Source organism: Methylobacterium sp. BE186 (assembly GCF_031457035.1).
Lineage (GTDB): Bacteria > Pseudomonadota > Alphaproteobacteria > Rhizobiales > Beijerinckiaceae > Methylobacterium > Methylobacterium segetis.
The window spans coordinates 1-55,266 of the sequence record NZ_JAVDVV010000022.1 but is presented as its reverse complement, the minus strand read 5'-3'; the positions used below and the strand labels follow the sequence as shown (position 1 = coordinate 55,266).

The following is a 55,266-nucleotide window of genomic DNA, read 5'->3' as shown; positions in this document are numbered from 1 at the left end:
ATCGGCCGACATGCCGGAGAGGTAGCCGGCGACGCGGTCGCGGGGCAGCATCTCGATGATGTCGGCGGCGCATTCGAGCTCGGGCTGATCCAGAACCTCGACGGCCCGCTCCTGGGGCAACCCGAGCAGGATCGCGGCGGCGACCTCGGGTGCCTCCTCGTTCAGAGCCTCGACGATGTCGGGGGCGCGCTCGTCCGACAGTCGCGCGGCGAGCACGGCGGGATCGACCCGCGCGTCGAGGAGGAGGGCTTCGGTCATGGGTCTCGCCTCCGGGTCCTGCGGCGTGCGTCCGGCCAGGACCGCCACGGGCGCCCCGGCGGGCGCCCCAGGGCGTCAGGCGGGACGGCTGCGCGGCGCAGGGCCGGGCTTGCACGATCGGTCGGAACTGTCGTTGGGCATATCGGGATCGACGGTGTCCTGAGCCGCGGCGGCTCAGCGAGTCGCCGCGGGCGCCGGGGTGGTGCGCCGGGACGGCGGTTCCGTCAAGCGGTCCACGCTCGGGCGAAACCTGCACTTCCCTGCATGTCCCGCCTGTTGGCGCCACGCGCTGGCACGAGCCGGGCAACGTGCGGGGGCGGAGAGGTTGAAAGCCGGGACCACCATCACCATCTCTTTGATGCGACAGGGAAATCATATCCCGCACGGCGTTGCGCCGAGCCGGATCCGGTCGCCTCCCCCTTCCTATGAGAAATATAAGTGTAGGGCCCACTTGTATTGCGCCCAACACATCGCCTATGTTCCCTTCATCGAAAGCGAAGGAGACACGTCATGAAGTGGTCCGCCCCCGTCGTTCAGGAAGTCTGCGTCGGCATGGAGGTCACCAGCTACGAGTCCGCCGAGATCGACACCTTCCACTAAGGTGTTGATGGCTCGGATGAACCGAGCACTCCTTCGAAACTGAAGCTTAACCTTGGAGAAACGCCATGAAGTGGTCCGCCCCCATCGTCCAGGAAGTCTGCGTCGGCATGGAAGTCACCAGCTACGAGTCGGCTGAGATCGACACCTTCCACTAAGGCTTCGTGCGGCTCTGACGAGCCGAGCGTGTTTCAAGTCCTTCCCGTCAATCCAACAGGAGATCCATCATGAAGTGGTCCGCCCCCATCGTCCAGGAAGTCTGCGTCGGCATGGAAGTCACCAGCTACGAGTCGGCTGAGATCGACACCTTCCACTAAGCTGACGGTCGCTTCAGCGAACCGGCTTCGGGCGCCGTTTCCCTCGGGAAGCGGCGCCCTTTCCTTTTGTTGGACCCGAGCGCGGGAAGTGGTCTCCGATCCGCCCGGCTCGCGCGCACCGGACATGCACGATGCGCGACAGCCGGGCGCCCCGCGAAGGGCATCCCGGCTGTTGTCGTGTGTGACCTGATTCGGATGTCGACCCTGCGCCCGTGGTGGGCCGGCAACATGATCTCCGCAGATCGCGCAGCCGCCTCACCGTGCAGGAGCGGAGCAGCGGCCTTCCCGCCAGGGGATGTGCCCTCCGGCCGCAGCCGGCCCGCCGTCAGAGGCGGTAGCGGATCTGGTCCGTCCAGAAGCGCTCCAGCCGGCCGAGCGCAAGGTTGAGCCGTCCGAAATCGTCGTCCGAGATGCCGCCGATCGGCTGGATCGTGCGGGCATGCTTGTCGTAGAGGCCCTGGATGATCTCGTGCACCTGCCGTCCCTTGTCGGTGAGGCTGATGCGCACCGAGCGCCGGTCAGTCTTCGAGCGGGCGTGGTGCAGGTAGCCCGCTTCGACGAGCTTCTTAACGTTGTAGGACACGTTCGAGCCGAGATAGTAGCCCTTGGTCCGCAGCTCGCTCGCGGTCAGCTCCTTGTCGCCGATATTGTAGAGGAGCAGGGCCTGGACGCTGTTGACGTCCTCGCGCCCGCGACGCTCGAACTCGTCCTTGATGACGTCGAGCAGGCGCCGGTGCAGGCGCTCCACGAGGTGCAGCGCCTCGAGGTACGAGCCGCTCGCCACGGAGGCGTCGGGGGCGGAGGTGGTTTCGACAACCTTGATGGCCTGGTTCTTCATCGTGTGCCTCACCCGGTTCGTTGTGCCGGCCGCCGCGAGGTTCGGCGCCGCTTATGGGCTCAACGTATGGGTCGGGAATGAAAGGCGATTTAAGCGACAGGATGAATTCGCGATTTACTTCTCTGGGTAAATGCAAACTGAAACAGTCCCGTCAACCTTCCATTTACCGGCCCTCGCGGGCCGCGAACCAGGATAATGCAAAGTAAACTGCAACAATACTTGCCTGCGCGATCAGAAGCGGCAGAGGCGCGGGCAGAAGCTGCGGTGTGAGCACCGCGAGCGTCAGCGCGGACGTCGCCGCGAGCAGCCAGATCACGCCGCCCCAGGCGCTGGTCAGCCAGAGCCCGACCGCGGCCGTCAGGTCGATCACCGCGAGATAGACGATCACCGCCTGCCGGCCGACCGGCTCGGTCTCGAAGGCTCTGGCGCCGGGCACCACGTCGAGGATGGTCGCCCAGGCATGGACGCCCTTGGCGAGCCAGAGCAGCGCGGTGATGCGCATGAACCAGATGAGGATCGTGTCCCAGGTCGTGCGCGGCGCGCTCGCCCCCCGCTCGATCCGGTCGCCCGACAGGTCCCCGACCGCGGCGCGACCGAGGCGTCCCGGCCCGCGCATCTCAGGCGAACCGCGGCTCGGGCCGGCCCGACGGCCCGAAGGCCGCCCGAACGGCATCGAGATCAACGTCCTCGAGGCGGGCAGGCCGCCAAGCGGGCTTGCTGTCCTTGTCGACGATCACGGACCGCACCCCCTCGAAGAAGTCCGTGCCCTCCATCAGGCGGGTGACGAGGCGGTACTCGGCGAGGATGGCCTCGGCGAGGCTGAGATTCGGTCCCCGCCGCATCTGCTCGCGGGCGATGCAGAGGCTGGTCGGCGAGCGCGTGCGCAGGAGCGCCGCCGTCTCCGCCGCGAAGGCGGAGCCGGCCTCGGCCCGCGCGTCGAGCCGGGCCAGGATCTCGGGGACCGATTCGGCCTCGAAGCAGGCGTCGATATCCGCCCGTTGCGCAACGAGCGGGCCGGCCTGAGGCGCTGGCGCGGCGTACGCCTCGATCGCGTCGGCCACGGCCACGCCGTCGGACAGCCGGTCGAGAAGCGCGTCGAACGCGGAGGCGGGCACATGATGCGTGGCGAGCCCGACCGCGAGGGCGTCACCGGCGCCGATGCGGGCGCCCGTCAGCGCGAGGTAGGAGCCCGTGCGCCCGGGCAGGCGCGGCAGCGAATGCGTCATCCCGACATCGGGGAAGAAGCCGATCCCGACCTCCGGCATGGCGAAGGCGTAGTTCGCGCCCGCGACCCGGTAGTCGCCGTGAAGCGAGATCCCGACGCCGCCGCCCATCACGATCCCGTCGATGAGCGAGAGGTACGGCTTCGGGTAGCGGCCCACATAGGCGACGAGCCCGTACTCGCCCGCCCAGATGGCGTAGAGTTCCGCCTCGTCCCCGGCCCGCGCAACCTCGTAGATCCGGCGGATGTCGCCGCCCGCGCAGAAGGCGCGCCCGCCCGCACCGCGGACCGCGACACGGCTGACGGAATCATCCTCCTCCCAGGCGCGGAGCTGCGCGTGCATCGCGCGGATCATCGGCAGGGACAGGGCGTTGAGCGCCTTCGGCCGGTTGAGGGTGACGAGACCGAGGGGGCCGCGCCGCTCGAACAGGATCTCGCCTCCGGCCTCGCTCGTCATGCTCTGCGGGTCTCCCATGCGCGACGCTTAGACTCCGACGAGACGGCCCGCGTCAACCGAGCCCACGGAGAGCCGGGTTCCCCGCCAAATCGCGAAGTGATAGGCCCGGGCTCGCGGTGGCCCCGGGCCTGCCGCGGCGCCACGGAAGAACAAGCCCAGCCATGTCGCAGAACCGATCGAACGATACGCCCCAGCCGCGACCGCTCGCGGTGGAGACCGCCCGGGAAGGCGGGCGCGGCGAGAGCCTGACGATCACCCAGCGCCCGCGCCGCAACCGCAAGGCCGAATGGTCCCGCCGCCTCGTGCGCGAGCATACGCTCACCGTGGACGACCTGATCTGGCCGCTCTTCCTGATCGAGGGCAGCGGCCGCCGGGAGCCCATCGCCTCGATGCCCGGCGTCGAGCGCCTGAGCGTGGACGAGGTCGTGCGCGATGCCGAGCGCGCGGCCCGGCTCGGTATCCCGGCGATCTCCTTCTTTCCGTACACGGAGAAGGAGTTGCGCGATCCCACGGGCTCGGAGGCGCTCAACCGCAACAACCTCGTCTGCCGGGCTGTGCGGGCGGTGAAAGCGGCGGTTCCCGAGATCGGCGTCATGACCGACGTCGCCCTCGACCCCTACACGAGCCACGGCCATGACGGGCTCTTGGAGGAGGGCGCCATCCTCAACGACGAGACGGTGGCGCTCCTCGTGGAGCAGAGCCTGATCCAGGCCGAGGCCGGCACCGACATCATCGCCCCCTCCGACATGATGGACGGCCGCGTCGGCGCGATCCGGACCGGGCTCGACAGGGCCGGCTTCCGCGACGTCCAGATCATGGCCTACGCGGCGAAATACGCGAGCGCCTTCTACGGGCCCTTCCGCGACGCGATCGGCACGCAGGCGGCGCTGGTGGGCGACAAGCGCACCTACCAGATGGATCCGGGCAACGGCGCCGAAGCCCTGCGCGAGGTCGCCCTCGACCTCGCCGAGGGGGCGGATTCCGTGATGGTGAAGCCGGGCCTGCCCTATCTCGACATCATCCGCCGGGTGAAGGACGAGTTCGCGGTGCCGACCTTCGCCTACCAAGTGTCGGGCGAGTACGCGATGATCGAGGCCGCGGCCCGCAACGGCTGGCTCGACGGCGAGCGCGCGATGGCGGAGAGCCTGCTCGCCTTCAAGCGCGCGGGCGCCGACGGGGTGCTGACCTACTACGCCCCGCGCATCGCCGAGCGCCTGCGCGCCGGGGCGTGACGCGGCTCGGCGCCCGCGGGCTTCTGCTCGCCGGCGCGCTCGGCGGATTTCTCCTCAGCCTCGCCGCCTGCGAGAGCGCGGTGCAGCACCAGCGCATCACCCTCTGCCGGCGCGCCGTGCCGGCGCTGGTGCCGGGCGAGACGGACATGAGGATCCTGCGGGTGGGCGCCGGCCCCGCCCCCGACAGCGTGCGCGTCGACTACGCGACCGGACCGCGGCCCCACACCGCCCTCTGCCGCTTCAACGCGGGCGCGGAGCTGATCGCCGTCACGCATGACGGCACGGCCCTGAACGGCGCCGCTCTGTATCTCCTCAAGCGCTACTACCTCGACACGCCGGACGCCGAGGCCGCGGACCCGGGAGAAGCCCTGCGCCGGAATTGAGCGCCGAAGCCTGATCGAGCGACAACCTGCCGTCGTAAGTGTCATGAGATTCTATCGCAGTGCGAAAAATTGGTGCACGGATGCTGCACTGCATTAAGAATCTGTTCGTACGAAAGCGATCAAATATCGCTCATCGTCCGCTGGATTAAGCAGAAAATGAGCAATGCCGAGCTGTCAGCCGGACCGGAAAACCTGACGACGCTCGTCGATCGCTCGACCAGCGCCCTGAAAATCTCGACCTCGACCAGCATCGGATCGATCCGAAACATCACGCGGCGCATGCATCTGCTCGCGATGAACGCGCTGATCGAGGCGGCGCATGCGGGCTCCCACGGGGCCGGCTTCTCGGTCGTGGCGCAAGAGGTCCGCGGCGTCGCGGGCGAGATCGACGGGCTGACGGCGCGGCTCGGCACCTCCCTCGGCGAGGGCGTGGCCACGCTCACGGAGGCGGTGGGCCGGCTCGCCGCCGAGGCGCGGTCGGCGCGCTGCGTCGATCTCGCCCTCAACGCGATCGAGATCATCGACCGCAATCTCTACGAGCGCACCTGCGACGTGCGCTGGTGGGCGACCGACGCCGCCGTCGTCGATTGCGCCGCGGACCCGACCGAGGAGGCGAGAGCCTTCGCGAGCCGGCGGCTCGGCGTCATCCTCTCCTCCTACACGGTCTATCTCGATCTCTGGCTGTGCGGCCTGGATGGCCGGGTGATCGCCAACGGGCGGCCCGACCGTTTCGACGTGCGCGGGCGCGACGTGCGGGCCGAGCCCTGGTTCGAGCGGGCCCGCCGCCTCACCTGCGGGGACGAGTTCGCGGTGGCCGATGTCGGCCGCTCGGCGGGGCTCGGCGGCGCCCAGACCGCGACCTACGCGGCCTCGGTGCGCGAGGGGGGCGAGGCGATGGGGCGCCCCCTCGGCTACCTCGCGATCCATTTCGACTGGGAGCCTCAGGCGCGGGCCGTGGTGGAGGGCGTGCGGCTCGCCGCCGACGAGCGGGCGCGCAGCCGGGTGCTGCTCCTCGACGCGGAGAACCGCGTTCTCGCCTGCTCGAAGGGCAAGGGCCTCCTGTCGGAGCGCTACCCGCTGCGCACGGAGGGGGCCACGCACGGCGCCTATGTCGATGCGGGCGGGCGCCTCGTCGCCTTCCACGCCACGCCCGGCTACGAGACCTATCAGGGGCTCGGCTGGCGGGGCGTGATCGAACAGGAGCCCGGCTGAGGGCGGTCCGACCTTGAGCGGGAGGATTCCGCTTCCTACCTCATCGGGGGCGATCGTCTCGCCCCGTGAGGACGCGGCCATGCTCAATCCCCCGCCCGGTTACGCCGAGCGCCTCGACGCGCCCGGCTACAATGCCCCGATGACCCTGCCCGCCCTGCGCGGCAGCCTCGGGGCGCGCTTCGTCGCCTACCTGCTCGACATCCTGTTCATCCTCGGCTTCTCGACCCTGCTCTGGATCGCGATCGCGGTGATCGGAGTGATCACGTTTGGGCTGGGGTGGACGTTGTTCGCGATCATGCCCGCGAGCGGGGTGCTCTACAGCATGATCACGGTCGGCGGCGCGAAGCAGAGCACGATCGGGATGCGCATGATGGGCCTGCGCGTCGCCACCGAGAGCGGGCGCCCGGTCGACATGATCACGGCCGCGGTGCACGCGCTGCTGTTCTACGTGGCGCTCTCGACCTTCCTGCTCTGGTGCGTGGACGTGCTGTTCGGGGTGGTGCGCAGCGACCGTCGCCTCGGGCACGACCTCATCCTCGGCCTCGCCGTGGTGCGGGCGGCCTGAACGGTCCGATTCCCGACGTTGAAATCCTCGCCGCGCGGCAAACGAGGCTGTTGAGCGGCGCCCCATCGACGCTAAACTCAAACGCGGCGGCGCGGCGCGCGCCGCCGGCCTCGAGGGCGACCTGAAGCGTGACGAGCCACCCGCGCGATACTCCCCAATTCTATCTCACGGCCCCCTCCCCCTGCCCCTACCTGCCGGGGCAGGAAGAGCGGAAGGTTTTCACCCACCTCGTCGGGCGGCGCGCCCGCGACCTCAACGAGATCCTGACGCAGGGGGGCTTCCGCCGCTCGCAGACCATCGCCTACCGGCCGGCCTGCGAGACCTGCCGGGCCTGCATCTCGGTGCGGGTGGTGGTGGACGATTTCCGGCCGACGGCGAGCCAGCGCCGCATCCTCGCCCGCAACGCCGACCTCGTCGGCAGCCCGGAGGCGAACCGGCCGGCCTCGGAGCAGTACGCCCTGTTCCGCCGCTATCTCGACGCCCGCCACGGCGACGGCGGCATGGTCGACATGACCGTGCTCGACTACGCCATGATGATCGAGGACAGCCACGTCGACACGCATCTCGTGACCTACCGCCGCCGCGGGCCGGACACGGCGATCAACGGCCGCGGGGCGGGCTCGCCCCTCGCCCTCTGCCTGACCGACGTCCTCGCCGACGGCCTGTCGATGGTCTACTCGTTCTACGATCCCGAGGCGGCCGCGCGCTCGCTCGGGACCTACATGATCCTCGACCACATCCTGCGGGCGCGGGCTCTCGGCCTGCCCTACCTCTATCTCGGCTACTGGGTCGAAGGCTCCCGCAAGATGGACTACAAGGCCCGCTTCCTGCCCCAGGAGCGCCTGCTGGCGCAGGGCTGGGCCCGGGTGGAGTAGGCCGCGCGCCCCGGGACGACGCGGCCCGTCCCTCAGAACTGCGCGATCAACTGCACGCGGATCAGCCGCGGCGCGCCCGGCGTGATGTTGTTGTTGCCGTCGGCGGTGGCGATGTAGCGGCGGTCGAACAGGTTCTCGATGTTGAGCTGCGCCCGCACCGTGTCGCTCACCCGGTAGAACAGGCCGAGGTCGACCCGGGAGAAGCTCGGCAGACGCACCGTGTTGTCCGAGGACGCGAAGGTGTGGGTCTGGTTGATGAAGCCGACGCCGAAGGAGAAGCGCTCCGTCACGTCGAACTTGTTCCACAGGGTGAAGGTGTTGAAGGGCACGAGGCCGACCGTGTTGCCGGCCACGATCGTGGTCGACACGTCGCTCGCGATGCGCGCATCCGTGAAGGCGTAGCCGCCCGCCACCTGCCACCAATCGGTGACGTAGCCGTTCGCGCCGATCTCCGCCCCTTGCGTGTTGGTGCGGCCGGACAGGAGGAAGAAGCCCGGCCGGTTCGGATCGGCCAGCCGCTGGTTCGTGCGGTCGAGGTTGTACAGCGCGCCCGTGAGCTGGAAGGACGGGTTGACGTCGTACTTCACGCCGATCTCGGCATTCTCGAACTTCTCCGGCTGCGCGATCGCCGTGCCGGCGCTGAGCGCGCTGAACTGGTCGCCCGCCGACGGCAGGTAGGACACGCTGTAGCTGCCGTAGAAGGCGAGGTTCTCGAAGGGCTTCACGACGACGCCCGCGCGCGGGGACAGGAGGTCGTCGACGCGGCCGATCGTGGCGTTGCTGCGCCGGTCGCGGGAGGCGAAGTCGAAATGGTCGTAGCGCAGGCCGCCGATGAATTGCAGGTGCTCGTTCACCTCGATCTGGTCCTGCGCGTAGAGGGCGGCGAGGCCGAGATCGTAGAGGCTGTTGGCGCCCGACGGGATGTTGCGGAAGGTGACGCCGACGCGGCTCACGGGGCTCAGCGGGTTCACCACCAGGGTCTGCGTCCCCGTCGTGTTGAAGAACCCGTCCTGCCGGTAGGAGAGGCCCTGCTGGTAGCCGAGCTCGACGCCGCCGAGCAGGGTGTGGCGCAGCGGGCCGGTCTCGAACTTGTAGGTGAAGTCGTTCTGGCTGAAATAATTCGTCCGGTCGGTCTCGTTGTTGTAGGCGGACAAGTTGACCTGCGTGCCGGCGGCGTTCACCGCCCCGCCGGGGAAGACGTTCTGATAGAACTTCTGGTAATCGGCGAAGCGGAGCTGGCTGTGCATCTGCACGCCGGATTCGAACTGGTGGTCGAGCACGGCGGTGGCGATGTTGGCGTCGACCCTGGCCCGGTTCAGGTCCGGATTGCCGAAGAAGGTCGCGGTGTTCTCGCGGTAGCGGTAGGGCCGGCCGAATTGCGAGGGGATGCCGCGGTCCGTGGTCCGGTCGTCGTGGAAGTACTCGTAGGAGAGCTTCAGGGTCGTCGCCGGCCCGAGCAGGAAGGTCATCGTCGGGTTGACGCCGTAGCGGCGGATGTCGACGAAGTCGCGATAGGTCGCCGTGTCCTCGAAGACGCCGTTGAGGCGGAAGAAGACGCTGTCGCTGACCCGGTCGCCCGCGTCGATCGCGACGCGCTTGTTCCCGTACTGGCCGCCCTGGACGAGCACCTCGCGAATCGGCACGCCATCCGCCTCCTTGAGGACGCGGTTGATGATGCCGCCGCCGCCGCCGCGGCCGAAGATCATCGCGTTCGGCCCCTTCAGCACCTCGATCCGCTGGGTGTTGTAGAGGTCGCGGAAATACTGGACGTCGTCGCGGATGCCGTTGACGAAGAAATCCGCGTTCGAGCGCTGGCCGCGGATGACGACGTCGTCGCGGTTGCCCTCGCCCTGGTGCGGGATCACGCCCGGCACGTAGCGGATCGCCTCGTTGATGCTCTGGAAGCCCTGATCGCGGATCTGCTGCTGCGTCACCACGGTGACGGATTGCGGCGTGTCGAGGAGCGGCGTGTCGGTCTTCGTCGCCGTCGAACTCCGCTTCGTCAGGTAGCCGACCGTATTGCCGCGCTGGCCCTCGACGCTGAGCTGATCGAGGGTGACGCCCTCGCCGCCGGGAACGGGCTGAGCCAGAGCCGCGGGGCTCAGGGCGGTCCCGGCGAGAAGGATGCCGACGACGCAGGCTTCAGTGGTATGTCTCATCCGATCCCGCCCTCGTTGCGCCCTGTTTTTCTCAAGACGTCCGCACGTCTCGGCGTGCGGTGATGCGAGGCGCTGTAATCGAGACGATTGCGCGAGCAAGCCGTCGTGCGCGGCAAATCACTCCTTGCTTGTTTGAAGGAATTCTAAGAAGGAATTTAATCAGAATGCTAAGGTGATCCGCAGCAATACGAATCCTGGCCCGACATTCATCCTGGAATTCTTCCAGTGTGTTTCCGGATATGTCTGGATGTGGCTGACGAGCAACATTCCGCGCGCTCGATGACGCGGCGGGACGGCCGTCGGGGCGCGTCGGACCACCTGTGACCGGCAGGCCACAGGCGAGCACGAATCAACAGCACAGCTTGCATCCGCCACATTTCGCCCGCTTGAGCGTGAGCGCATGGGCGGACCGGGACCACGAGAGAGGACCACCATGCCGACCTCATTCCCCCGTCCGGACCTGCGCCCCCTCGAAGCGGCCGCCCTGCGCGGCGTCGTGAAGGGCCTCGCCCCCCTGCTCTGCGACGCGTTGCCACCCGTGCACCACGCCCCCCTCAGCCACGAGATGGCCGCGCTGATCGACCGGCTGCATGCCGGGCCCCTCGGCGCCACGGCCCGCCGCCGGGCGGCTTGAGGGCGCTTTTCGAGCCCTTGCCGGGCCGCGCGCTGGGGACGCCATCAACAGCCGGCTTCTTTTCGCGAGCAACCCATCATCACCCACGTGCGTTGGTCGTCCCCAAGATGAAATAAGGACAGCGGCAAAAGCGTGCTGTTCTAGGGAGCGCACGCTTTGCTGTATTTCACACGCGACACGTGTAACCTGATGCTTGCGCCGGCGCGGATCGCGGCCGATGCTGTAAAGCTCGCGTGCGAAAATCCGTTCAACCCGTTCGCCGCCGCGCCGGGCAGCCGCATGATGGCGGCGTCCTGCGAGATCTTCGAGCGCGCCACCCGCACCTACGCCAAACCCATCTTCGATCTCGGCGTGCCCGAGCGCGTCGTCTGGGAGCGTCCGTTCTGCCGGGTGGTCGCCTTCGGCGAGATTGCTCCGGAGGCGCGCTCAACCAAGCCGAAGCTGCTCCTCGTCGCGCCGATGTCGGGCCACTACGCCACGCTGCTGCGCGGCACCGTCGAGGCCTTCCTCGAGACGCACCAGGTCTTCATCACCGACTGGCTCGACGCCAAGGAGGTGCCGCTGTCGGCGGGGCGGTTCGACCTCGACGATTACGTCGATTACTGCATCGCCATGTTCTCGGCGCTCGGCCCCGACCTCAACGTCGCGGCCGTCTGCCAGCCCTCGGTGCCGGTGCTCGCCGCCATCGCCCGGATGGAGGCCGAGGACCATCCGCGCATCCCGCAGACCGCCACCCTCATCGGCGGCCCCATCGACACCCGCGTCTCGCCGACCGCGGTGAACCGCCTCGCCTCGGAGCGCGGCCTGCCCTGGTTCGAGCGGCACTGCATCCACACCGTGCCGTGGGGGCATGCGGGCCAGGGCCGCTCGGTCTATCCCGGCTTCCTGCAGCTGACCGGCTTCGTGAGCATGAACCTCGACCGCCACCTCTCGGCGCATTGGGACATGTTCAACCACCTCGTCGAGGGCGACGGCGACTCGGCCGCCAAGCACCGCAGCTTCTACGACGAGTATCTCGCGGTGATGGACCTCACCGCCGAGTTCTACCTGCAAACGATCGAGCGCGTCTTCATCACGCACGACCTGCCGCGCGGCCGCATGATGCATCGCGGCCGGCCGGTCGACCTCGCCGCGATCCGCCGCTGCGCGATCATGGCCGTCGAGGGCGAGAAGGACGACATCACCGGCGTCGGCCAGACCCGGGCGGTGCTCGACCTGGCGGGGAACCTGCCGGAGGCGAAGAAAGCCTATCACCTGCAGCCCGGCGCCGGGCATTACGGCATCTTCAACGGCTCGCGCTTCCGCGCGGAGATCGCCCCGAAGCTCTCGGCCTTCATGGCGGCCCATGCCCGGCCGATCGAGCAGCCCCGCGCGGCGCGCCGGCCGATCCTCGTCGCGGCGACGCCCCGCCCGGCGGCCCGCCCCCTGCCGCACGCCGCGCCCCTCCTCGGCCCGGACCGGGCCGGGCGGGCGGAGATCGAGGCCGAGCCGCGGAGGCAGCGGGTCCGCGTGATCGCGCAGGCGTGATCCCGGAACGGGCGCGCTCTAACCTAACTGAAGGCAGCCCGGGCCGGGCCATGCGAGACCTCCCGTCGGAGCGCCGCACCGACGGGGTCGTGACATGCCGCAGGAGACGGGGCAGGAGGAGTCGGGGGAGCCGGAGACGGGGGAGCCGGAGACGGGGCACCTGAAAGGCCGCGTCGTGCTGCTCGTCGAGGACGATTACTTCCTCGCCTCCGACCTGCAGCGCCACTTCGCGGCGAGCGGCGCGGAGATCGTCGGGCCGGTCCCCAGCGTCACCGAGGCGCTCACGCTGATCGCGGCGACGCCGGCCCTCGACGCGGCGGTGCTCGACATCAACCTGCGCGGCGAGATGGCGTTTCCGGTCGCCGACGCCCTGATCGCGCGCGGCGTGCCGTTCCTGTTCGCGACGGGCTACAGCGCGGGGACGCTGCCTCCGCGCTACGGCGGGCTGCGCCATTGCGAGAAGCCGATCGAGCCGCAGCAGATCGCCGAACTCCTCTGCGCGAGCGGGCTGGCCGATCCCGCCCCGCACCCGACATCCCCGGCGGCCTGACCGGCCTCAGCAGGCCCCGGCGGGCTGATCGCCCTCAGCAGGCCCCGGCGGCTTGGCCGCCCTCAGCAGGCATTGGCCGGAAACAGCGCCCGGCAGGCGCGGTCGAGGCTGTCGAGCCGCCGGATCAGCGGCTCCCGGCGGCGCTGCCGCTCCGCCTCCAGGCGCTGCAGGTCCGGCCGCCCCCGTGGCGCGGCCCCGGGCTGCGCGACCGCCGCCGCCTCGCTCGCCTCCTCGCAGGCCACCGCGAAATCCGTCTCGACATCGGCGAGGGCCGCGAGGACGTGCTGGATCTCGCCGAGCAGGACCTCGTGATCGACCGGGGCTTGGAGAGCCGAAAGGGGAGTCATCGCCGCCTCCTCACACGCATCGTCTCCGGGAGGGCGAGGCTTACCACGAACGGGCGGGCGCGGCATGACCTGTGGAAGCATTGCCACGCCCCCGAGAGTCCCGGCCCGCTCATGCCGCGATCGCGCCTTCCGCGCACCGTCTTAGGGTTGACGAAACCATTGTGCTGCATCATGTCCGTCGCAGTCGCGAGATCCTGCCCGAGGCAGAACCGCGACCCCACTGGAACCTGCAAACCCCATGCCCAGCGACAGTAGTCGATGGTTCGTGCCGCCTTCGGCCGCCCGCGAGACCCGCGCCTGATCGCTTGATCGGGCTCGCCCGCGAACGGCCCCCGGCGGCCGTTCGAACGAGGTGAGCCATGACGACCCTCAAGACCCGCACCCGGCGCGCGCCCAAGGCCGCCTCCCGCACCTCGCGCGACCGGAGCATCGCCCTCATCATCGTCTTCATGATGGGGCTCGTCTTCGTCCCCGTCCTCGGCCTGCACGTCGCCGCCGCCCTCGGCGGCCTCGACAACGCGCCCGCTCTCGCGAGCGCCCCGCCGGCGACCGCAATCAGCGCCGCCCGCGAGGCGCGGGACCGGCGCGGCTGAGCCCTTCGGCCCTCGGGTGAGGCTGCCTCGGGCTAGGCTGCCTCGCGACTGACAAACTCTCTCCCTAACCGACCGGCCGGGGGATGGAGAGACGACATGCGGATCGCGACCCTTCTCGCCGGCCTGCTGCTCACCGGCGCGGCCCAGGCGCAGGACAAGCCGCAGGACAGGGCGCCGGACAAGGCCCGCCAGGAGTACAACCGGGCCGACCTCGTCCGCGGCCTCTGCCAGCCGGACGGCTGCGACGAGTTCGCGATCCTGGCCGTCGAGACCGTGCGGACGGACCCGGAGGGCACCCTCAAGCGGACCCGCTTCAAGACCTTCCACGCGAGCCCGAGCGGGCGCGAGCCCCGCACCGAGGAGACGGGCTACGTCTATTGCTCGCCGACCCGGCCCGCGCTCGTCGCCGAGAAGCAGGGGCGCACGGTGGGCATCCTGCTCGCGCCCTTCGCGACCCAGGATTCCCGCGAGACCGTGCGCCGCTACGCCAACGTCGCCGCGACCTACTTCGCGGTCTGCCACGGGCTCGAGAGCGGGCGCGCGGCCGCCCGGGACCTCGCGGGCACCGCGGGCGCCCTCGGCTACCGGGTCGCCGCGCCCCAGACCGAGACGATCGACCTGCGCCGGCCCGAGGACATTGCCGGGCCGGCGCGCCCGCCCTCCGCCGCCCCCGCCGACGCCCAGGCCGCGAAGGCGCCCCCCGGCCGGATCCCGGCGCCCCGGGCCGCCCCCGGCGAGGAGCCGGAGCCGACGGGCAAGGAGCCCCTCCCCGAGGATTGAGCCCGGCGGGCGGGGATTGAACCAGACGGGTGCGCCGTGGTTACCTACGGTGCCCGGGGCCGCCCCGCCGCATCATCGCGCGCCTCGACCGTCGGCGTCCGGGCAGCTGCCCGGGCCGCGGCAACAAGGGAGAGGTGAATGGGACAGGCGACGCCCCCTGCACGGACCGCTCTCGTCGTCGAGGACGATCGAACGCTGCGCACCCTCGCCGCCGCGGTCCTGGAGGAGACGGAGCTCCGGGTGATCGAGGCGGATAGCGGCGAGGAGGCCCTGCACCACCTGCGCGCCCATGCCGACGAGGTGGCCCTGATCTTCGCGGACGTGCGGCTGCCCTGCATCCTCGACGGGGTCGACCTCGCCCGGGCGGTGAGCACCCGCTGGCCCTGGATCAAGCTGCTCCTGACCTCCGGCGACCCGGGCGACCGGATCGAGCACCTGCCCGCCGGCGCGACCTACCTGCAGAAGCCGTGGCGCTCCATCGACGTGCTGCGGGCCGCCGAGCAGGCGGCCGCCCTCCGCTGAGCCCTCAGCGCTGCCACTCCCAGCCCCGCGCCTTCGGCGGCAGCGGGCTCAGCGAGTGCAAGCCCCCCGTCACGTAGGGAAGCGGCACCGCGAGCGCCGGCTCCGGCTCCTGCGCGGGTGCCGGCGCGGGGGCGACCGAGCCGGTCGTCACCGGCAGGATGTCCGGGTCGGCGCTGGCGAGCGCGACGGGGGCGGGCTTCTCCCGCCGGACGACGCGCTCGATATAGACCGGGACCTCCCGCTCCACGACCACGACCCGCACGCCGCGCCTGTGCCGCGCGAGGCGGCGCCCGCCGCGCGCCGCGTGGAAGCCCGCCCGCTGCACGTCCCGGCGGAAGGCCCGCTCCGAGACGCAGATCCCGCGGGAGGGACGATAATATTGGCCCGATCGGCAATGGGCCGCCTCCGCCGTCGAGATGCCGAGGAGGCAGACGAACCCCGCCGCCCATACGGCCGGTGCGCTGGATGCCATCACGGATACTCCACCTGTCATTGCACGCACTCGACCAGCCAACTCCAACGCAACCGCGCTGATCATCCTCGATTGGGGTGCGTATTTATGTCGAAAATACGTTTCGCTTCGCAGTTCAATTCCGTACCATCCATTGACGATAACATTTGCTGATCTTCGGCTTTGCTTGCTCACGTGACTGGAACGGGCTGCAAGGTCCGGCGAGCGGGTCCTGCAAGAGGACCCTGCCGGCCCACGGACGCCTTGCCTTCCCCCGGCGCATTGAATAGCCAACGCCCGTCAGCCCGCACGAAGCCCCGGGGCCGGTGAACGGCCGGCGCGCGGCGGGCGGCCCCGCAGGAAGCGTCACGCATGATCCCCCGCTACAGCCGCCCCGCGATGACCGCGATCTGGTCGCCGGAAACCCGCTTCCGGATCTGGTTCGAGATCGAGGCGCACGCCACCACCGCGCTCGCCGAGATCGGCGTCGTGCCGCGGGAGGCCGCCGAGAGGGTCTGGGAGAAGGGCCGCGACGCGGTCTTCGACGTCGCCCGCATCGACGCCATCGAGGCGGTGACGAAGCACGACGTGATCGCCTTCCTGACGCATCTGGCCGAGATCGTCGGACCCGAGGCGCGCTTCGTCCACCAGGGCATGACCTCGTCGGACGTGCTCGACACCTGCCTCAACGTGCAGCTCGTGCGCGCGGCCGACATTCTGATCGCCGACGTCGACGCGCTGCTCGCCGCCCTCAAGCGCCGCGCCTTCGAGCACCGGCTCACGCCGACGATCGGCCGCTCGCACGGCATCCACGCCGAGCCCGTCACCTTCGGCCTCAAGCTCGCCCAGGCCTATGCCGAGTTCGAGCGGGCCCGCGCCCGCCTCGTCGCGGCCCGCGAGGAGGTCGCCACCTGCGCGATCTCGGGCGCGGTCGGCACCTTCGCCAACATCGATCCGCGGGTGGAGGCATACGTCGCCAAGCAGATGGGCCTGACGCCGGAGCCCGTCTCGACGCAGGTGATCCCGCGCGACCGGCACGCCATGTTCTTCGCCACCCTCGGCGTCGTCGCCTCCTCCGTGGAGCGCCTCTCGATCGAGATCCGGCACCTGCAGCGCACCGAGGTGCTGGAGGCCGAGGAATTCTTTTCCGAGGGGCAGAAGGGCTCCTCGGCGATGCCGCACAAGCGCAACCCGGTTCTGACCGAGAACATGACCGGCCTCGCCCGCATGGTGCGGGCCTACGCGCTGCCCGCGATGGAGAACGTCGCGCTCTGGCACGAGCGGGACATCTCGCACTCCTCCGTCGAGCGGATGATCGGGCCGGACGCCACGATCACCCTCGATTTCGCCCTGGCGCGGCTGACCGGCGTCGTCGACAAGCTGCTGATCTACCCCGCCAACATGCAGAAGAACCTCGACCGTCTCGGCGGGCTCGTCCACTCGCAGCGGGTGTTGCTGGCGCTGACCCAGGCCGGGCTGTCGCGGGAGGATTCCTACCGCCTCGTCCAGCGCAACGCGATGCCGGTCTGGCGCGGCGAGGGCGACTTCCTGACCCTGCTCAAGGCGGACCCGGAGGTCACCGCGGCGCTGCGCCCGGAGCAGATCGAGGAATGCTTCGACCTCGCCTACCACTTCAAGCACGTGGACACGATCTTCGAGCGGGTGTTCGGCGGGCAGGCCTGACGCGCGCTCCGTCCGAACCCGACGAAGCGGGCGCAAACCGGACCGAGCCGAGCGTGACCGCTTGACGGCCACGCCGTGACGGACGACCTCTACGGGCGGACACAAGTCCTGCATCTAGAGGTTGCGGCGTGCTGCTCGACCGGATTCTAGAGTGGGCCTTCGGGATGAGCGGCCTCAGCGGCCGGCTCACCGTGACGACGGCGAGCGGCTACCGCTTCGACGCGGGCGACGGGCGCGGTCCCGAAGTCGCGATCCGCTTCCGCGACGCGGCGGCCGAGCGCGCCGCCCTGCTCGACCCGGAATTGCGGCTCGGCGAGCTCTTCACGGACGGGCGGCTCACCATCGAGGACGGGACGCTGCCCGACCTGATGGCGGTCCTGCTCGCGGCCAACCACGGCTCGCCGCCCTTCCCGCCCCTGCGCGGGCACGGGCTAGCGCGGGCCCTCCTGCGCCGCCTCCTCGACCGCAACGGCCCGGAGCGGGCCCGGCACAACGTCGCCCGGCACTACGACCTCGACGGGCGGCTCTACGGCCTCTTCCTCGACGCGGATTGGCAATATTCCTGCGCCTATTACGCGGCGCCCGGGATCGACCTCGACGCCGCGCAGGCCGCCAAGAAGCGCCACATCGCCGCGAAGGTCATGGCGGGCCCGGGCCACCGGGTGCTCGACATCGGCTGCGGCTGGGGCGGGCTCGGGCTCTACCTCGCCGAGGTGGCGGGCTGCGCCACGGTGCGCGGCATCACCCTCTCGGCCGAGCAGCACGCGGCGGCGCGCGGGCGCGCCCTGGCGCGGGGGCTCGAGGAGCAGGTGCAGTTCGCGCTCGAGGATTACCGGACGGTGCGCGGCAGCTTCGACCGCATCGTGTCGGTCGGCATGTTCGAGCATGTGGGGCCGGCCCATTACGGCCCCTTCTTCCAGATCTGCCGGGAGCGCCTCGCCGAGGACGGGGTGATGCTCCTGCACACGATCGGCCGCACGGGGCGGCCCGCGGCCACGAACCCCTGGATCACCCGCTACATCTTCCCCGGCGGCCACCTGCCGACGCTCTCGGAGATGGTGCCGGCGATCGAGGCTTCGGGCCTCGTCGTCAACGACGTCGAGGTGCTGCGCCTGCACTACGCCGCGACCCTGCGGGACTGGCGCACCCGCTTCCTCGCCCGGCGGGCGGAGGCCGAGCGCCTCTACGACGCCCGCTTCTGCCGGATGTGGGACTGGTATCTCGCGGCGGCCGAGGCCGCCTTCCGGCACGAGGACGCGGTCGTGTTCCAGATCCTCCTCGCCCGCCGCAACGACGTGGTGCCGGCGACGCGCGACTACATCGCGCGCGCCGAGCGGCGTCTGCGTCGGCGCGAAGCCGCTCTCTCGCCCCCCCATGAGCGGGCGGGCGGAACGGGGCTCACGCACTACCGTTGAGCTTGCAACCGAGACCGTCTTCCTCGCCGAGGAGCCAACCCGTGCCGCATGCCCAGCCGATCCCCTTCGCCCCGTCCGTCGAGACGCCCGCGCCCGACGAGGCGGAGACGCACGAGGGGATGATCGCCACCTTCGCCAAGATCCAGGGCACCACGCTCAAGGATTACGGACACGCCGTGCGCGGCGTGCACGCGAAGGGCCACGGCCTCCTCACCGGCCGGCTGGAGGTGCTGCCCGGCCTCGATCCGGCGCTCGCGCAGGGGCTCTTCGCGAAGCCCGGCACGCACGACGTCGTGCTGCGCCTCTCGACCAACCCCGGCGACATCCTCGACGACAGCGTCTCGACGCCCCGTGGCCTCGCGGTCAAGATCCTCGGCGTCGAGGGCGAGCGCCTGCCGGGTGCCGACGGCGCGACCCAGGATTTCGTGATGGCGAACGCGCCCGCCTTCGTGGCGCCGGACGGCAAGGCCTTCCTCAAGAGCCTGAAGCTGCTCGCGGCGACGACCGACACGCCGCAGATCTTCAAGAAGGCCTTCTCCGCGACGCTGCGCGGCGTCGAGACGGTGCTGGAGGCGCTGGGCACCAAGAGCCCGACGGTGATCGCGCTCGGCGGCCACCCGGAGACGCACATCCTCGGCGAGACCTTCTACAGCCAGGTCCCGGTGCGCTGGGGCGACTACGTGGCGAAGGTCGCGGTGGCGCCCGTCTCTCCCGAACTGACCGCGCTGACCAACGCCGCGCTCAACGTCAACGGGAAGCCCAACGGCCTGCGCGAGGCCGTCTCCGCCTTCTTCGCGGAGCACGAGGGCGTCTGGGAGCTGCGGGCGCAGCTCTGGACGAACCGGGAGACGATGCCGATCGAGGACGCCTCGGTGCCCTGGCCGGAGGAGGAGAGCCCCTACCGGGCGGTGGCCCGCATCACCGTCCCCCGGCAGGACGCCTGGAGCGAGGGCAAGGTGAAGGCGATCGACGACGGCTTCGCCTTCAGCCCGTGGCACGGGCTCGCCGCGCACCAGCCGCTCGGCTCGATCATGCGGGCGCGCCGCGCCGTCTACCCGAAATCCTCCGGCTTCCGCGCCGAGCACAATGGCTGCCCGATCCACGAGCCGGGCGGCCTCGCTCAGGCGGGGCTGTGAGCCGGCATCGACCGCGGCCGACCGATCAGCCTGATCGCCCCGCGCCCCCTCTCCCGTTCGGGAGAGGGTTGGGGTGAGGGATGCGCCCTCTCCGGAAGGCCCTGATCCCTCACCCGGCCCGCGTCCCGCGGACTCGACCTCTCCCGAACGCGAGAGGTGGGGCGCCCTGCACGAATCCTGCACCCTGCCCTGTCGTTGAGCCACTTGCGGGCGGCGGCGTGCCGATGCTTGGAAGGGGCGCCCGCAGCCGAGGAGAGCCCATGTCCCGCACCGTGTATCTCGATGGACGCTTCGTCCCCTTCGAGGAGGCGCGCGTCCCGATCATGGACCGGGGCTTCCTGTTCGCGGACGGGATCTACGAGGTCTCGGCGGTGCTGGAGGGGCGGCTCGTCGACAACGCCGCCCATCTCGCCCGGCTCGACCGCTCCCTCTCCGAGATCGGCATCGCCAACCCCTACACGGCGGAGGAATGGACGCGGCTCGAGACGGAGCTCGTCGCCCGCAACGCGGTCGGCGAGGGCCTCGTCTACATGCAGGTGACGCGGGGCGTCGCCGAGCGCGACTTCGCCTTCCCGGCGCCCGGCACGCCGCCGACCGTCGTCATGTTCACGCAAGGGAAGGCGGTCCGGGACAACCCGCTGGCCGAGGCGGGCGCGAAGGTGGTGACCGTGGAGGATCTGCGCTGGAAGCGGCGCGACATCAAGTCGGTGGCGCTGCTGGCGCAGGTTCTCGCCAAGCAGGCGGCGGCGGCCGCCGGCGTCGCCGAGGCCTGGATGGTCGAGGACGGGGCCGTCACCGAGGGCTCCTCCTCGACCGCCTTCATCCTCACCGCGGACGAGCGCATCGTGACCCGGCCGCTCTCGACGGCGATCCTGCCCGGCATCACCCGCAAGGCGGTGCTGCGGCTCGCCGCGGAGGAGGGCCTGCGAATCGAGGAGCGGCCCTTCTCCGTCGAGGAGGCCTACGCGGCGGCGGAAGCCTTCTACACCAGCGCCTCGGCCTTCGTGATGCCGGTCGTCGCGATCGACGGGCGCCCGGTCGGCGAGGGCCGGCCAGGCCCGCGGACGCGGCGGCTGCGCGAACTCTATCTCGCGATGGCCCTCGAATCGTGAAGAGCCCGGCCCCGCGGCGGCAGGAACGGATCGGAGGGGCAACGGTTCCTCTCGGAACTCGAGACTCTCCGAGAGAGGAAACGATGCCGAAGCTGATCCCCGGGCTGGCCCTGCTCGCCCTCGGCCTCACGGCCGGCGCGGCCCTCGCGCAGCAACCCGATGCGCCCCTGAAGGGCCGCGACACCGACCCGAACCTGCCCGCCCAGAGCCAGACCCCGCCCGAGAAGGTGCGGCCGGACGACGGCTCGAGCACGAACGGGACCCTGAGCGACAAGCTCGAGAAGAATGACGGCGTCATCAAGCCGCCGGGCAACGCCGCCCCCGGCATGGTGGTGAAGCCGCCGGAGCCGAACGCGGGCACGATGCCGGTGATCAAGCCGGGCGAGCTGCCCGGCCAGCAGCCGAACACCGAGGCGAAATAGGACGCCTCGCGGCCCGGCGCGGGGGGGACGTCGTCCCCGTCCGTCTGGCCGGGTTGCAGGCGCTTTGCTTGATTTCCCGGGCCGGATCGCGGAAAGACCCTACCGACAACGGGTTACCGGAGGCCCTCGGCCCGGAGCCCGTCCTTGCGAAACGGTACGGGTTTTGAGCGCATGGCGAACGTCGTCGTCGTAGGCGCCCAGTGGGGCGACGAAGGCAAAGGCAAGATCGTCGACTGGCTGTCGGAGCAGGCCGACATCGTCGTCCGCTTCCAGGGCGGCCACAATGCCGGCCACACGCTGGTGATCGGCGAGGCGGTCTACAAGCTCTCCCTGCTGCCCTCCGGCGTGGTGCGCCCCGACACGCTCGGCGTGATCGGCAACGGCGTCGTGCTCGACCCCTACGCCCTCGTCGCCGAGATCGACCGGATCACCGCGCAGGGCGTGCGGGTGAGCCGCGAGAACCTGCGCATCGCCGACAACGCCACGCTCATCCTCTCCCTGCACCGGGAACTCGACGCCCTGCGCGAGGACGGGGCGCCGGGCACCAAGATCGGCACGACGAAGCGCGGCATCGGCCCGGCCTACGAGGACAAGGTGGGGCGCCGCGCGATCCGCCTGATGGACCTGTCGGAACTCGACACGCTGGGCCCCAAGATCGAGCGGCTGCTTGCCCACCACAACGCCCTGCGCCGCGGCTTCGGCCTGCCCGAATTCTCGCCCGACGCGATCTACGCGGAACTCGCGGGCATCGCCGACCGGGTGCTCCCCTACCAGGACACGGTCTGGCACCTCCTCGACGAGGCGCGGCGCGGCGGCAAGCGCATCCTGTTCGAGGGCGCGCAGGGCGCGCTCCTCGACGTCGACCACGGCACCTACCCGTTCGTCACCTCCTCCAACACCGTGGCGGGGCAGGCCGCGACGGGTTCCGGCCTCGGGCCGGGGGCGATCGGCTACGTGCTCGGCATCGCCAAGGCCTACACGACCCGCGTCGGCGAGGGCCCGTTCCCGACCGAGCTGCACGACGCGGTCGGCGAGCGCATCGGCGAGCGCGGCCACGAATTCGGCACGGTGACGGGGCGCAAGCGCCGCTGCGGCTGGTTCGACGCGGCCCTCGTGCGCCAGACGGTGCAGACCTCCGGCATCGACGGCATCGCGCTGACGAAGCTCGACGTGCTCGACGGGTTCGAGGAGATCCGCGTCTGCACGGGCTACGAGATCGACGGCGCCCGCCTCGACCACCTGCCGGCGAGCCAGGGGTCGCAGGCGCGCGTCACCCCGGTCTACGAGACGATTCCGGGCTGGAGCGGCACCACCGCCGGCGCCCGCTCCTGGGCGGACCTGCCGGCCCAGGCGATCAAGTACGTGCGGCGGATCGAGGAATTGATCGGGGCGCCCGTCGCCCTGCTCTCGACCTCGCCCGAGCGCGACGACACCATCCTGATGCACAACCCGTTCGAGGACTGAGCCCGGGCACGGCCGGTCGGCTCGAGCCGGCACGGGCGGCGCGGGAGCGCGACGGCAAGAGGACGGCGAGAGGGCGGATCCGGGCACGATGGCCGACTACTATCCGTTGCTGGCGCGGGCGCTCGACGCCCTGCCCGACCGCTCGCCCGCCATGCGCAAGGCGGTCTACGACCGCGCGCGCGGCGCCCTGATCGGCCAGCTCCGCTCCCTGGAGCCGCCGCTCTCGCCCGACGACATCGACCTCGAGAGCAAGGCCCTCGACGCCGCGATCGAGCGGCTGGAGGTGGATTACGGCGGCGCGCCCCTACCCGCGCCCGCGCCCGCGAACGACCCGAGCCCGGCCTCCGCCCTGCCGGAACCCGCCCCGCCCCCGCGCCCTGCGCCGGAGCCGCGGCCGGAGCCGGTCAGATCCGACCCCCCGAAGCCCGACATCGCGAAGCCCGAAACCGCGAAGCCCGAAGTCGCGAAGGCGGCGCCCTTCGTCGAGCCCGCCCGGCCCGACCCGAACCCGGAGGACGGGCTGTTCGAGGCCGAGCCCCCGCGACAGCCGGCGCCGCCCGTCTTCGTGGAGGCGGAACCCGCCGGGGCCGGCCCCTCGGCCGGCCCATCCCTGCCCCCGGCCTCGCCGCCCGATCTCGGCGGCCTCCCTCCCCGGCCGGAGCCCGAGCCGGTGCGCGAGGCGCCGGCTGTGGCCATCGCGGCGCGCCGGGCCAAGCCCGCCGCCGTCGAGGAGCCCGTTCCGGAGGCGCCCGAGGCCGCGGCCGAGCGCGGGCCGGAGGGGGAAACCGAGATCGTCCCGGCCCGCGCCGACGCCGCGGGCGGGCGCCAGCGGCCGCGGATCGACGTGGTGTCGCCCCGCGCCGGCCGCTCGACCCTGCTGCGCAACGCCTTCGTGGGCGCGGTGCTCGCCCTGGTGATCGGCCTCATCGCCGTGGCCGCCTACCTGCTGCGCGACCGGCCCGCCGACCTCCAGCAGACGGAGGCCGAGACCAGCGCCCCGGCCGACGGCAGCGACCAGAAATTCGCGGACCGGGTCGGTGGCGAGCCCGCCCAGCCCGCGCAGCAGGGCGCGGCGCAGCAGGCCGAGGCGCCGCCCGCCCCCGCCCCGAGCCAGGCGGATCTCGCGGTGGCCCAGCGCGCCACGCTGATCGAGGAGAACACGGCGGGCCAGAACGCGCAGCCCAGCTCGACGACGGGCCGGGTGGTCTGGCGCCTCGAATCGGTGAGCGGCGAGCAGGGCCAGCCGCTGGAGACGGCGGTGGTCGCGACCCTGGACTTCCCCGAGGCCGGCCTGACCGTGGTCGCCACCCTGCAGCGCAACCTCGACGCGACGCTGCCCGCCTCGCACACGATCAAGCTCGCCTTCACCCCGAGCGGGCCCGGCGGCGAGCGGCGCTCGGTTCAGGATATCGGCCTCCTCCAGGCCAAGGACGAGGAGGCGGCCCGCGGCTCGCCGCTCTCCGGCCTGCCGGTGCGGGTGCGCGAGAACCTGTTCCTGATCGGCCTGTCGTCGCTGCGCAACGACGTCGACCGCAACACCGACCTGCTGCTCCACCGGAACTGGTTCGACCTCGCCGTCAAATACGCGAGCGGCCAGCGCGCCGTGATCACCTTCGAGAAGGGCAATTCCGGCGCCTACGCGCTGCAGCGCGCCTTCGAGCAGTGGCGATGAGGCGCTGACGGGGCGGCCGAGGCCGGCGGCCCCCTCTCCCGAGAACGAGGCCCGCCCGGGGCCTCAGGCCCCGGCGCCGGTCCGCGGCAGCTCGCGCACGGCGAGGTTCTTCTTGACCGCCTCCTGCACCTTCTCGAAGGCGCGGACCTCGATCTGGCGGACGCGCTCGCGCGAGACGCCGAACTCGCCGGAGAGATCCTCCAGCGTGATCGGATCGTCGGCGAGGCGGCGCGCCTCGAAGATGCGCCGCTCGCGCGGGTTGAGGACGGAGAGCGCGTCGCGCAGCGCCGAGAGGCGGTTCTGCCCCTCCTCCTCGCGGGCGAGCACGGTCTCCTGGCTCGGGCTGTTGTCGACGAGCCAGTCCTGCCACTCGCCCTCGCCCTCCTCGCGCAGGGGCGCGTTGAGCGAGGTGTCGCCGGACAGGCGCCGGTTCATGTCGATCACGTCCTGCTCCGGCACGCCGAGGCGGGTCGCGATCTGCTGGACCTGATCGGGGCGCAGATCCCCCTCGTCGAGGGCCGAGATGCGGCCCTTGGCCTTGCGCAGGTTGAAGAACAGCTTCTTCTGGTTGGCCGTGGTGCCCATCTTCACGAGCGACCACGAGCGCAGGATGTATTCCTGGATCGCGGCCTTGATCCACCACATGGCGTAGGTGGCCAGCCGGAAGCCCTTGTCGGGGTCGAAGCGCTTGACCGCCTGCATCAGGCCGACATTGCCCTCGGACACGACCTCGCCGATCGGCAGGCCGTAGCCCCGGTAGCCCATGGCGATCTTGGCGACGAGGCGCAGGTGCGAGGTGACCAGCCGGTGGGCCGCCTCGCGGTCCCCGTGGTCACGCCAACTCTTGGCGAGGGTGAACTCCTCCGTCGGCTCCAGCATCGGGAACTTGCGGATTTCATCGAGGTAGCGCGAAAGGCCACCCTCGTTGGCGAGCACCGGCAATGCGCCTGCCATGGCATACCTCCTTGGACTGTCCCCCAATGGTGGGCGGACGATGGCGCGGTCGACCGCTCCTTGAGCCGGTCGTCCGAATTCCCATCTGTACTGTGGAAATCCCCGATCCGGTAGCGGGTCCGCGGCGCGAACGTCGTGGTCAACGCACGAACGGGCCTATGGGTCGATCCTCGCACGATTGGTCGCGGGTCGAGGTGTGATGGCGCACCCGATCCCGCCAAAGCCTTGACTGTGCCGGACCCGCCACACCCTCGATCTCCGACCGCTCTTCGCGCGCCCGACCTACGGGTTACGGCCTGCCGCCAAGGGCGCGCACGAGGGCGGCCATGTCCGCGGGCAGCGGGCTCTCGAAACGCAGGGCCTCGCCCGTGCGCGGATGGGCGAAGCCGAGGAGCCCCGCGTGCAGCGCCTGCCGGTCCAGCGCCGCGAGCGCGGCCTGGGCGGGCTCGGGGAGCCGGGCCGCCTTCGTCTTGAAGGCGCTGCCGTAGACCGCGTCGCCGAGAAGCGGGTGGCCGCGATGGCTGAGATGGACCCGGATCTGGTGCGTGCGCCCGGTCTCCAGCCGGCAGGCGAGCAGCGCGACCTCGGGGCCGAGCAGGCCCTCGGTGCGGTAATGCGTGATCGCGTGCCGCCCCTCGCCCGCCCGCACAACGGCGATCTTCTCGCGGTTGCGCTGGCTGCGGGCGAGATTCGCCTCGATCGTGCCGTTGCGGGGCTCGGGCGCACCCCAGACGAGCGCCTTGTAGGCCCGCTCCAGCGGCCCGCTGCGCCCGTGATCGGCGAATTGCGCGGTGAGGCCGCGATGGGCGAGATCGTTCTTCGCCACGACGAGGAGGCCGCTCGTGTCCTTGTCGAGGCGGTGCACGATGCCGGGCCGGCGCACGCCGCCGATGCCCGAGAGGCTCTCCCCGCAATGGGCGATGAGGCCGTTGACCAGGGTGCCGCCCTCGTGGCCCGGCGCGGGGTGCACGACGAGCCCGGCCGGCTTGTCGATCACGATGAGGTCGTCGTCCTCGTGGACGATCGCCAGGGCGAAGGGCTCGGCCGCCGGCTCGGGCGCCGACGCCTCGGGCACCGTGACGGAGAGGCGGGCGCCCGGCGCGACCTTGTGGGCGGGGTCCCGCACCGTCTCGCCGTCCCGCCGCACGTGGCCCGCGCGCACGAGATCCTGCAGGCGCGAGCGCGACAGGTCCGGAAAGGCCGCCGCGAGGGCCTTGTCGAGGCGCCCCCCCTCCTCCTGCGCGACGACGGCCACGCGTTCCCCGGTCTCGTCCATCCTGTCCTGCAACGCTCGTCCCCACCCGATACCCGCGCAGCGAAAAAGGCTCCCGACGGCCCTTGTGCCCGCGCCGGCACGTCGCTATACGAACGCCTCCCGACCGGAAAGCTCCCATCGTCTAGCGGTCTAGGACGTCGCCCTCTCACGGCGAAAACAGGGGTTCGATTCCCCTTGGGAGCGCCAGTTGGCTTTAAGCCGCTGGGTCGGCTCAAGCTTCAGAAATCATTGTGCTTCTGGCAGAGCCTCCGCACCTCTGACTACTCCGCAGCCAAGAATGCGCTCGCTAGGCTCCTCCCACGATTCTCTGCAGACTTTGAGGCCGCCGAGCGGGCCAAGCGCGGCGAGCCCATGAAGGTGGCCCCGGGCTCGGCCGTCATGCCCTCCCCTGCCGAGATCGCGCAGGACTGGCTCACGGCTCTGCTCTCGGAGGACGAGGCGGAACGCCGCGAGGGAGACCCTCGGCAGCAGTTCCAGACGGCGGAGGAGCGGGAGCGTCGGTGGCCCAACCTCGTGAAGGTCCCGAGGCGCGGCATCGGGCGGGACCTCGGGTCCGTCCAAGGGCTGGAACTTCAGGAGCAGCACGCCGCGTACGCCGAGGCTCTTGGGCGGTCTGATCCCGAGATCGCTGACGGCGAAGTGCGCGCATATCGGCCTCCAGCGCTGGAGGTGTTCAGGCCGGCTTTCACCGTTTGGCCCGACGCGCCGGCTAGGCCCCCCGTGGCCGAGCGGCCAACCGTGCCCCAAACCTTGAACTCGGACCACACCGTGGTGGCCGATCACTGCGTTCGAGCTACCGCATCAGCGGCGATCTCGAACGAGGCGCGGCTGTGATGAAAGCGGCCATCTTGGCCCTGCAGCCATTGGCCCAATGATGCACCCGCGAGCACCGCTTTTTCATTGATAGCCACACAGATATCACGTCGAAACCTTGACTGCCGAAATAGATATTATTTGCTGCCGAGATGTGTCGAACACTCACGGGTCACGTCGTATGGCATGAGTTCGCGCAACACATCTGTCGATCTTGTAGAAAGCAGGCTGCTGGTTCGGTCGGATCACTCGGCAATGGGCTGGCACGGTTGACGACAGTCACTGGCGAGGCGTTGGCCAAGGCGCCAGGATCGGTTCAGGATCGCAGCAAGGTGACGCCAGCGACTCATCCCTTGGAAAGAGAGTAGTCAACGTCCTCCAGTCGTCGACAGGGAGGTGGATCATGAAGATCGTCGTCATCGGCGGCACCGGCCTGATCGGCTCGAAGGCTGTCGCGATCCTGCGGCAGCACAGTCATGAGGTCGTCGCCGCCTCGCCGAAGGCCGGCGTCAACATCATCACCGGCGAGGGGCTCGACGAGGCCATGGCCGGCGCGCAGGTGGTGATCGACCTCGCCAACTCGCCCTCGTTCGAGGGCCGGGCAGTGCTGGAGTTCTTCGAAACCGCCAGCCGCAACCTTCTCGCAGCCGAGGCCGCAGCCGGCGTTCGGCACCATGTCGCGCTATCGATCGTCGGAATCGAGCGGACGCCTGAGAACGACTACTTCCGCGCGAAGGTCGCGCAGGAGACGCTGATCGAGAGCGCCGGCATCCCCTACACCATCGTCCGCGCGACCCAGTTCCTGGAGTTCCTCGGCGCCATCGCCGCTTCGAGCGCGGATGGCGACGTGGTCAGGCTTTCGCCCGGCCTGTTCCAGCCGATCGCGGCGGACGACGTTGCCGCCTTCGTCGCCGATGCGGCGCTCGCCGAGCCGAGGAGCGGCATCATCGAGATCGCCGGCCCGGAACGGGCACCGTTCGACGAGATCGTCGCCCGCTACCTGAAGGCGGTCTGCGATCCGCGCGAGGTCGTGCGCGATCCTGAGGCCCGCTACTTCGGCGGACGCGTCGAGGAGCACTCTCTCGTGCCGCTGGGCGAGGCTCGCCTCGGCCGCATCGGACTGGACGAGTGGCTCCGATGGTCGCGGGCCGCGTGACGATTGAGGAAGCGCTGAAGCTGACTGGCAAGGAGGCTGTCTCCTACCACGCGCGCCTAACGGGAGCTTCCAACCGCCGGGCCAAAGCGCAGTTCGGGTTCGCGCCGCGAGCTCTCCTGTGGCACCCGCGGGAAATCAAGCCTTTCATCGGCAGGCTGGCGAAAACCGAGGCATCGGGCTTTCTCAGTAAATTTGAATATTGGGAACGGCTAGCAAACTGTCTTTTGCAAGAGAATGAAATAGGTGTCTGTAAGTAGAGTCGAAGAGCAATCGCTGTTGCGGGGAGGATTTGATGAATCTGGCCTACATCCGCTTGTCCGCCATCGCTGCGGCAGCGTGCTTCTTACCCTTCATGTCAAACTTGGTCGGAGGCAGTGATGCCGAGACCTCCCCGATTTTTGGTGTCGAGGTGCCTGCTGGCTACCGCGACTGGCGGCTGATCAGCGTTGCTCATGAAGCGGGCGACCTGGATGACCTTCGTGCCGTTCTCGGCAATGACATTGCGATCAGAGCATTTCGAGAAGGGATTCGGCCCTTCCCCGATGGGACGGTCATCGCGAGACTGGCCTGGAAGCATGTGCCGTCACAGGAAAACAACGCAGCATTCGGGCGAGAACAATCCTTCGTTCCAGGCGCCTCCACCAACCTCCAGATCAGTGTCAAGGATACGAAGAAGTACATCGAAACAGGCGGCTGGGGGTACGGCCAGTTTGAAGGAGGCAAGGCCAACCGCAGTGAGGCTTTGATGAAGACGTGCTTCCCCTGCCACACTCAAACAAAGGCAGCAGAAGATCTCGTTTTTACCCGCTACGCGCAATGATCGCCGTATGTCGGTTTCGGTATTCGGGGCCATATCTTGATTGAAGGACGTGATGCAGGGCGCCGAGCTTCCGATACGGACCCCGATCCGTTTTCCGTTGAGCAGGCCCTCGCCCAGATGTTGGCTTGTGAAAGCCGGGGATTCCACGAGCTCTGATGCCCCGCCGCAGTGACCGCTTCGAGAAGCGGTCCGGATCGGCTGGACGACGGCAATGAGCGCGAAGAGACGGTCCATAGGTGGCCGATGGCGGCCCCTCCGCTTCGGGGCAGACGGTATGGGGAAGCGGACGTTCGGCGCAGCACAGGTGGATGCCGTGAAGTGACCCTTTCCGGACCTTCCGCGTTTCAGCTCCGAACGTCTGCTCCAAGGCGGGAAACGCACCACGTCGAGATCCAACCAGCACGCTCTGCGTTTGCGCGCGGGAAAGGGGGCGTCGCGCCGGACCGTGCGGTGGCCTTGATGGCGCGGGTGCGTGCGATTGGCCTGGGGACCGATCCTTACGGGTCGCCCTTACCTCTGGCCGGCAGCCTCTAGGATGAGGTCCGCAATGGCTTGCGGCTGCGAGATCAGGGACAGATGGCTTGCCTTCAACTCGACCGTCTTCGCGTTCATGCGCTTGGCCATGAAGCGTTCGAGATCCGGGTTGATCGTCCGGTCTTCAGTCGAGACGGCGTAGAAGCTCGGCTTGGACCGCCAGGCTGCCTGGGTTGTCTTGCCCGTCAGCAGGGTCTTGCGGAAGGGCTGCTGGACGGCAAACAGCACCTTGGCCCTTTCCGGGGGTAGGTCGCCAGCGAAGTCCCTCAGGAAGGCCGCCTCGCTGAGACGCCCCTCGTCGCCGTCGAACACGATCCCGGCCGAGGCCGGCGGCGTCGGATAGGTCTTGGCAAGCGCCGTGTAATCCTCACCGGCCTCCGGCGCCCGTGCCGCGACGTAGACGAGTGCACTGACCTTGGGGTCGACACCGGCTTCCGTCACGATCATGCCGGAGAAGGAATGGCCCACGAGCACGGTCGGCCCTTCCTGCCGGGCCAGCACGCGTTGCGCGGAGGCGACCGCCTCCTCGAAGGTGGTGAGCGGGTTCTGCACGGAGGTGACGTTCAGGCCTGCCGCCTGCAGCTTCGGAATGACCTCCGACCAGCACGACCCGTCGGCGAAGAGCCCGTGCACGAGCACGATATTGCGTGCCCTGGGTAGCTCCTGGCTCGACGCCGTGCCGGCGAGCAGAAGCGCCGCTGCGGTCGCGAAAAGGGCATGGTTCAAGCTTCGACGTGTCATCATGGGTGCGCCTCTCCGTCCAGGGGCTCCGCTACTGAAGGCTCGCTCCCGGTTCGATCGTCATCGCGAGAAGGATACGCCCGTCAGTTGCGCGCACGCGTCCAGGAGTGCGTTCTGGCACGCTCCGTCACGGGGGAGCGGGTCGGGCTGAGGAACGGGCAGGCCGGTCCTTTGCCTCTACCTTTTGCTGAGGTCACTTCCACGTCCAGCCTTGATGGGACGGTATGGCCGGCTCGGCGATCCTGACGACTCGGACGCGAGCACGTCGCAGGTGCAATCGAGGCTGGCGCGTTTCTGCCTCGGGTCACGCGGGACTTCGGGGATAGCCTCGCTAGCCCCGATCGTCGGTGAGGACAGGTAGCTCGCGATGGCGATGCCGCACCGTACCCTCACCCAATCTGGTGCGCAGGCCGAGCACCAGCGGAACCGTCGCGAGCGCCGTCAGAGCGGCGGCGGCCACGCCCGTGTTCTCGCCCAGCCGGTCGCCGAGCACGCCGTAGGCGATCGGCGCGAGGCCCCCTGAGCCGATCACCGCCGTGTAGAACAGGGCGAAGGCTCGGCCGGCCCCGCCCGCGGGCGCCAGCTCCGGCACCGTCCCGTACAGGACCGAGGAGGTGCCGTTCAGCACGAGGCCGAGGACAGGCAGCAGCAGGAAGCAGGGGCCGAGGGGCAGCGCGAGCGTCGCCACCATCAGGAGCGCCGTCGCTGTCTCGGTCGCGACCACGCTCGGTACCACGCCGAACCGCTCCCCGAGCCAGCCGCAGCAGGCCTTGCCGAGCGCGCCGCCGGAGAAGATCAGGGCGAGGCTCACCCCCACGGCCGTCTGCGCGCCGCCCTTCGCGTGGATCAGAAAGGGCAGGAACAGCAGATAGCCCATGCGGGTCGCGGTATCGAGCGCGCCGATGGCGAGGAGCAGGCGGAAGCCGGAGCGGTCGCCGCGCGAAGCACCCCCCGCCGTCGCCGCTGCGGCCCGCGGCGGGCGCCCGCGGGGCACGATCGGGAGCAGGGCGGCGGCTGCGACGAGGCCCACGAGGGCCATCAGGCCGGCGATCGGGCGCCAGGCGATCACCCCGAGGAGCAGCGCCACCGCCACCGGGAACACGGCCTTACCCAGATCACCCGCGAAATTGTAGATTCCGAGTGGCCCGCGCGCGTCCGCGCCGTAGGCCTCCGAGACGAGGAGCGAGGCGCGGGGATGCTGGAGGCTCGACCCGACGCCTGAGAGGACGAGCCCGGCGCACAGCCCGAACAGGCTGTCCGTCAGGCCCATGATCAGGAAGCCCGCCGCGGCGATGAGCGTCGACAGCGCCAGGGCGGCCCGGTTCGTCAGCCCGGCGGCGAGGCGGTCGGCCGGCACCTGAAGGCCGCCCATCGTCCCATAGTAGAAGCAGCGCATCAGGGCCAAGCCCGCATAGGAGAGGCCGAACTGCGCCTGCCAGACCGGCAGCAGGACGTAGAGCAGGTCGGTGTAGCCGTCGTGCAGGACGTGGGCGAGGCATGCGCCGAGCAGCGCGCGGCGCGGTCGCCGCGCGCCGTCGGTCACGGCGCTCGGGACGGTCTGCGGAAGGGCCAGCGGCACGGCATTCCTCGTGAGGATGATCGGACGACGATGCAGCCGCGGCCCTAGACCCGTGCGTTCTGCGCGAAAAGCACCTATCTCGTCGCGAGTGCCGTGCGTTTTCCTCACGGATCGAGGCATCGTATGCGCCGTCTGCCGCCGCTCAACGCCCTGCGGGTCTTCGAGGTCGCCGCGCGCACCGGGAGCTTCACGCAGGCGGGCGCCGAGCTCGGCCTGACCCACGGCGCCGTGAGCCGGCAGATCGGCGCCCTGGAGGATTGGTTCGGGCAGCGGCTCTTCGTGCGGGTCGGGCGCCGGATGGCCGCCACGCCCGCCGCCCGCGCCTTCGCGGCCGAGGTCAGCCTGTCGTTCGACCGGGTCATGGCCGCGGCCGAGGCCTGCGGTCGCCCGGAGGCGCGCCGTGTGCTGCGCGTTAGTGCGCCCTCGACCTTCGCGATGCGCTGGCTGATCCCGCGCCTCGACGCGTTCCGGATGGCGCGCCCCGAGGCGGATGTGAGCGTCACCACCACCACGACGCTGCACCAGGAGCTGCGCGGCGGCTTCGACCTCGCGATCCGGCGCGGGGCGGGTCCCTGGCCGTATCAGCGCGCCGTGCCGTTCCTCGACGAGGCCGACACCCTGATCGCGAGCCCAGCCCTGCTGGCGCGCCGCGCGCTCGCAGTGCCAGCCGACCTCGGACGGCACGCCTTGCTGGCCACCGAGACGCGGCCGAACGACTGGGCCGATTGGCTGTCGGCGGCGGGCCTCTCAGACGGCCCGGCGACGCGGCGGCGCGTGTTCGACCATTTCTTCGTGACGCTCCAGGCAGTCGAGGACGGCCTCGGTCTCGGCATAGGGCCGTTCCCGATTCTCGACCGCAGCATCACGGCGGGCCGTCTCGTCGCGCCCTTCCCGGAAATCCGCGTAGCGCGCCCTGGCTACGTCGCACTCATACCTTCCGACACGGACAAGACGCCTTCGCTCCTGGCGCTGGTCGACTGGCTTGTGGCGGAGGGATCGAAACAAGCCGGCTGAAGGCGCACATGCTGCCCCGGCGCGAGCAGCGGTCCTTCGGAAATTCATGGAGGGTCAGGCTTGCTCGCAGGATTAGAGGTCGCAGACTTCCACGCTCCTACCTCGGCCATCCGGTCTGTGTCAGGGCGCCGACGACCAAGGCAGGCTCACAGGGAGCGTCGACGCCGACGTCAGCCGAATTCATCGCGGCAACACAGGAGCCGACGACGTCGACAACCCCGTAGTAGATCCGCAGCAATGACCGCGTCACAGAGGCAGCTCCGCTCGCTTGTGTGACGAGAATGGGCGCAAATCGGAACGGCTCGCATTGGCCGCAAATAGAAGGTCGGCTTTCGGGCAAGCCACAGGGCGAAGGCGACGTCCCACTTCGGCCAATGCCATTCCTAAGGCAAGCCTTCACAAGCGAAGTTCCGACAGGGCTTGAAACTTCAGCGCTTCCGCCGTTCCAGAATGTCAGGCAACCTGTGCGGAAAGAGACAGGCCGTCTCGTGGAGCGTGCCTTTATAACAAGGTCTATTGGCTCAGGTCGGACTTGTGCTCACGCTCGTCGACACCTGTGTTCTGCTGCACACGTCCCTGGGCTAGCGCCCGCTCGTCCACGACAGGGCCCGGTCCCTGCCCGGATTGCCATCGACGCGCACCCCTGTTGCCGTCGGTCAGCCTCGAACGGGCAGCCCCGCGCTAAACAGGATGTCGTAGGTCATCGGGTCGTAGAAGCGCATGAGCGTCTGCACGAAGTGCCGGACATCGACGCCCAGCGCCTGGGCCCAGGCCCGGTAGCGGTCGGGCGGGATGCGGCCGCGGCCCGTCTCGAGCTGCGAGATGAACGTGTAGTAATCGGCGCCGACCAACTGCGCGAGCTGCCGCTGGGAGAGGCCGCGCGCCTCGCGCAGCTCCTTCAGGTACCGTCCGCCTTCCCGGCGCAATCCCCGGACTTCCTCCGAATCCAGGTGCTGATGATGAGCGTACACGATGAGGCGCCTTCTGCTCGAGACGCGAAGCTTCAATCGATAGAGTGACGTCCATACAGGATTGCCTAGATTCCTGTCTACATCACCCGTCGATGCGGCCGATGCTTAGGGTGGTCTTGGTCGGAGAGCGCACGGTGCCCGACGATATGTTCACCTCCTTCTTCGATGCGATAAAATGCACGCTCCATGAGCGCCAGCCTCGGCTCGGCACGAAGGTCCCGGGCGCCGGCCGGGCACCGCCGCACGATTGATTGGCCACGAGGCTGACCAGGCTTTCGGAGTAGCGTGGCGATGGGCGAGGTGATCTCCTTCTTCCGGCCTGCTTCAACGACCCAGGGCGCGTGGTCCCCGCAGGAACTTGCCGAGTTCTATCGGGTCGAGGACGCGCTGATCCGGGCTGGGATGCGGATCACCAGCGAGCAGGGCTTGAGCGACGAGGCCGATCCCTGGTTCGTCTTCTGCCGCCCCGACGGCGACGCCATCATGCACTTCGCCCGGATCGACGGCAGCTACGTGGTGGCATCCGAGGTCTTGGACCACACGATGCGGGGGGGCGACTTCCGCACCCTCCTCGACGAGATCGCGGCCCAGAACCCGGAGCTGCTGCCGATTCGGCGGCGGGGCGCCGGCACCACGTTCGCGGTCCACCCGGCGGCTCTGCTGGCGGCCCTCGTCGCGGCGGCGGCCCTGACCCTCTACTCCGAAGACGCTTTCGCCGGTGATCTCGACACCACCGGGCGCATCACCCTCGTGCCGGTATCGCCTATTGTTGGAGGCGGTCACGCCACCCAGATCGAGGTGCCCCTGCAACAGGCATCCCGAAGTGGAAGCGACGCCTCGAGCAGCGACGGCCAACGCCGGCAGATTGAGGCCGTCCTATTCGCAGCGATGATGTTTGTCGCTCAGGCCGCCGCGGCGGAGGAATTGGATCAGCCGCAGGATCCGGCTCTTTTCGCGACTGAGCCAGGCCATTCGCTCGCGTCGCAGGCGACCCAGGGTGATATGCCATCTCCCCTCGCCTGCGCGGCCGGCAGCGCGCGCGTAGAGGCGGGGGCGATACAGGCAAGCGTCTTCGGCATGGACGCCGAGCCTCGGAGGTCCGGGGGCGGAATACCCTCGAACTCCGAGCGCGCTGGCGTCACTCCCGCAAAACAGGCTGAGCCTGAGCTGGAAGGACCGGACCCGCTGAAGCTCGCGGGCGCGCACCGGCAAAGCCAGACAGACCCCGATGGCGCGAGCGCTCCGCATCGCCGCGAGGCCCACTCCAAGCCAGCCACAGCCTCGCACTCACCTGCTGACCCACCTCCTGCCGAGGCCGGAGGCGGCGATGGTGCGGCAGAGGCCAGGATCGAGGCGAAACGGGGCGGCGACACACCCAGCTCGTCGGAGAGCTTGTCGTCGCAGGACAAGTCGGGCTCAGGCAAGAAGGCCGATACCAACACGGCAGCCGAGGCGAGCCATGTGCCGTCTGGGCAGGCCACGAAGGCGTCGGACCTGGCCGACACCTCCGGCACGACAGCCGAGTCGAGCCACGCTCCGACTGGGCAGGCCAAGAAGTGGGCGGACGTGGCCGACACCTCCAGCACCCCAGTGGCGGTGAGCCTCGTACCACCCGGTCAGGCCACGAAGGCACAGGACGTGGCCGACACCTCCAGTCCGGCAGTTGCGGTGAGCCATGCGCCGCCAGGTCAGGCCACGAAGGCACCGGACGTGGGGGACACCTCCAGCACGGCAGCCGAGGCGAGCCATGTGCCGCCAGGTCAGGTCATGCAGCCGGCGGACGCGGCGGACACCTCCAGTACGTCAGTCGCAGTGAGTCATGTGCCGCCGGGTCAGGTCATGCAGCCGGCGGACGCGGCGGACACCTCCAGTACGGCAGTCGCGGCGAGCCTCGTACCACCCGGTCAGGCCACGAAGGCATCGGACGCGGCGGAGACCTCCAGCATCACCGCCGAGGCGAGCCATGTGCCGCCAAGTCAGGTCATGCAGCCGGCGAACGGGGCGGACACCTCCGGCACTACGAAGCTGACCGGTGTGGAGGAGCATGCAACGCAGACGGAGCCTAGATCGCCAACGTCAGGCGAGGCTGTCCCGCAATCTGAATCAACTGAAGCGAGCGACCTGTCGCAGACGAAAGCCGAGGGTGCCACCGAGAACGGCCGGGCGGCAGACATGCTTCACCAAGTTCCCGAAACTGCGCCTGGCAAGTCGGCAGACATAGCGGTGTCGCATTCAGCAGCGCATTCGACGAATGCCTTGCCGCAGATCGCGGTGCAACCTCCGCAAACCAATACCACGGCTCCCGCGCTGGCGACGATCGACGCGGACGGCAACCTCGTGTTCGGAGCAGGCGCTGGACATTCCAGCCCGCTGCCACCCGGTAACCCTGTGCCAAGTCCATACCCACAAGAAGCCGACCAGAATTCCGGCGTCGGTCTCGTAGGAATAGCGTCACTTCACAACCCGCTGCACCATCCAGAAATTCACTAAAGGGTGTGAGCTGGGCTGCAGAAATGACTGCTTTCGGGATGTTGCCCCGGATCGACCGAATGGCCGGGATGCGCGCATAGCTGCTGGCCGGGTTTGGCTGAAAGCGGTCCTTTCGGTTCAGGAGCCCGGCCACAAGTAAGCGCAGGTTCTGCGGGGCTCAGGTTCATGCCTCAGCGCAACCTCTGCCGGATCTTGTACTTGCTTTTTGCTGACGTCCGCTTCGCTGTAGAATGTTCTCAGTGGGTGCGCCAGCGTCAACCGCAAGGAGCATCGGCTATGTCGTTCAAGAGCGGTCCTGCCGTACTCGCGCTGGTGACCTCGCTTGCAGCACCTACCACAGCCTGGGCGTTTGGCTTTGCCGGATGCCCCAATCTTCCTGAATACAACCGCGCCCTGGGCACTCTTCAAGGGATGACGGTGTGCGGCATGACCATCGAGCAGGCTCGCCGCGTCGTCGCGGCTCATGACGGCTCCGCTATCACAGACCGTCAGGTGGTGCCGGTGCCTCAAGCTCGTAACCGCCGGTACCGGAGGCTGCCACACCACGGAGCAACACATAACCGGCGACCCGCTGTACGCTAGCTAGGTTTGCCGTGACGTCCGCCTCCCTTGTGCCGGCGGCGTCAGGTGGGTTGCGTGAAGAAGCCCGCCGCGGCGAACCGGGCGAGCTGAGGCGAATAGCTCGCGGACGGGCTTGAGCGACCGATAGTGGCCGGAAGCGGAAGGACGCTTGTGGGAGAGATGGTCGGGAAAGTGGACAGTGCCTGATCGCATCAGCGCGGTCCTGTCTCGGCTCTCGAATCCAGACCCTCAGTGCAAACGGGTAGTCCGCTGGAAGTGGGGCTCTGCGCCTGGTTGGCTCATCCTGACAAAGAGTTCCGCGCACTCTGCGGTCCGCGCCTGCGCATCAGCCAGGGTGTCGAAGGTCTCTGCCCCCCGGACCGTCCCATCCGGGTCGATGCAGACCGAGAGCCACGGTAGGCCAGCTGCAGGCGGATCATAGACCAGAAACGTGTAGCGCACCTGTTGGTCGTGGCTGAACATCGCCCGTCCCTCCGTCGCTGAACCCTTTAGTGCTTAGCCGGCAGCTTAAGCCAGGTAGGTGTGGATTAATCTGTGTTATTTTTTGGTTCCTCGGCTCGGCACGTTCGCTGGTCGAGCAAGGCCCGCTGTGCGAGCCTTTGCATCTACGCGCCAGCTGCCACGGGGAGACCAAACCGGGCGTTTCGCTCCCCGCCAGATCCCCCATCCTCTGTGGCGGTCAGTCTGTATCAGATCACTTGTCGCGAACGGACACCCTCGCCGCCTGCAGATCCGACCGGCATGTCATCAGTGCCGCGCGAAGGCGGCGAGTGCGGATGGGCGAGGCGGATTGAACCGGGCTCGCGGCCTGAACGTGTTCGGCTACCGCGTCGGCGGGGAGATAGGCCTGCCCCACGAGCGAGGCAGCCAGGAGGGCGACGAACGCCACCACAGTGAGGCTGAAGGCGCTGACAAGCTGCTGGACTCTCATGGGCGTGCTCCGTGTGGTTGAGCACGCACGCCATGCGCTGTTCGCCGGGAAGCTTCCGTGATGCCGGTCACAGTCTCTCGGGCGAAATCATGCCGCCGGGTTGTCTGCAGGAGCGACGCAGACGTGAGAGCTTCTGTCGCGGGGACCAAGTCGCGCCTGTGACGTTGCCCGCAACCTCACACAGGAGATCTCATGGCAACGACCTACAAGCTCGCACAGGCTCTGGCCGCGAAGGTGGGCGATCACGTCGAGATCGCCGTCGAAGCCGAGGACGGCACCAAGTTCAAGATCGTCGGCACCGCGGAGCAATTGGAAGCGCTCACAGGGGACTTGGAGACGATCCTCGATGCTGACGACAGTGCGGCAGCCTAGCCGAACCTCACGTCCTCGGTAGCGCGACAAGCAGGAGGAAGGCCGCCCGGCTGGTGCTGGGCGGTCCGACCTCGTGGTTCGGTCGATCCGTCGGCCGAAGCTCGGATTCGGATCGGCCGGCAGGCCCGACGGAAGGCTTGGCGCGCGTAGCTGGGGAGGACCGTGAACCCTCGACACTTCCCCACCCGGTTAGGATCCGGGGAACCGCGCACGCGGATGGCTTCACCCGCTCGCAACCCTCCTCCGGTAGAAGGCGCCGGCTCAGATCATTTGCCGCAAACCGCGCCCACCGCTCCGTCTCAGCCTTCCGATGCCCGACACGAACGAGAGCCCGAGCACGCCCGCGACTGCGGAGAAGAGGCTCACCGGCAAGCGTCACATCACGATGCGACTGGCCACCATCGTGCTGGAGGATGGCGAGCAGATCCCATGCGTGATCCGGGACATCTCGGTCAGCGGGGCCAAGCTCAGCGTGGCGCGTCGCTTTCGCCTGCCCGAATATTTCGACCTCATGGTCGCCGGTCGCGACCTGACGTGTCGGGTTCGACGCGCGTGGCAGCGGGGCGACTTCGCTGGCGTCTCGCTCCTGGCTGCGGATGGCGTCCTGAAGGAGGCGGGCGAGTAGGTTCTGCGGCTGCGCGGTGAGCGCGATGTCGAGCGCGAGGAGATGCGCCGCGACATGCGACGCGATCGGCGAGACGGGACGGGTGATCCTGATGACGAGGACTGATCCGTAACATCACCGCAGCGCCTCTTGGCTTCCCTGCAGGCGAGGCACGGCGCTTCGTCGTTCGGCCCGACTGAAGCCGCACCAGACGACAAAAGGCGACCCACGCGCGGCTGCGCCTGGATCGCCTTGGGATTGAGACTGCCCCGGTGTTGAGACGGAACCGGCAGCCCGTGGAGCCTCGCTACGGGCTTATGGTTAACGAGTCCTTGCCGAGCGGCTTCCCGATCAAGCCTGCGCTCGTCACGATGCCTGCACGCCGGATGGTGCCTTGCTGTCCCAGGCTTGCAACCTCCGCCTCCAAGCGGATGCCGAGAGCACTTGGACGGTAGCGTCTCGCGCCGGAAGCTCGTCCTGGCTAGGGAGGCGCGGCATCAATTCTGTCAAATATCAACCAAGATCGACTGCTTTTTGGTCACCGCGCCATGCTCATCGAAGCGGTACACGAGCTTCTGGCTCGTCGCGAGGTGCACATCCACCACCTCCTGAGCACTCAGGCCATCCAAGTGCATGACAAGAGCCCGCAGCGAATTGCCGTGAGCCACCACGAGCGTCCGCTTGCCCGCTCGCACCTGCGGCTCAATCTCCCGCACATAGTACGGCACAAGTCGTTCCGCGGTCATAACTAGGCTCTCGCCGCCCGGGGGAACAGCGTCATAGGATTTCCGCCATAGCTGGACCTGCTGCGAACTCCACCGATCGCGCGCTTCCTGCTTGTTCAAGCCAGCCAACTCGCCGTAATCGCGCTCGTTCAGTGCTTCGGTTTTCTCAACGTTCAGAGAGGTTTGCCCGAGTTCTGCCAGCATGAAGGTCAGGGTGCGCTGTGCGCGGATCAGCTCGCTGGTGAAAGCGAGATCGAAGACGAAGCCAAGGCCTTTCAACTGGCGGCCAGCCTGCACGGCTTCGGCTACGCCTCGGTCGGTCAGATCCGGATTTCGCAACCCGGAGAACAGGTTGCGCTCGTTATCAGTGCTTTGCCCGTGGCGCACGAGCACAAGGGTTCGTTCGGTCAACGTGAGGGCCCCGTCGTCAGACGGGCTTGGCATACAACACCCCGCCCGCAGAAGCGCGCCTCGCTACCCCTTGAGAAGCCTTTGGAGTGCGCCGTTCGTCGGCTTCTGGGTCTCGTCGACGAGGATGAACAGCGCTGTTGCGGCGATCGGCGCCTGGGGTGGGGGGTTGCTGTGGAGTTGGCCCTGCCCGTCCGCGTAGCCGACTGGCGTGCCGTAATTCGCCTCGAGCACGGCCGTGACCACGCTCGACCACGTCAGACCATCAACCGCGACATCAAACCGGAGGCACTCGTCACCCTCGCTGGAGAACAGGCGCTCGATGATCCACTCCGTTCCCGGCGCGACGATCGCGCGGACGATCATCTCGGGGTAGCCCCGCAGCGGCCTGACGATCGCCGACGCGCCAGCGCGCTTGAGACGCTCGCGGTTCAAGTCGTCCACGCACTCCGCGATGATGCGCGCCGTGATGCCCCGCTCGCGCAAACGATGGATGATGTCGAACGTGCGGCTGTCTGACAGGCGGTCTCCTTCGTTCTCGGCGAGAATGACGAGCACCTGAGCCTGGTCGACCCCTGCCGCTTCCAGAGCGGCCGGATCGTCGAACCGACCCTTGAGCTGGACGATGAGCGGATCGTCCTCGAGGTCCGGTGGAAGACCGTCGGGGAAGGCTTCGGTCAGGATCAGGGAGGGTACGGCGGCGAAATGGGCGTGCGAGCGGTGAAGCTGGTCGAGGAGGCGGCGCAGGTAGTCGCCCGGCTCGTCTGCCGGCGCATTCACAAAGACGATGTGGTCACGCATGTCCCATCTCCACTCGCCACGGCGCTTGCGCTCGCGGCGCAGGATCCTGAACTCGAAGAAGGCGCTGGCCGCCTGCGTCAGCAGGAAGATGCCGCTCAGGTAGATCAGCACGATGGTGGAGGCGCGACCCGCCGTCGTCTTGGCGGAGTAGTCGCCGTAGCCCGTCGTCGTGATGGTGGTGAAGGTCAGCCAAATCGCCTCACCGAGCCCCAGATGCTCGAAGGCGACCATCGAGACGACGTGCAATCCGACCAGGATCAGCAGCCCGACGAGGGCGAACCGGATCCGGTTGCGCAGATCCCGCACGACGCTGCGCCGGAACCGAAGGGGACGGGTTCGAGATCGCGTCGGGCGCCCCATGCTAACGCTCAGTTCGCATCCGAGGGTGTGCTCAACCCGCCCCGGTTGGCCGGCTCAACGACGACATTCAGCGGCGTGTCCGATCCTTCCTCAAGGACGCTCTTCAGTTCCCCGTCGGCCACCTTCTGCGAGGTTGCTGCGGCCGTTGGTCCAACGATCTGCTGGGTCTTGGCCACCATCTCGGCAGTGCTGGCAGCCGCCCGCTCGGCTGAGACCGCTTGACCACCTTCGGGCGCGATCAGGCCGAGACCGGCGGCATGCTTGGCCATAGCGGCGCTGTCGGCGGCTAAAACAAGGCTGCTACCGGCCGCAGCAACCGTAGCGGCGAGGCGCTCGATTTCGGCAACGCGACGCGCGTCTCGTGAAACGTTGCGGATATAGACGGCGAGCACGCGGCCTGGATGGTCCGCCACGACCTGAGCGTACACCTCCGGGTCGTGTTGGCCGCTGTCGCCGATCAGCACGAAAGGCAGGTCCCGGTAGAGCGCCAGCATGTGGCTGATGAGCTCGCGCTTGTGATCCTCCGCTCTTCGCGGCAGCGGGTGCCGCCAGGACAGGCCCCACTCCCGTAAGAACAGCACTGGTCCGACCGGGATCGCGTGCTGCCGGAAGAACTCCTCGAGCATGTCGTAGATGCCCCATGGGGCGCGAGACACGTAGAGCATGGGATTGGCTTCATCGCCGGTCACGCCGGCATGGAGCGCTCGACACAGTGCGGCCGCACCGGGGAACGCAACACGGCTCTCTGCGTCGGCCACAAACAGGCGCCAGAGCATCTTGAGCTTGTTGGCAACCCCCGTGTGCATGATCGTGTCGTCGATGTCGCTGATGACGACAAAGCGGCAGCGGGTCGGCGGGATGTAGACCTGTGCCTGTGCGCGTACCGGCGGGTCGGCATCGAGCGTCAGGTCGACTGAGTGCCAAGCGGAGTTGCTGGATGGCACATCGTGCGGGCGCAGGTGAAGACGGAAATAGCCGTCGCGGTCAGTCGTTACGCGAGTCTGCGTGCCGCCAATGCGAGCAGTCACGAGAGCTCCGGTGACTTTGCGACGGCGGATGCGGTGCGCGATGTTGCGCAGGCTGGCACGCACATCGTCTTCGCGTTCCGTCCGGTCGGAGTGCGACTGCCGGAACACCCGTCCAATGAGGAAAATCTCCTCGCTCGTGCCATATCCTCGATAGGCTTCTATGGCAGTTCCGCTCCGTCCTTGCGCCCTGCGTACGGGTCGTGCCGCGAGCGCCAGGAGTTGAACGACTGCCTTTCGCCAGTGCGACCCCGACTGGCTATCATCAGTCATGTGGTCAGCATCCAAAATGAAGCCATTGGTCCCGTTTGGATCAGGCACCGCATACGCCGGTCGGCGGACATACCGCAGTCTGAGCCACACCCTGAGAAACGTGGCAGCCGATGCCGGCGGTGTGAGTATGGAGGCGACGCCATTGCCGACCGCGGCTGTCCTAACGAGTCCGTGCACTCGGGAACGACCGCACACGCAACCTGGTTCATGGGCTTGCGCCTACCCTGGTCCGTCGTGCGCCGGCGGGAGCGGAGAAAACCGCGCATGACATCAACGGCTGTGGCGCGACCAGAACCGACACCCTTCTGGTCGGCGCTGTTCACGGATCGGCGGATCGCACCGGCCCTCGGCCTCGGTTTCACGTCCGGCATCCCCTTCCTCCTCGTCTACGCCACTCAGTCGGCCTGGCTGTCCGACATCGGGATCTCGATCGCGACGATAGGGCTCCTGAGCGAACTGACCCTCGCCTACAAGTTCAAGTTCCTGTGGGCACCGTTCTTGGACCGGTACGATCCGCCCGTACTCGGGCGCCTCCTCGGCCGCCGGCGGGCCTGGATCATCGTCGCGCAGCTCGGCGTCATGGCAGCTCTCGCCGGAATCGCGTTCGGCGATCCCGCGCATCAGCTCGCGTGGACGATCGTGTTCTCGCTGGCCCTGGGGTTTGCCGGAGCCACGCTGGACTTGGTCATCGACGGATGGCGCATCACCAGCGTCCGGCCTCCCGAGAAGCAGGCGGTCCTGTCGTCTTGGACCGAGATCGGCTGGCGCGTCGGCAACCTCGCGGCTGGAGCCGGCGCCCTGTTCCTGGCTGACCGGATCGGCTGGCGCGGCGCCTATCTCTGCATGGGCGGCCTGATGCTGCCGGGCATGCTTGCGGCCGTACTCGCCCCCGAGCCACCTTCAGACCTGCTCCCCTCTCACCTTGCCCGAGCCGGACTCGTCGAGACCGTGTGGGCACCGATCCGTGAGCTTCTGACCCGGCTCGGCCCCGCGGCACCGGTCATCCTGCTGCTCATTGCCGGCTTCCGGATGCCGGGCTACGTCGCGAGCGCGATGGCGGTGCCGCTGTTCAAGCACCAGGGCTTCTCGAACACCGATATCGCGACCGTCACCAAGCTCTTCGGCTTCTGGATCGCGCTCGGCGGCACTTTTCTCGCGGGTGCCCTCATCCCGCGGATCGGCATGCTGCCGAGCCTCCTGATCGGCACGGTTGCCGGCTCGGCCTCTCATCTCAGCCTCGCCTACCTTGCAGCCCACGGAGGCGACGGTGGGACGGCCTTCTGGACCTTCGCAGTCACCGTCGGCATCGACGGCTTCGCCTACGCCTTCGCGTCAGTGGTGCTGATCACGTACATGTCGACGCTCTCCTCGCCCGAGCATGCGGCGAGCCAGTTCGGACTGATGACGTCGCTCTGCGCCTTCCCGGGGAGCGTCTTGGCAGGCTTTTCGGGTTTCGTGATCGAGCGGACGGGCTTCACCTGGTTCTTCGTCGGGACGTCCCTGCTCGGGCTGCCGGTGGCGCTGCTCGCGTTCTATGTCTGGGCCAAAGTCGGCATCTCCGATGAGACTGCGGCGCGGCCTGTCGCTGCGCATTGATCGGCGACTTGGGATCGCCACAGGACTGGGTGAAGGCCAAGGACCGCCTCAACAGCCAACCATTTTGGCCGAAATCTGAACGGCGGCTTTCGGGCGGGCCGCCGGGCTAAACAGACGTCCCGCATCGGCCTGTGCCGTCCTTGGACTGGTCGTCGCAAGCGGGGGCTTCGGGAGGGTCTAAAGCAAAGCGTATCCGGCGTCCTGGTATGTCGGCCGACCTGTGCGGAACGGGGCGCGCAGGCTCATCGGACGGTCCATCCGAGCGAGCCCAATCGAAACCGTGCGCTTCCGGGCCGAAACCGGCCCGCGGTCCCATTCGGTCAAGCTGCCTTGCGCAGACTTGATACGCTGCTGCGCGCTGCAAGCCTCCAGCGGGCATCCTCATTGGCCCGCGTAAGGAGCGCATCCTGCCTGGCCCGCGTAAGGAGCGCGCGATGCCGAGCGCTCCTGTCCTCAGCTGGCGCGCCATGTTGTCCGATCCGTCTCCGGGCATGGTCTTCGTGCCCGGCGGGACCTTCCGAATGGGTTCGGATCGGCACTACCCGGAGGAGGCGCCGGTCCATCGCGTGTGCGTCGACGGCTTCTGGATCGACCGAACGCCCGTCACAAACGCGCAGTTCCGGGCCTTCGTGCGTGATACCGGCTACGTCACTCTGGCCGAGCGGCAGCCCAACCCGAAGGACTATCCGGGCGCGCTGCCGCACATGCTGCAGCCTGGCTCTCTGGTGTTCAGGCCGCCAAAAGGCATGGTTGACCTGCGCGACTGGAGCTCGTGGTGGCGCTTCAAGTTCGGCGCCCACTGGCGGCGTCCCTCCGGCCCAGGCTCCTCCATCGCCGGGCTCGACGAGCATCCGGTGGTGCACATCGCCTACGCCGATGCGGAGGCCTATGCGGCTTGGGCCGGCAAGGAACTGCCAACGGAGGCAGAGTGGGAGTATGCCGCGCGCGGCGGCCTCGACGGGGCCGAGTTCGCCTGGGGCGAGACGTTCATGCCAGGCGGGCGGCACATGGCCAACACCTGGCAGGGCGCCTTCCCGCACGAGAACCGCGCCGAGGACGGCTACGAGCGGACCTCGCCGGTCACGGCCTTCCCGCCGAACGGCTACGGCCTGCACGACATGATCGGCAACGTTTGGGAATGGACAGCCGACTTTTTCGCCCCGCAGCACTCGGCGAATTCGTCCAAGGCCTGCTGCGTTCCGGAGAATCCTCGGGGCGGGGGCGAGTCAGGCAGCTACGACCCCTGCCTGCCCGCGATTCGCATTCCCCGCCGCGTCCTGAAGGGCGGCTCACATCTCTGCGCTCCGAATTACTGCCGCCGCTACCGCCCGGCCGCGCGCCACCCGCAGCCGGTCGACAGCTCCACCAGTCACATCGGCTTCCGGTGCATCGCGCGTGAGAGGAGGCGATCATGAATCATGACCGTGCCTGCGAAGAGAATTCAGCGAACCTGCAAGCAGATGGCGGGCTGAGCCGCCGTAACATGCTTCTCACCGGGACGTCGGCCCTCGCAGCTGCCGCGCTGGTCTCGAACGCCCCGACCACGCCCGCACAGGCCCAGTCACAATCCCAACAGCAACCGGCGGCCGGGCAGAAACCGAACATCCTCGTCATCATGGGCGACGACATCGGCATCTGGAACATCGGCGCCTATCACCGCGGCATGATGGCAGGACGGACGCCCAATCTGGACCGGATCGCCAGCGAGGGCATGCTGTTCACCGACTACTACGCGGAGGCGAGCTGCACGGCGGGGCGCGCGGCCTTCATCACCGGCGAGCTGCCGATCCGCACCGGCATGACCACGGTCGGTCAGGCTGGCGCCGCCATCGGCATTCCGGCAGAGGCCGTGACCATTGCCACTGCGCTGAAGGGCATGGGCTACGCCACCGGCCAATTCGGCAAGAACCACCTCGGCGACAAGAACGAGTTCCTGCCGACGGTGCACGGCTTCGACGAGTTCTTCGGCTATCTCTATCACCTCGACGCGATGGAGGACCCGGCTCATCCCGCCTATCCGCAGGAGCTGGTGAACAGGGTCGGCCCACGCAACATGGTTCATTCGTGGGCGACCAGCGTCGACGATCCCGCCGAAGACCCGCGCTGGGGCAGAATCGGCAAGCAGCGCATTGAGGATGCCGGGACGCTTTACCCGAAGCGGATGGAGACTGTGGACGAGGAGATCCGCGACCTGGCGCTCGCCTTCATCGACAAGGCCAAGGCCGACGGCAAGCCGTTCTTCGTCTGGCTCAACCCGACCCGCATGCACGTCACCACGCACCTGTCACCGAAGTACCAGGGCATGCGCAACTCCCAGAATGGCTGGAGCATCCAGGAAGCCGGCATGGCCCAGCTCGACGACGTCGTCGGCGCGGTGATGAAGAAGCTGACGGACTTAGGAATCGACAACAACACCATCGTGGTCTTCACGACGGACAACGGCACGGAGGTGTTCACCTGGCCGGACGGCGGGCAGACACCCTTCGCACAGTCCAAGGGCACGGTCATGGAAGGTGGCTTCCGCGCGCCGGCCATGATCCGCTGGCCTGGCAAGGTTCCAGCCGGTACGGTCGAGAACGGCGTCATCTCCGGTCTCGACTGGTTTGCGACGCTCGTCGCAGCAGCGGGCAACCCGGATATCACCGAGGAGCTGAAGAAGGGCAAGCAGATCGGCGACCGGACCTACAAGGTGCACCTGGACGGCTACAATCAGCTGGACATGATCACGGGCAAGGGCCCGTCGAAGCGCAACGAAATCTGGTATTTCGGTGAGAGCGAGTTGGGAGCCGTCCGGATCGGCGATTACAAGTACCGCTTCATCGACCAGCCCCGCGGATGGGTGGGAGACAAGTCCAAGCCCGACATACCCTACATAACCAACCTGCGGCTCGATCCCTTCGAGCGCACGGGCTGGCCGGACGAGGGGACCAAGGCCGGGGCGCAGAACTACATGAGCTGGTTCCTGTACGAGTTCTGGCGCTACGTCTTCGTCCAGCAGGAGGTGGAGAAGCTCGCCATGACCGCCGTCGAGTTCCCACCGATGCAGAAGGGCGCGAGTTTCAACCTTGAGGCAGTCAAGGCAAAGATCCAGGCCGCCAGGACGGCGATAGCGAAGTAACGCTCAGATGTGGCAGCGGAGGACGTGCGCCAAGCCGCCGACGTCCTCCGCGACCGCTTGCGAACCTCCAGGAAGCTGCGTCTCGGCCATTCACGTCGTGCGGAGATCCGCCAGAGCCGCGACTTCCTGGCAGCTGAACGCTACGCCGACGAGATGAAAAGCATTCCTGCGTTAGCATTTGCCGGCGTTCACCGCCCCTGATGCAGGATCCGGACGGGCGGCGGACTGAAACAAGCCAGTTAAACACAGGCGGAGGTTGGCGTTCGGAGGAGCTGCCCCGTGCAACGTCTGAAGCTGCTGGGTCAGCGCCTGCTGATTGCGGTTCTGGGACTGGTGACAGTCTGGCTGATCTTGGTGCTGTTCTATGATGTCGCCGATCGGCGCCTTCCGCTCGTCCTGGCGCTGGCATCCACCTACGCCGCCGCTGCCTACCTGATCCTGCCGCGCGCGATCAGGCTCGGCGCGTACATCCTCAACCGGGGCCAAGTCCCGTCCTACACGCTTACCGGCGATGGCCTGCCCGGCGATCCCGTCAACCTGGCCCTGATCGGCTCCTTCGACGAGTTGCGCCGCGCTTTCCTCCAAATCGGTTGGACCCAGGCTGATCCGCTCGGCGTAGGCAGCGCGTGGAAGATGGCGCGTGCCTTCGTCCTGAACCGTCCCTATCCGGATGCCCCCTTCAGCACACTCTACCTGTTCAACCGGGGGCAGGACGTCGGCTTCCAGAGGTCGATCGACGACAGCCCGCGCAAGCGCCACCACGTTCGCTTCTGGGGCCTCCCGGTTGAGCGCGCGGAGATCACCCTCGACACCGCAGCCTTCTGGCTCGCGTCGAGCCGGCCAGCGGGCGCGGAGCGTGTCCTGTGGATTGGTGCCGCGACCAAAGATGTCGGCATCTCCCTGACGCGCCTCAGCTTCCAAATCACCCACGCGACAGACGCGGACACCAACGCGGAGCGTGAGTTCCTCATCCGAGAGCTGACGGAGCACGGAGTGATCGCACCGGTGCGCTATCATTTCCCTGGCGAGCGACTGTCGATCGGCACCGTGAACCGCTACGTCAGCGACGGATTGGTGGCTGTCGCGGAACTGAGCCCGTGGGCTGGCCCTCCGCTTCGTCTAGACGGCTCGGCCTTGAGCGACATTCCCATGAGATTCGACTGAATCCTTCCAGGGGGAAAATTCGCCCGCGGAGGGAGCGCGGCCGATTGTTGCCGCGTCCGTCGTCGACCGATTGGTTCTCGCTCCGGCTGTTCTCCTGCCCCTGGCCGCTTCCGGAGCGTTCCCTCACCTGCTGGTGACGTTTGCTGTCCTCGACCCAGTGCTGGCCATCGGTGCATCGGTGCTTTTGGGCGGTAGCCGGTCGGCGTAAGTCGCTCACGTGGTGCGTGCACGATCAAGTGCCGGAGAGCGGGTCGAGGGCCGCGGCAAGGCCGATGCCGCGTGCCGCCCGCGAGGCCCAATGAGCCGGCCAGCCCCGTAGCTCGGCGTTCCTGCGGCCGCCGAAGCGCCATGTCCCCAGCGCTGGCCCAGGCGTGACCTGCGCGGCGGGGCGCGCCGTGGGTCGGCCAATGGGTCTGCCGAGGGCCCGACCCTCATGCGCGGCGCGGCGGCGTTTGGGGTGTTGGGTGCGCCTGTTCCTGAGAGTGGCCAAGCCCCTAGGCCAGGGACGTCCTATGGAATGCAGGTCCGGATGGCGGCCAATGCCGAGGCTGGGACGGCCGTGTTGGTCGGGCTGCCCCACGGGGTTGGGACAACCGCGTATTGGGGCGGAAGGAACGGTAGAGAGGGGCTTGTCAGGAGACCATTGAGCACCGCGACGACCGCGCCCTTCGCGCAGTCGAGCACTGGCGCCCCGGAGGCGCCTGCGTTGAGAAGGAGGCGGTTGGCTCCCTGAACTTCGACAAGAGCCAAGCCAGCGTACCGGCCCACCGCGTCGCTGACGCGCCGAACGATGCCGCGCGCAACCTGCATCCGTCCGTCCGGGTAGCCTACGACCATGACGGATGCATCTGGGGTGGGGGCCGTCGATTGGACGTCGAGCACGGTCGCATTCGGGAAGGGATCTTGCAGTTCCATGATGGCCACGTCGTCCGCCAAGCCGGTGGGTCCTGGTCCGCGCCGAGGCCCTTCGGAGATCCTGCCCTTGACAGCCACACGTAGCCGGACCCGCGTCGCGATCTCCACCTGCCCCTCGCGGGCGGCCTGCCGCAACTCAACGTCCTGCCATGCCCCGTCAGGGAAATCGTTCGCGAAATGGGCGGCGGTCACCAGCAGCCGGGGCGAGGTGTAGAACCATGCGGTCGCCTGCTCTCCGACGACTTCACCGTTACCCTCACGCAGAGGCTCGTTGAAGTATCGCGCGACGCTGACGACGGCTCGAGCGGAAAGCGAAGAATCGATGCAGGATCCAGTCTGCTCCTGGGCTTCGGCACGAGTGGCCATCGAGGCGAGGCTGACGAAGAGCGTGACCAGCGCCAAGCCGATGGCGCACAGTTTCCCTCGGACCTGCCATGGCGGGACCATGTATTTCCCCATATTCCGCTGCTGGAGCTGCGGAACATCGGGACGACGCAGACGAGCACAGATCCAGGAGTACGGTTTCAACCCTGGGAGAAGGCCGGTTGTTCCTGGTGCAGGGGCGCTGCGGCCGGGCGCCTCGCACGAGGAAACCTGGGCCATTCTAACACTTCCTCTGCGGCACCATTCCGAGGTCGGCTATCCGCTCCGGGCAGACTTGTCTGACCTTTTCGGAGCTGTCGCCTGGATTTGTTGAGACAACCTGTCCCGACTGATCAAGCAATTGTATTGAGAACAGCCATAACGGCTACTCTGCAGGCATATCTCTGCCTGCAAGATTAAATCATGGGAGACGACAATGTCATCCTCCGCACTGCATAAGACATGTTGGATCGTCGGCATCGGCCTCACGACGGCGGTCGTGCTGGCGTATTCCGCGGCAGTGGCACAGCCGCTGGCGATCCGCGTCAATCCGCACCTTGCCGATGAGGGTATCCTCATGTCCGGCAACCAACCTGCCACTGTCCAGACCTTGTTCGAATCCGGACCTCGCTACACCGAAGCCAATGGGCGCGGGCGCAGGGTCGGCGTCGGAAGCTCGGTGCCGGACTGGGTCCAGATCGGCTCGTTCCAGAACGTCGCCGTCCCTGGGCTGAATCCCGTTGGCTACTACGGCTACTTCATCTCCCCGGACGACAAGGCCGTCGTCCTTGACCTGGGCTCCCGCAGAATCGTGCGCGTCATCCGTCCATGATGGGCGCGCCAATCCGGAAGAAGAGGAGAGACTGGCGCATCCTGACTTTGCCTGCGCCACGCCTCTCCTGAACGTCGCGGCCCTGCCAGTAATCGGCCGGTTCAGCCGTCGCACAGAGGCCGGACCAGCCCTATACCGAGCGCCGCGCTTCAGGTCCGCGTGCCCTCTGCCGCTGCTTCTGTGCTTCAGGTTCGGGAAGTCCAGCTGTGTATTGCCGTGTCCCATGTGCTGACACATCGCAGCCAACAGAGAGGGATGACGGACGGCTCTCGTCTCAGCTCTTCGCCACGACCACCTTCGGTTCGGCGGCTGGCTTCGGCGGTGCGACCCAGAGTGGCGCCGAAATCGTCAGGTAGGCGGCCGTGCCCGTGAACCGGTTCCTGACGTCGAATTCGCGGAAGAAACGGACGTTGGTGGAGACCGGGATCTCGCCCAGCTTGAAGGTGTAGCCGACCTGACCGCCGAGCGAGGTAACCCGTCCCTTGAACGGACCGATCCGGTCACCGGGGCCGCTGTCGCCGGTGAGCTGGTTGTAGTAGTAGCCGACGAGACCGATCGACAACTCCTTGCTCAGATACTTCGAGGCCGACCATTCCAGATGGAACTCGGTGCCGGTGAGGTACTGGGTCGCCGGGTTGATCCAGTTGAAGGTGATGCCGGGGGCCACCGAGAGCTCATAGCCCAGGGCGGGATCGAGGTAGGTGAGCGCGCCGCTGAGATCGAGCGCCGGGCGGTTCAGCGAGATGTTGGACAGCTGGCCGGTCTCGTAGGAGCCGGACGGCACGACACCGAGGAGTGTGCCGCTCCAGTGGAAATTGCCGGAATGCCAGCCGACGAACGAGGCGAGATAGATGTCGCCGACGTTGAAGACGGCGTCATGCTCGCGCCCGGCGATGATGCGATCGATGCGCGGCGAGAACAGGACGGTCGCAGCGCTCACGTTGGGCGTGCCGAACGGGATGGTCAGGGAGAAGCCGAGATTGCCGCCGAAGATCTCGACCGGGGTGACCCAGATCGGCGTGATGAAGTTCGCGCTGAGGTCGAGCTTGACGTTCGCCGCGACGACACCGCCGCTCTGGAAGGTGCGTCCACCCCCGAGGTTGCCCGAATAGTAGTAGGTTTCATTCTCGAAGTAGAAGCCTGGCGGCGGCGTCACGCCCGCGAGCGGGCCGCGATTGCCCAGCACGTAGACGCCCTGGGCCCCCTCGGCCGCCCGTGCATCCGATGTTACAAGTATTCCTGCGGCGCAAGCGATTCCGACGCTAAGGTTCCGCCAAGTCCCAGGCATTGCCATGCCTCCAGAAACCAATGCGATACGGCTTAGCTTGCGCAAACATCGCCGATTATCAAGGGTTAAAGTCGTACGATAACGCACACCGATTATCAATTTTGCATCAGACCAACACGATTTTAACTGCGCGGCATCTTTTGATGGGAGCAGTCTAATGACAGTTTAACCTCGCGCGGACTCCGTGAGCACCCTTGAACGAGTGGTTGGAGCCGCTGCGGGCCGACACGTCCTGCCCAGGCGCACACGATCGGTCGCTTTCCTTTCGGGCATGCCCTCCATCAGGCGCGCAGCCGCGCCAGGCGAGGCCCTACGCCACCGAGGTCGCCCGCATGCAGGCGCTTGCCAGATTGACGGTGATGCCTGATGCGGCCGCACCGCCCCGGTGAATCCAGCGGCTCTCTAAATCTGCAGCCTCCCTCCTGCGGGGAGCTTGCATGCAGAGAGGGGCCTCGCCGTGGAGGATGCGGCTCCCGCTGTGGGCAAGGAAACCCCGCGGGCGTGGGACGCGGCGGAATCCACCGGCCCCATTGGGCAGGGGCCGGATCATTCCGCTCGGGCAGCCCCATCAGACCGGTCAAGAAGACCGCTGCGGGCTGAGCCGTCCTGCGGATCTCGGATTTCCCGGCCACAAACAAGCGCCCCGGGATCTCTCCCGAGGCGCCGTTTGACGAAGCGGCCAGATGATCGGATGCCGGGGACGCTCGGCCAAACTTCAGTGTCGTTGTCGAGATTAGTACGTGCCGAACTTGTAGTTCACGCCGGCCCGCACCACCGCAAACTCGAGCGGGTTGTTGCGCGCGATGACGCCGGGCGCCAGGACAGCGGTGGCACCGGTCGCGGTGTTGAACGCGAACACGCCGTTATTGCGGTTGTTGCGCTCCAGGTTCACGTACAGACCCTCCACCCGGAACGTCACGGCCGACGCGCGGAAGAAGTTCAGCCAGCTATCGGCCGACAGCGCGTACTCGACGCCGCCGCCGGCGGTCCAGCCGGTGCGGAAGTCGTCGTTGCCGCGGAAGCCGCCGAAGCGGAGTTCGTCGCTGCCCGAGCCGTAGGCGAAGCCGCCGGTGCCGTAGATCAGGGTGCGATCCCAGGCATAGCCGAGGCGGCCGCGCACCGTGCCGAAGAAGTCGAGGCTGGCCAAGCCGACCGGGTTGACAAACGCGATGTTGGGAGCCGGTGCGAAGCCGGGGGTCAGCGCGAAGCGGTTGCGGTTGCGGCCGAAGTCGACGTATTGCGCGTCAGCCTCGATGCCGACCACCGCGCCCGAGCCCGGCGTAAACTGGTAATTGTAGCCGATCTGGCCACCGCCGCTGAATCCATCGAGGGAGTTGCGGCCGCCGAACACGACCTGCGACGGGGCAAGCGGCCCGACGACCAGCGGGCTGCCGGCGGGCAGGTTCACGATGAAGGGGCCATTTCTGCGCGAGCTGGCGTCGAAGGCGTAACCCGCGTTGAAACCGGCGTAGAAGCCCGTCCAGGTGAAGACCGGGACCGGCGTGAACACCGGCGGGGGAGCTTCGCGGCGGGGGAGGTCGGCGGCGGCGGCGGCACCCATCAGGGCTGCCGTGGCCGCGCTGGTGAAAAGCAATTTTCTGATCATGTGGTCCTCGCTTCCTGGTTGGAAGTCCGGTCAGCCTTTCGAGGCGCGCCCTGCCTGCCTAGTGCCGCCGCGCAATGGGCAGGCTTTGGTAAAACGCGTACCACCACTTAAGTATAGGCACACCCGCTTCCGTGTTGCGAAATGGTAACGGCCGGCTCGCAAGTCCACATCATGGAAAAACCCTGCGAGCCGCAGAGCTCGCAGGGCAAGTTTGCTTTCAGCAATCCAGAGGACCAGTCGGGAAAGCTTGAGAACGAAGTTTGCACGCCACGGCGCCGATCGGCAAGTCTGGCGGCTGAGTTCATGTTACGTGAGTGTTGCGCGAAGGAGAGTCGTTCGCCTTTCATGCATCGAGAAGGCGCCGAAATGCTTCAGGCATCAGCAAGGTACACCGGCCGGAGACATAGCTGGGGGAGATCTCCGGCCGGCAATTTGGGCGAGAACGATCGGGAAGGCATGATGCTCACCCTCGAACTTCGTGATGTCGAAATCAGGCGGAGGCGTGGCAGTAGAAGGACCGGTCTGAAACCGGACGTATGCCTCCATTTCACAAGCCGAAAACCTAACCGGATGTCGCGGCACGATCACTCGCGCGCTCTCATCTTTCGGATGGTACCGCTTTGGACGGACCGGACTTCAGGATGTTGGAAATTTACCTGAAATTGTAGCCGCGGTGGCCAGTTGGGCGGCACGGCCAGCGTCCGCAGGCCGAACCAGCCCGCCGACCCTGTTCTCTGAGCGACGCCTCTGCGCAGATCAACAGCCTTGGCAGATGCTGCTCATGGCCCCCTGCCGCTGGGCGACCCACCACTCATCCTGTGCGGCTCGCGCCGCCTCATCGCTGCGGTCGGCGCCTCGATATCGCTGGCCATCGGCAGCCCTGGCCTGAATGCCGGATCCGACCAGATCACCGATTTTCCACACAGCCCCGGCCGACAGCGTGCTGCGGCTTTTGGGGCAGCACCTTAGGCTCGGCAGACGTCCTGGTCCGGCCTGTGGCATCCTCAGGCAGGCTTTGTGATTGATGTTCCAAAGGCGCATGAAACGTCAGCGCTTTCGCCGTTCAGAAGACCGTTCGGCGTATGCGGGATACGGTAGATCGACGCGTGGAACTGCCTGATAGGGCGAGCCTTTTTCGAACGTCAGACATACGGTGCGCTGCCAGGCCGAAGCCGGGCCGCGGTCCCATTCGGTCAAGCTGCCTTGCTCAGACACGGTATGCTGCCATGCGCCGCGATCCGATGTGGCTCTCGAAGTATGCCCTCGTCGTGCTGACGGCTCGCGAAGCCGGCCCGATCGCACCTGGAGCGACGAGGGGCTACATCGGGCGCGCGTCATAGAGGGATGGTGATTTTTCCGGGAGGCGCCGGCCGGTGCGGGATTCTCAGGAGACGGCCATGGATGTCACCAGACGGACCTTCGCCGCGGGCGCCGCCACGCTGCCCCTCGTCGGCTCGGGCCTGCCCTCCGCCCGGGCTCAGAGCATGGTCCAGGACGCGCCGGTCATCGGCAACCATGCCGCGGCGGACCCG

General features: G+C 68.1%; 54 protein-coding genes and 1 tRNA gene (1 of these 55 only partly in view). 36 read left to right on the top strand and 19 right to left on the bottom strand.

The genetic code is table 11. The features are described 5' to 3' along the window. Window positions 1-258 carry the 5' portion of a magnesium transporter gene (gene mgtE, locus J2X36_RS19805; RefSeq protein ID WP_310352943.1) on the bottom strand. Its footprint begins 1,113 nt before the window's first position, so 258 of the gene's 1,371 nt are visible here — the first part of the coding sequence; the start codon lies at window positions 256-258; its stop codon lies beyond the left edge, outside the window. Window positions 259-768: 510 nt separating this feature from the next. On the opposite strand from mgtE, the gene pqqA (J2X36_RS19800) reads away from it, so the two are divergent. The 3 genes from pqqA (J2X36_RS19800) to pqqA (J2X36_RS19790) all read left to right on the top strand — a co-directional run bounded on the left by pqqA (J2X36_RS19800) (window position 769) and on the right by pqqA (J2X36_RS19790) (window position 1,172). After that, a complete protein-coding gene (gene pqqA / locus J2X36_RS19800; protein ID WP_109888205.1) occupies window positions 769-858 on the top strand; it encodes a pyrroloquinoline quinone precursor peptide PqqA in 90 nt (29 codons plus the stop codon). Between the two features lie 65 nt (window positions 859-923). Further along, window positions 924-1,013 (top strand): pyrroloquinoline quinone precursor peptide PqqA, encoded by a 90-nt coding sequence (gene pqqA / locus J2X36_RS19795; protein WP_109888207.1) that lies wholly within the window; start codon window positions 924-926, stop codon window positions 1,011-1,013. A gap of 69 nt (window positions 1,014-1,082) precedes the next feature. Then, window positions 1,083-1,172 (top strand): pyrroloquinoline quinone precursor peptide PqqA, encoded by a 90-nt coding sequence (pqqA, locus tag J2X36_RS19790; protein WP_109888207.1) that lies wholly within the window; start codon window positions 1,083-1,085, stop codon window positions 1,170-1,172. A 325-nt stretch (window positions 1,173-1,497) separates the two neighbouring features. Here the strand turns inward: pqqA (J2X36_RS19790) and ldtR are convergent, their stop codons facing one another. The 3 genes from ldtR to J2X36_RS19775 all read right to left on the bottom strand — a co-directional run bounded on the left by ldtR (window position 1,498) and on the right by J2X36_RS19775 (window position 3,689). Beyond that, window positions 1,498-2,010 carry a transcriptional regulator LdtR gene (ldtR, locus tag J2X36_RS19785; protein WP_132255687.1) on the bottom strand — a complete coding sequence of 171 codons (513 nt, stop codon included), beginning with the start codon at window positions 2,008-2,010 and terminating at the stop codon, window positions 1,498-1,500. Window positions 2,011-2,173: 163 nt separating this feature from the next. Beyond that, entirely contained in the window at window positions 2,174-2,626 is a 453-nt protein-coding gene (locus J2X36_RS19780) for a DUF6163 family protein (protein WP_310352937.1), read from the bottom strand. A gap of 1 nt (window position 2,627) precedes the next feature. Beyond that, window positions 2,628-3,689, bottom strand: coding sequence for an enoyl-CoA hydratase/isomerase family protein (locus tag J2X36_RS19775; RefSeq protein WP_310352936.1), 1,062 nt, complete (start codon window positions 3,687-3,689; stop codon window positions 2,628-2,630). A 161-nt stretch (window positions 3,690-3,850) separates the two neighbouring features. On the opposite strand from J2X36_RS19775, the gene hemB reads away from it, so the two are divergent. From hemB to J2X36_RS19750, 5 genes are all read left to right on the top strand, one after another. After that, window positions 3,851-4,921, top strand: a complete 1,071-nt coding sequence (gene hemB, locus J2X36_RS19770; protein ID WP_310352935.1) for a porphobilinogen synthase — start codon at window positions 3,851-3,853, stop codon at window positions 4,919-4,921. Continuing rightward, on the top strand, window positions 4,918-5,304 hold the full coding sequence (locus tag J2X36_RS19765) for a hypothetical protein (protein WP_245516673.1): 387 nt from the start codon (window positions 4,918-4,920) through the stop codon (window positions 5,302-5,304). Before hemB ends, J2X36_RS19765 begins: the two co-directional genes overlap by 4 nt. Window positions 5,305-5,460: 156 nt before the next feature. Continuing rightward, a complete protein-coding gene (locus J2X36_RS19760) occupies window positions 5,461-6,516 on the top strand; it encodes a methyl-accepting chemotaxis protein (RefSeq protein ID WP_310352934.1) in 1,056 nt (351 codons plus the stop codon). 79 nt (window positions 6,517-6,595) lie between these two features. Beyond that, on the top strand, window positions 6,596-7,081 hold the full coding sequence (locus J2X36_RS19755; RefSeq protein WP_132255692.1) for an RDD family protein: 486 nt from the start codon (window positions 6,596-6,598) through the stop codon (window positions 7,079-7,081). Window positions 7,082-7,209: 128 nt separating this feature from the next. Next, window positions 7,210-7,956 (top strand): arginyltransferase, encoded by a 747-nt coding sequence (locus J2X36_RS19750; RefSeq protein ID WP_132255693.1) that lies wholly within the window; start codon window positions 7,210-7,212, stop codon window positions 7,954-7,956. Between the two features lie 32 nt (window positions 7,957-7,988). Here J2X36_RS19750 and J2X36_RS19745 read toward each other — a convergent pair whose 3' ends face one another. Then, window positions 7,989-10,115: a TonB-dependent siderophore receptor gene (locus J2X36_RS19745; RefSeq protein WP_310352932.1), complete on the bottom strand. Its 2,127-nt coding sequence runs from the start codon at window positions 10,113-10,115 to the stop codon at window positions 7,989-7,991. Between the two features lie 433 nt (window positions 10,116-10,548). Between J2X36_RS19745 and J2X36_RS19740 the strand changes: the two genes are divergently transcribed. The 3 genes from J2X36_RS19740 to J2X36_RS19730 all read left to right on the top strand — a co-directional run bounded on the left by J2X36_RS19740 (window position 10,549) and on the right by J2X36_RS19730 (window position 12,826). Next, window positions 10,549-10,749 carry a hypothetical protein gene (locus J2X36_RS19740; RefSeq protein ID WP_132255695.1) on the top strand — a complete coding sequence of 67 codons (201 nt, stop codon included), beginning with the start codon at window positions 10,549-10,551 and terminating at the stop codon, window positions 10,747-10,749. Between the two features lie 156 nt (window positions 10,750-10,905). Beyond that, window positions 10,906-12,276, top strand: a complete 1,371-nt coding sequence (locus tag J2X36_RS19735; protein ID WP_405029825.1) for a polyhydroxyalkanoate depolymerase — start codon at window positions 10,906-10,908, stop codon at window positions 12,274-12,276. 94 nt (window positions 12,277-12,370) lie between these two features. After that, entirely contained in the window at window positions 12,371-12,826 is a 456-nt protein-coding gene (locus J2X36_RS19730; RefSeq protein ID WP_310352929.1) for a response regulator, read from the top strand. Window positions 12,827-12,888: 62 nt separating this feature from the next. On the opposite strand, the gene J2X36_RS19725 is transcribed toward J2X36_RS19730, so the two are convergent. Next, the gene (locus J2X36_RS19725) at window positions 12,889-13,173 is read right to left on the bottom strand and encodes a hypothetical protein (protein ID WP_132255698.1); all 285 of its coding nucleotides are present in this window, start codon (window positions 13,171-13,173) and stop codon (window positions 12,889-12,891) included. 359 nt (window positions 13,174-13,532) lie between these two features. Between J2X36_RS19725 and J2X36_RS19720 the strand changes: the two genes are divergently transcribed. The 3 genes from J2X36_RS19720 (at window position 13,533) to J2X36_RS19710 (ending at window position 15,068) form a co-directional block, all read left to right on the top strand. After that, on the top strand, window positions 13,533-13,766 hold the full coding sequence (locus tag J2X36_RS19720) for a hypothetical protein (protein WP_132255699.1): 234 nt from the start codon (window positions 13,533-13,535) through the stop codon (window positions 13,764-13,766). Window positions 13,767-13,862: 96 nt separating this feature from the next. Next, window positions 13,863-14,546, top strand: a complete 684-nt coding sequence (locus tag J2X36_RS19715) for a hypothetical protein (protein ID WP_310352928.1) — start codon at window positions 13,863-13,865, stop codon at window positions 14,544-14,546. Between the two features lie 138 nt (window positions 14,547-14,684). Further along, window positions 14,685-15,068, top strand: coding sequence for a response regulator (locus J2X36_RS19710; RefSeq protein ID WP_132255701.1), 384 nt, complete (start codon window positions 14,685-14,687; stop codon window positions 15,066-15,068). A 4-nt stretch (window positions 15,069-15,072) separates the two neighbouring features. On the opposite strand, the gene J2X36_RS19705 is transcribed toward J2X36_RS19710, so the two are convergent. Further along, a complete protein-coding gene (locus J2X36_RS19705) occupies window positions 15,073-15,540 on the bottom strand; it encodes a hypothetical protein (RefSeq protein WP_310352927.1) in 468 nt (155 codons plus the stop codon). Window positions 15,541-15,891: 351 nt separating this feature from the next. Here J2X36_RS19705 and purB point away from each other — a divergent pair, with 351 nt between their 5' ends. The 7 genes from purB to J2X36_RS19670 all read left to right on the top strand — a co-directional run bounded on the left by purB (window position 15,892) and on the right by J2X36_RS19670 (window position 24,423). Further along, window positions 15,892-17,202: an adenylosuccinate lyase gene (purB, locus tag J2X36_RS19700; protein WP_310352926.1), complete on the top strand. Its 1,311-nt coding sequence runs from the start codon at window positions 15,892-15,894 to the stop codon at window positions 17,200-17,202. Window positions 17,203-17,366: 164 nt separating this feature from the next. Continuing rightward, a complete protein-coding gene (locus J2X36_RS19695) occupies window positions 17,367-18,617 on the top strand; it encodes a cyclopropane-fatty-acyl-phospholipid synthase family protein (RefSeq protein WP_310352924.1) in 1,251 nt (416 codons plus the stop codon). 41 nt (window positions 18,618-18,658) lie between these two features. After that, window positions 18,659-19,753, top strand: a complete 1,095-nt coding sequence (locus J2X36_RS19690; RefSeq protein ID WP_310352922.1) for a catalase family protein — start codon at window positions 18,659-18,661, stop codon at window positions 19,751-19,753. 260 nt (window positions 19,754-20,013) lie between these two features. Beyond that, window positions 20,014-20,865 (top strand): D-amino-acid transaminase, encoded by an 852-nt coding sequence (locus J2X36_RS19685; RefSeq protein ID WP_310352920.1) that lies wholly within the window; start codon window positions 20,014-20,016, stop codon window positions 20,863-20,865. Window positions 20,866-20,948: 83 nt separating this feature from the next. Further along, window positions 20,949-21,287, top strand: a complete 339-nt coding sequence (locus tag J2X36_RS19680; RefSeq protein ID WP_310352918.1) for a hypothetical protein — start codon at window positions 20,949-20,951, stop codon at window positions 21,285-21,287. Between the two features lie 171 nt (window positions 21,288-21,458). After that, entirely contained in the window at window positions 21,459-22,751 is a 1,293-nt protein-coding gene (locus tag J2X36_RS19675; RefSeq protein WP_310352917.1) for an adenylosuccinate synthase, read from the top strand. 88 nt (window positions 22,752-22,839) lie between these two features. Next, on the top strand, window positions 22,840-24,423 hold the full coding sequence (locus tag J2X36_RS19670; protein ID WP_310352914.1) for a histidine kinase: 1,584 nt from the start codon (window positions 22,840-22,842) through the stop codon (window positions 24,421-24,423). A 63-nt stretch (window positions 24,424-24,486) separates the two neighbouring features. On the opposite strand, the gene rpoH is transcribed toward J2X36_RS19670, so the two are convergent. Continuing rightward, window positions 24,487-25,377, bottom strand: coding sequence for an RNA polymerase sigma factor RpoH (rpoH, locus tag J2X36_RS19665; RefSeq protein WP_132256726.1), 891 nt, complete (start codon window positions 25,375-25,377; stop codon window positions 24,487-24,489). A 289-nt stretch (window positions 25,378-25,666) separates the two neighbouring features. Beyond that, window positions 25,667-26,653 (bottom strand): RluA family pseudouridine synthase, encoded by a 987-nt coding sequence (locus tag J2X36_RS19660; RefSeq protein ID WP_310352912.1) that lies wholly within the window; start codon window positions 26,651-26,653, stop codon window positions 25,667-25,669. 110 nt (window positions 26,654-26,763) lie between these two features. Between J2X36_RS19660 and J2X36_RS19655 the strand changes: the two genes are divergently transcribed. From J2X36_RS19655 to J2X36_RS19635, 5 genes are all read left to right on the top strand, one after another. Next, window positions 26,764-26,839: transfer RNA gene (locus J2X36_RS19655), tRNA-Glu, on the top strand. 165 nt (window positions 26,840-27,004) lie between these two features. Continuing rightward, window positions 27,005-27,487 carry a hypothetical protein gene (locus J2X36_RS19650; RefSeq protein ID WP_310352979.1) on the top strand — a complete coding sequence of 161 codons (483 nt, stop codon included), beginning with the start codon at window positions 27,005-27,007 and terminating at the stop codon, window positions 27,485-27,487. A 382-nt stretch (window positions 27,488-27,869) separates the two neighbouring features. Next, window positions 27,870-28,622, top strand: coding sequence for an SDR family oxidoreductase (locus J2X36_RS19645; protein WP_310352910.1), 753 nt, complete (start codon window positions 27,870-27,872; stop codon window positions 28,620-28,622). Continuing rightward, complete coding sequence (locus J2X36_RS26910) at window positions 28,604-28,879, top strand: hypothetical protein (RefSeq protein WP_405029824.1); 276 nt, start codon at window positions 28,604-28,606, stop codon at window positions 28,877-28,879. Before J2X36_RS19645 ends, J2X36_RS26910 begins: the two co-directional genes overlap by 19 nt. Before the next feature lie 35 nt (window positions 28,880-28,914). Then, the gene (locus J2X36_RS19635) at window positions 28,915-29,442 is read left to right on the top strand and encodes a cytochrome P460 family protein (protein ID WP_310352908.1); all 528 of its coding nucleotides are present in this window, start codon (window positions 28,915-28,917) and stop codon (window positions 29,440-29,442) included. Window positions 29,443-29,952: 510 nt separating this feature from the next. Here J2X36_RS19635 and J2X36_RS19630 read toward each other — a convergent pair. Together J2X36_RS19630 and J2X36_RS19625 are read right to left on the bottom strand one after the other, a co-directional pair. After that, on the bottom strand, window positions 29,953-30,720 hold the full coding sequence (locus J2X36_RS19630; protein ID WP_310352906.1) for an alpha/beta hydrolase: 768 nt from the start codon (window positions 30,718-30,720) through the stop codon (window positions 29,953-29,955). 328 nt (window positions 30,721-31,048) lie between these two features. Beyond that, window positions 31,049-32,296: an MFS transporter gene (locus J2X36_RS19625; protein ID WP_405029823.1), complete on the bottom strand. Its 1,248-nt coding sequence runs from the start codon at window positions 32,294-32,296 to the stop codon at window positions 31,049-31,051. A gap of 123 nt (window positions 32,297-32,419) precedes the next feature. On the opposite strand from J2X36_RS19625, the gene J2X36_RS19620 reads away from it, so the two are divergent. Further along, the gene (locus J2X36_RS19620) at window positions 32,420-33,310 is read left to right on the top strand and encodes a LysR substrate-binding domain-containing protein (RefSeq protein ID WP_310352904.1); all 891 of its coding nucleotides are present in this window, start codon (window positions 32,420-32,422) and stop codon (window positions 33,308-33,310) included. Window positions 33,311-33,966: 656 nt separating this feature from the next. Here J2X36_RS19620 and J2X36_RS19615 read toward each other — a convergent pair. Then, window positions 33,967-34,281: a helix-turn-helix domain-containing protein gene (locus J2X36_RS19615; protein WP_132256405.1), complete on the bottom strand. Its 315-nt coding sequence runs from the start codon at window positions 34,279-34,281 to the stop codon at window positions 33,967-33,969. Window positions 34,282-34,572: 291 nt separating this feature from the next. Here J2X36_RS19615 and J2X36_RS19610 point away from each other — a divergent pair, with 291 nt between their 5' ends. Next, a complete protein-coding gene (locus tag J2X36_RS19610) occupies window positions 34,573-36,771 on the top strand; it encodes a hypothetical protein (protein WP_310352901.1) in 2,199 nt (732 codons plus the stop codon). Window positions 36,772-38,047: 1,276 nt separating this feature from the next. On the opposite strand, the gene J2X36_RS19605 is transcribed toward J2X36_RS19610, so the two are convergent. After that, window positions 38,048-38,284, bottom strand: a complete 237-nt coding sequence (locus J2X36_RS19605; protein WP_132256339.1) for a hypothetical protein — start codon at window positions 38,282-38,284, stop codon at window positions 38,048-38,050. Between the two features lie 192 nt (window positions 38,285-38,476). Here J2X36_RS19605 and J2X36_RS19600 point away from each other — a divergent pair, with 192 nt between their 5' ends. Further along, window positions 38,477-38,656 carry a hypothetical protein gene (locus tag J2X36_RS19600; protein ID WP_310352898.1) on the top strand — a complete coding sequence of 60 codons (180 nt, stop codon included), beginning with the start codon at window positions 38,477-38,479 and terminating at the stop codon, window positions 38,654-38,656. Window positions 38,657-38,966: 310 nt separating this feature from the next. Next, window positions 38,967-39,281: a PilZ domain-containing protein gene (locus J2X36_RS19595; RefSeq protein ID WP_132256344.1), complete on the top strand. Its 315-nt coding sequence runs from the start codon at window positions 38,967-38,969 to the stop codon at window positions 39,279-39,281. Window positions 39,282-39,766: 485 nt separating this feature from the next. On the opposite strand, the gene J2X36_RS19590 is transcribed toward J2X36_RS19595, so the two are convergent. From J2X36_RS19590 to J2X36_RS19580, 3 genes are all read right to left on the bottom strand, one after another. Beyond that, on the bottom strand, window positions 39,767-40,396 hold the full coding sequence (locus J2X36_RS19590; RefSeq protein WP_405029822.1) for a 2,3-bisphosphoglycerate-dependent phosphoglycerate mutase: 630 nt from the start codon (window positions 40,394-40,396) through the stop codon (window positions 39,767-39,769). 63 nt (window positions 40,397-40,459) lie between these two features. Next, window positions 40,460-41,554: an ion channel gene (locus tag J2X36_RS19585; protein ID WP_405029821.1), complete on the bottom strand. Its 1,095-nt coding sequence runs from the start codon at window positions 41,552-41,554 to the stop codon at window positions 40,460-40,462. 8 nt (window positions 41,555-41,562) lie between these two features. Continuing rightward, window positions 41,563-42,852, bottom strand: coding sequence for a phosphatase domain-containing protein (locus J2X36_RS19580; RefSeq protein WP_310352893.1), 1,290 nt, complete (start codon window positions 42,850-42,852; stop codon window positions 41,563-41,565). Window positions 42,853-43,116: 264 nt separating this feature from the next. On the opposite strand from J2X36_RS19580, the gene J2X36_RS19575 reads away from it, so the two are divergent. The 5 genes from J2X36_RS19575 to J2X36_RS19555 all read left to right on the top strand — a co-directional run bounded on the left by J2X36_RS19575 (window position 43,117) and on the right by J2X36_RS19555 (window position 48,730). Next, a complete protein-coding gene (locus J2X36_RS19575) occupies window positions 43,117-44,448 on the top strand; it encodes an AmpG family muropeptide MFS transporter (protein ID WP_310352891.1) in 1,332 nt (443 codons plus the stop codon). Window positions 44,449-44,882: 434 nt separating this feature from the next. Continuing rightward, complete coding sequence (locus tag J2X36_RS19570) at window positions 44,883-45,863, top strand: formylglycine-generating enzyme family protein (RefSeq protein WP_310352888.1); 981 nt, start codon at window positions 44,883-44,885, stop codon at window positions 45,861-45,863. Between the two features lie 68 nt (window positions 45,864-45,931). Next, window positions 45,932-47,566 carry an arylsulfatase gene (locus J2X36_RS19565; protein WP_405029826.1) on the top strand — a complete coding sequence of 545 codons (1,635 nt, stop codon included), beginning with the start codon at window positions 45,932-45,934 and terminating at the stop codon, window positions 47,564-47,566. Between the two features lie 24 nt (window positions 47,567-47,590). Further along, the gene (locus J2X36_RS19560; protein ID WP_310352883.1) at window positions 47,591-47,767 is read left to right on the top strand and encodes a hypothetical protein; all 177 of its coding nucleotides are present in this window, start codon (window positions 47,591-47,593) and stop codon (window positions 47,765-47,767) included. 78 nt (window positions 47,768-47,845) lie between these two features. After that, window positions 47,846-48,730: an LssY C-terminal domain-containing protein gene (locus J2X36_RS19555; RefSeq protein ID WP_310352881.1), complete on the top strand. Its 885-nt coding sequence runs from the start codon at window positions 47,846-47,848 to the stop codon at window positions 48,728-48,730. 510 nt (window positions 48,731-49,240) lie between these two features. On the opposite strand, the gene J2X36_RS19550 is transcribed toward J2X36_RS19555, so the two are convergent. Then, a complete protein-coding gene (locus J2X36_RS19550; RefSeq protein ID WP_310352879.1) occupies window positions 49,241-50,104 on the bottom strand; it encodes a serine protease in 864 nt (287 codons plus the stop codon). Between the two features lie 340 nt (window positions 50,105-50,444). Here J2X36_RS19550 and J2X36_RS19545 point away from each other — a divergent pair, with 340 nt between their 5' ends. Further along, window positions 50,445-50,840 carry a hypothetical protein gene (locus tag J2X36_RS19545; protein WP_310352877.1) on the top strand — a complete coding sequence of 132 codons (396 nt, stop codon included), beginning with the start codon at window positions 50,445-50,447 and terminating at the stop codon, window positions 50,838-50,840. A gap of 274 nt (window positions 50,841-51,114) precedes the next feature. Here J2X36_RS19545 and J2X36_RS19540 read toward each other — a convergent pair whose 3' ends face one another. Further along, window positions 51,115-52,128 (bottom strand): transporter, encoded by a 1,014-nt coding sequence (locus tag J2X36_RS19540; protein ID WP_310352973.1) that lies wholly within the window; start codon window positions 52,126-52,128, stop codon window positions 51,115-51,117. A 733-nt stretch (window positions 52,129-52,861) separates the two neighbouring features. Beyond that, the gene (locus J2X36_RS19535) at window positions 52,862-53,734 is read right to left on the bottom strand and encodes an outer membrane beta-barrel protein (protein WP_310352875.1); all 873 of its coding nucleotides are present in this window, start codon (window positions 53,732-53,734) and stop codon (window positions 52,862-52,864) included. Between the last annotated feature and the right edge of the window lie 1,532 nt (window positions 53,735-55,266).

Excerpts from the sequence above, each read along its gene's own strand:
- J2X36_RS19660 (WP_310352912.1), bottom strand. The coding sequence starts at position 26,653 with ATGGACGAGACCGGGGAACGCGTGGCCGTCGTCGCGCAGGAGGAGGGG.
- J2X36_RS26910 (WP_405029824.1), top strand. The coding sequence starts at position 28,604 with ATGGTCGCGGGCCGCGTGACGATTGAGGAAGCGCTGAAGCTGACTGGC.
- pqqA (WP_109888205.1), top strand. The coding sequence starts at position 769 with ATGAAGTGGTCCGCCCCCGTCGTTCAGGAAGTCTGCGTCGGCATGGAG.
- J2X36_RS19740 (WP_132255695.1), top strand. The coding sequence starts at position 10,549 with ATGCCGACCTCATTCCCCCGTCCGGACCTGCGCCCCCTCGAAGCGGCC.
- J2X36_RS19575 (WP_310352891.1), top strand. The coding sequence starts at position 43,117 with ATGACATCAACGGCTGTGGCGCGACCAGAACCGACACCCTTCTGGTCG.
- J2X36_RS19675 (WP_310352917.1), top strand. The coding sequence starts at position 21,459 with ATGGCGAACGTCGTCGTCGTAGGCGCCCAGTGGGGCGACGAAGGCAAA.
- J2X36_RS19620 (WP_310352904.1), top strand. The coding sequence starts at position 32,420 with ATGCGCCGTCTGCCGCCGCTCAACGCCCTGCGGGTCTTCGAGGTCGCC.
- J2X36_RS19610 (WP_310352901.1), top strand. The coding sequence starts at position 34,573 with ATGGGCGAGGTGATCTCCTTCTTCCGGCCTGCTTCAACGACCCAGGGC.
- J2X36_RS19720 (WP_132255699.1), top strand. The coding sequence starts at position 13,533 with ATGACGACCCTCAAGACCCGCACCCGGCGCGCGCCCAAGGCCGCCTCC.
- J2X36_RS19635 (WP_310352908.1), top strand. The coding sequence starts at position 28,915 with ATGAATCTGGCCTACATCCGCTTGTCCGCCATCGCTGCGGCAGCGTGC.
- J2X36_RS19585 (WP_405029821.1), bottom strand. The coding sequence starts at position 41,554 with ATGGGGCGCCCGACGCGATCTCGAACCCGTCCCCTTCGGTTCCGGCGC.
- J2X36_RS19545 (WP_310352877.1), top strand. The coding sequence starts at position 50,445 with ATGTCATCCTCCGCACTGCATAAGACATGTTGGATCGTCGGCATCGGC.
- J2X36_RS19630 (WP_310352906.1), bottom strand. The coding sequence starts at position 30,720 with ATGATGACACGTCGAAGCTTGAACCATGCCCTTTTCGCGACCGCAGCG.
- J2X36_RS19535 (WP_310352875.1), bottom strand. The coding sequence starts at position 53,734 with ATGATCAGAAAATTGCTTTTCACCAGCGCGGCCACGGCAGCCCTGATG.
- J2X36_RS19685 (WP_310352920.1), top strand. The coding sequence starts at position 20,014 with ATGTCCCGCACCGTGTATCTCGATGGACGCTTCGTCCCCTTCGAGGAG.
- J2X36_RS19550 (WP_310352879.1), bottom strand. The coding sequence starts at position 50,104 with ATGGGGAAATACATGGTCCCGCCATGGCAGGTCCGAGGGAAACTGTGC.
- J2X36_RS19705 (WP_310352927.1), bottom strand. The coding sequence starts at position 15,540 with ATGGCATCCAGCGCACCGGCCGTATGGGCGGCGGGGTTCGTCTGCCTC.
- J2X36_RS19710 (WP_132255701.1), top strand. The coding sequence starts at position 14,685 with ATGGGACAGGCGACGCCCCCTGCACGGACCGCTCTCGTCGTCGAGGAC.
- J2X36_RS19775 (WP_310352936.1), bottom strand. The coding sequence starts at position 3,689 with ATGACGAGCGAGGCCGGAGGCGAGATCCTGTTCGAGCGGCGCGGCCCC.
- J2X36_RS19715 (WP_310352928.1), top strand. The coding sequence starts at position 13,863 with ATGCGGATCGCGACCCTTCTCGCCGGCCTGCTGCTCACCGGCGCGGCC.
- J2X36_RS19605 (WP_132256339.1), bottom strand. The coding sequence starts at position 38,284 with ATGAGAGTCCAGCAGCTTGTCAGCGCCTTCAGCCTCACTGTGGTGGCG.
- pqqA (WP_109888207.1), top strand. The coding sequence starts at position 924 with ATGAAGTGGTCCGCCCCCATCGTCCAGGAAGTCTGCGTCGGCATGGAA.
- J2X36_RS19695 (WP_310352924.1), top strand. The coding sequence starts at position 17,367 with ATGAGCGGCCTCAGCGGCCGGCTCACCGTGACGACGGCGAGCGGCTAC.
- J2X36_RS19745 (WP_310352932.1), bottom strand. The coding sequence starts at position 10,115 with ATGAGACATACCACTGAAGCCTGCGTCGTCGGCATCCTTCTCGCCGGG.
- J2X36_RS19755 (WP_132255692.1), top strand. The coding sequence starts at position 6,596 with ATGCTCAATCCCCCGCCCGGTTACGCCGAGCGCCTCGACGCGCCCGGC.
- J2X36_RS19730 (WP_310352929.1), top strand. The coding sequence starts at position 12,371 with ATGCCGCAGGAGACGGGGCAGGAGGAGTCGGGGGAGCCGGAGACGGGG.
- J2X36_RS19780 (WP_310352937.1), bottom strand. The coding sequence starts at position 2,626 with ATGCGCGGGCCGGGACGCCTCGGTCGCGCCGCGGTCGGGGACCTGTCG.
- pqqA (WP_109888207.1), top strand. The coding sequence starts at position 1,083 with ATGAAGTGGTCCGCCCCCATCGTCCAGGAAGTCTGCGTCGGCATGGAA.
- J2X36_RS19540 (WP_310352973.1), bottom strand. The coding sequence starts at position 52,128 with ATGCCTGGGACTTGGCGGAACCTTAGCGTCGGAATCGCTTGCGCCGCA.
- purB (WP_310352926.1), top strand. The coding sequence starts at position 15,892 with ATGATCCCCCGCTACAGCCGCCCCGCGATGACCGCGATCTGGTCGCCG.
- J2X36_RS19595 (WP_132256344.1), top strand. The coding sequence starts at position 38,967 with ATGCCCGACACGAACGAGAGCCCGAGCACGCCCGCGACTGCGGAGAAG.
- J2X36_RS19580 (WP_310352893.1), bottom strand. The coding sequence starts at position 42,852 with ATGACTGATGATAGCCAGTCGGGGTCGCACTGGCGAAAGGCAGTCGTT.
- J2X36_RS19725 (WP_132255698.1), bottom strand. The coding sequence starts at position 13,173 with ATGACTCCCCTTTCGGCTCTCCAAGCCCCGGTCGATCACGAGGTCCTG.
- J2X36_RS19760 (WP_310352934.1), top strand. The coding sequence starts at position 5,461 with ATGAGCAATGCCGAGCTGTCAGCCGGACCGGAAAACCTGACGACGCTC.
- J2X36_RS19670 (WP_310352914.1), top strand. The coding sequence starts at position 22,840 with ATGGCCGACTACTATCCGTTGCTGGCGCGGGCGCTCGACGCCCTGCCC.
- J2X36_RS19650 (WP_310352979.1), top strand. The coding sequence starts at position 27,005 with ATGAAGGTGGCCCCGGGCTCGGCCGTCATGCCCTCCCCTGCCGAGATC.
- rpoH (WP_132256726.1), bottom strand. The coding sequence starts at position 25,377 with ATGGCAGGCGCATTGCCGGTGCTCGCCAACGAGGGTGGCCTTTCGCGC.
- J2X36_RS19680 (WP_310352918.1), top strand. The coding sequence starts at position 20,949 with ATGCCGAAGCTGATCCCCGGGCTGGCCCTGCTCGCCCTCGGCCTCACG.
- hemB (WP_310352935.1), top strand. The coding sequence starts at position 3,851 with ATGTCGCAGAACCGATCGAACGATACGCCCCAGCCGCGACCGCTCGCG.
- ldtR (WP_132255687.1), bottom strand. The coding sequence starts at position 2,010 with ATGAAGAACCAGGCCATCAAGGTTGTCGAAACCACCTCCGCCCCCGAC.
- J2X36_RS19600 (WP_310352898.1), top strand. The coding sequence starts at position 38,477 with ATGGCAACGACCTACAAGCTCGCACAGGCTCTGGCCGCGAAGGTGGGC.
- J2X36_RS19565 (WP_405029826.1), top strand. The coding sequence starts at position 45,932 with ATGCTTCTCACCGGGACGTCGGCCCTCGCAGCTGCCGCGCTGGTCTCG.
- J2X36_RS19570 (WP_310352888.1), top strand. The coding sequence starts at position 44,883 with ATGCCGAGCGCTCCTGTCCTCAGCTGGCGCGCCATGTTGTCCGATCCG.
- J2X36_RS19645 (WP_310352910.1), top strand. The coding sequence starts at position 27,870 with ATGAAGATCGTCGTCATCGGCGGCACCGGCCTGATCGGCTCGAAGGCT.